Origin of the sequence: Cellulomonas carbonis, from assembly GCF_014636275.1 — a bacterium.
Lineage (GTDB): Bacteria > Actinomycetota > Actinomycetes > Actinomycetales > Cellulomonadaceae > Actinotalea > Actinotalea carbonis.
Genome location: NZ_BMEB01000002.1, coordinates 55,993 through 112,394, shown reverse-complemented (window position 1 = coordinate 112,394; position 56,402 = coordinate 55,993). Strand labels below are relative to the sequence as shown.

At 75.0% G+C, this 56,402-nt stretch carries 50 protein-coding genes, 1 tRNA gene and 1 riboswitch (2 of these 52 only partly in view); of the genes, 22 read left to right on the top strand and 29 right to left on the bottom strand.

The window, feature by feature from the left end; translation table 11 throughout:
- The 4 genes from IEV86_RS05860 to hemE all read right to left on the bottom strand — a co-directional run.
- Nucleotides 1-598, bottom strand: partial view of a ferrochelatase gene (locus tag IEV86_RS05860; protein ID WP_081978627.1) — the 5' portion only. 620 nt of this gene lie to the left of the window's left edge; 598 of the gene's 1,218 nt are visible here — the first part of the coding sequence; the start codon lies at nucleotides 596-598; the stop codon falls past the left edge of the window.
- Entirely contained in the window at nucleotides 595-1,314 is a 720-nt protein-coding gene (gene hemQ, locus IEV86_RS05855; RefSeq protein ID WP_043604881.1) for a hydrogen peroxide-dependent heme synthase, read from the bottom strand. Before hemQ ends, IEV86_RS05860 begins: the two co-directional genes overlap by 4 nt.
- A 203-nt stretch (nucleotides 1,315-1,517) precedes the next feature.
- Nucleotides 1,518-2,894, bottom strand: a complete 1,377-nt coding sequence (gene hemG, locus IEV86_RS05850) for a protoporphyrinogen oxidase (RefSeq protein ID WP_188484589.1) — start codon at nucleotides 2,892-2,894, stop codon at nucleotides 1,518-1,520.
- 49 nt (nucleotides 2,895-2,943) lie between these two features.
- The gene (gene hemE / locus IEV86_RS05845; RefSeq protein WP_043608122.1) at nucleotides 2,944-3,993 is read right to left on the bottom strand and encodes a uroporphyrinogen decarboxylase; all 1,050 of its coding nucleotides are present in this window, start codon (nucleotides 3,991-3,993) and stop codon (nucleotides 2,944-2,946) included.
- A gap of 72 nt (nucleotides 3,994-4,065) precedes the next feature.
- On the opposite strand from hemE, the gene IEV86_RS05840 reads away from it, so the two are divergent.
- On the top strand, nucleotides 4,066-5,367 hold the full coding sequence (locus IEV86_RS05840; RefSeq protein WP_043608124.1) for a glutamyl-tRNA reductase: 1,302 nt from the start codon (nucleotides 4,066-4,068) through the stop codon (nucleotides 5,365-5,367).
- 57 nt (nucleotides 5,368-5,424) lie between these two features.
- Here the strand turns inward: IEV86_RS05840 and IEV86_RS05835 are convergent, their stop codons facing one another.
- Complete coding sequence (locus tag IEV86_RS05835) at nucleotides 5,425-7,503, bottom strand: putative bifunctional diguanylate cyclase/phosphodiesterase (RefSeq protein ID WP_052426377.1); 2,079 nt, start codon at nucleotides 7,501-7,503, stop codon at nucleotides 5,425-5,427.
- 30 nt (nucleotides 7,504-7,533) lie between these two features.
- Nucleotides 7,534-8,244: an SRPBCC family protein gene (locus IEV86_RS05830; RefSeq protein WP_043608136.1), complete on the bottom strand. Its 711-nt coding sequence runs from the start codon at nucleotides 8,242-8,244 to the stop codon at nucleotides 7,534-7,536.
- A gap of 140 nt (nucleotides 8,245-8,384) precedes the next feature.
- Between IEV86_RS05830 and IEV86_RS05825 the strand changes: the two genes are divergently transcribed.
- The gene (locus tag IEV86_RS05825) at nucleotides 8,385-9,536 is read left to right on the top strand and encodes a GNAT family N-acetyltransferase (protein ID WP_052426379.1); all 1,152 of its coding nucleotides are present in this window, start codon (nucleotides 8,385-8,387) and stop codon (nucleotides 9,534-9,536) included.
- A gap of 21 nt (nucleotides 9,537-9,557) precedes the next feature.
- Here the strand turns inward: IEV86_RS05825 and IEV86_RS05820 are convergent, their stop codons facing one another.
- From IEV86_RS05820 to IEV86_RS05805, 4 genes are all read right to left on the bottom strand, one after another.
- Nucleotides 9,558-11,672, bottom strand: coding sequence for a SpoIIE family protein phosphatase (locus tag IEV86_RS05820; RefSeq protein WP_081978841.1), 2,115 nt, complete (start codon nucleotides 11,670-11,672; stop codon nucleotides 9,558-9,560).
- Between the two features lie 38 nt (nucleotides 11,673-11,710).
- Complete coding sequence (locus IEV86_RS05815; protein WP_043608127.1) at nucleotides 11,711-12,757, bottom strand: ABC transporter ATP-binding protein; 1,047 nt, start codon at nucleotides 12,755-12,757, stop codon at nucleotides 11,711-11,713.
- Nucleotides 12,754-14,475 (bottom strand): ABC transporter permease, encoded by a 1,722-nt coding sequence (locus IEV86_RS05810; RefSeq protein ID WP_052426381.1) that lies wholly within the window; start codon nucleotides 14,473-14,475, stop codon nucleotides 12,754-12,756. Before IEV86_RS05810 ends, IEV86_RS05815 begins: the two co-directional genes overlap by 4 nt.
- 70 nt (nucleotides 14,476-14,545) lie before the next feature.
- Nucleotides 14,546-15,658 (bottom strand): thiamine ABC transporter substrate-binding protein, encoded by a 1,113-nt coding sequence (locus tag IEV86_RS05805; RefSeq protein WP_043608129.1) that lies wholly within the window; start codon nucleotides 15,656-15,658, stop codon nucleotides 14,546-14,548.
- Nucleotides 15,659-15,725: 67 nt separating this feature from the next.
- Nucleotides 15,726-15,847, bottom strand: a riboswitch (TPP riboswitch).
- A 214-nt stretch (nucleotides 15,848-16,061) separates the two neighbouring features.
- Between IEV86_RS05805 and IEV86_RS05800 the strand changes: the two genes are divergently transcribed.
- On the top strand, nucleotides 16,062-16,844 hold the full coding sequence (locus IEV86_RS05800; protein WP_052426382.1) for a class I SAM-dependent methyltransferase: 783 nt from the start codon (nucleotides 16,062-16,064) through the stop codon (nucleotides 16,842-16,844).
- An 86-nt stretch (nucleotides 16,845-16,930) separates the two neighbouring features.
- Here the strand turns inward: IEV86_RS05800 and IEV86_RS05795 are convergent, their stop codons facing one another.
- On the bottom strand, nucleotides 16,931-17,080 hold the full coding sequence (locus tag IEV86_RS05795) for a hypothetical protein (protein WP_161784065.1): 150 nt from the start codon (nucleotides 17,078-17,080) through the stop codon (nucleotides 16,931-16,933).
- Nucleotides 17,081-17,360: 280 nt separating this feature from the next.
- Here IEV86_RS05795 and IEV86_RS05790 point away from each other — a divergent pair, with 280 nt between their 5' ends.
- On the top strand, nucleotides 17,361-18,215 hold the full coding sequence (locus IEV86_RS05790; protein ID WP_043608131.1) for a phytanoyl-CoA dioxygenase family protein: 855 nt from the start codon (nucleotides 17,361-17,363) through the stop codon (nucleotides 18,213-18,215).
- 110 nt (nucleotides 18,216-18,325) lie between these two features.
- Here the strand turns inward: IEV86_RS05790 and IEV86_RS05785 are convergent, their stop codons facing one another.
- Nucleotides 18,326-20,422, bottom strand: coding sequence for a PhoX family protein (locus IEV86_RS05785; RefSeq protein ID WP_188484588.1), 2,097 nt, complete (start codon nucleotides 20,420-20,422; stop codon nucleotides 18,326-18,328).
- Nucleotides 20,423-20,684: 262 nt separating this feature from the next.
- Between IEV86_RS05785 and IEV86_RS05780 the strand changes: the two genes are divergently transcribed.
- The 6 genes from IEV86_RS05780 (at nucleotide 20,685) to IEV86_RS05755 (ending at nucleotide 25,618) form a co-directional block, all read left to right on the top strand.
- Entirely contained in the window at nucleotides 20,685-21,152 is a 468-nt protein-coding gene (locus IEV86_RS05780; protein WP_152605630.1) for a hypothetical protein, read from the top strand.
- Between the two features lie 54 nt (nucleotides 21,153-21,206).
- Nucleotides 21,207-22,805 carry a hypothetical protein gene (locus tag IEV86_RS05775; protein WP_152605631.1) on the top strand — a complete coding sequence of 533 codons (1,599 nt, stop codon included), beginning with the start codon at nucleotides 21,207-21,209 and terminating at the stop codon, nucleotides 22,803-22,805.
- Nucleotides 22,802-23,443 (top strand): ABC transporter ATP-binding protein, encoded by a 642-nt coding sequence (locus IEV86_RS05770; protein WP_043605871.1) that lies wholly within the window; start codon nucleotides 22,802-22,804, stop codon nucleotides 23,441-23,443. Before IEV86_RS05775 ends, IEV86_RS05770 begins: the two co-directional genes overlap by 4 nt.
- A complete protein-coding gene (locus tag IEV86_RS05765) occupies nucleotides 23,440-24,663 on the top strand; it encodes an FtsX-like permease family protein (protein ID WP_043605875.1) in 1,224 nt (407 codons plus the stop codon). Before IEV86_RS05770 ends, IEV86_RS05765 begins: the two co-directional genes overlap by 4 nt.
- 132 nt (nucleotides 24,664-24,795) lie before the next feature.
- Nucleotides 24,796-25,233, top strand: coding sequence for a hypothetical protein (locus IEV86_RS05760; protein ID WP_152605632.1), 438 nt, complete (start codon nucleotides 24,796-24,798; stop codon nucleotides 25,231-25,233).
- Nucleotides 25,234-25,369: 136 nt separating this feature from the next.
- The gene (locus tag IEV86_RS05755) at nucleotides 25,370-25,618 is read left to right on the top strand and encodes a DUF4235 domain-containing protein (protein WP_229734514.1); all 249 of its coding nucleotides are present in this window, start codon (nucleotides 25,370-25,372) and stop codon (nucleotides 25,616-25,618) included.
- Between the two features lie 12 nt (nucleotides 25,619-25,630).
- Here the strand turns inward: IEV86_RS05755 and mnhG are convergent, their stop codons facing one another.
- From mnhG to IEV86_RS05725, 6 genes are read right to left on the bottom strand one after another with little or no spacing between them, the layout of a single operon-like run.
- A complete protein-coding gene (mnhG, locus tag IEV86_RS05750) occupies nucleotides 25,631-26,041 on the bottom strand; it encodes a monovalent cation/H(+) antiporter subunit G (RefSeq protein ID WP_052426160.1) in 411 nt (136 codons plus the stop codon).
- A complete protein-coding gene (locus tag IEV86_RS05745) occupies nucleotides 26,038-26,499 on the bottom strand; it encodes an MrpF/PhaF family protein (RefSeq protein WP_081978692.1) in 462 nt (153 codons plus the stop codon). The genes mnhG and IEV86_RS05745 overlap by 4 nt, the downstream gene beginning before the upstream one ends.
- A complete protein-coding gene (locus IEV86_RS05740; protein WP_081978693.1) occupies nucleotides 26,496-27,176 on the bottom strand; it encodes a Na+/H+ antiporter subunit E in 681 nt (226 codons plus the stop codon). Before IEV86_RS05740 ends, IEV86_RS05745 begins: the two co-directional genes overlap by 4 nt.
- Nucleotides 27,173-28,789 (bottom strand): Na+/H+ antiporter subunit D, encoded by a 1,617-nt coding sequence (locus IEV86_RS05735; RefSeq protein ID WP_438501599.1) that lies wholly within the window; start codon nucleotides 28,787-28,789, stop codon nucleotides 27,173-27,175. The genes IEV86_RS05740 and IEV86_RS05735 overlap by 4 nt, the downstream gene beginning before the upstream one ends.
- Complete coding sequence (locus tag IEV86_RS05730) at nucleotides 28,786-29,319, bottom strand: Na(+)/H(+) antiporter subunit C (protein ID WP_081978694.1); 534 nt, start codon at nucleotides 29,317-29,319, stop codon at nucleotides 28,786-28,788. Before IEV86_RS05730 ends, IEV86_RS05735 begins: the two co-directional genes overlap by 4 nt.
- Nucleotides 29,316-32,333 (bottom strand): Na+/H+ antiporter subunit A, encoded by a 3,018-nt coding sequence (locus IEV86_RS05725; RefSeq protein WP_052426161.1) that lies wholly within the window; start codon nucleotides 32,331-32,333, stop codon nucleotides 29,316-29,318. The genes IEV86_RS05730 and IEV86_RS05725 overlap by 4 nt, the downstream gene beginning before the upstream one ends.
- 230 nt (nucleotides 32,334-32,563) lie before the next feature.
- Here IEV86_RS05725 and IEV86_RS05720 point away from each other — a divergent pair, with 230 nt between their 5' ends.
- Entirely contained in the window at nucleotides 32,564-33,463 is a 900-nt protein-coding gene (locus IEV86_RS05720; RefSeq protein WP_229734513.1) for a DUF4253 domain-containing protein, read from the top strand.
- A 54-nt stretch (nucleotides 33,464-33,517) separates the two neighbouring features.
- Here IEV86_RS05720 and IEV86_RS05715 read toward each other — a convergent pair whose 3' ends face one another.
- On the bottom strand, nucleotides 33,518-34,372 hold the full coding sequence (locus tag IEV86_RS05715) for a PhzF family phenazine biosynthesis protein (RefSeq protein WP_202595159.1): 855 nt from the start codon (nucleotides 34,370-34,372) through the stop codon (nucleotides 33,518-33,520).
- Between the two features lie 302 nt (nucleotides 34,373-34,674).
- Between IEV86_RS05715 and IEV86_RS05710 the strand changes: the two genes are divergently transcribed.
- The gene (locus tag IEV86_RS05710; RefSeq protein WP_161784043.1) at nucleotides 34,675-35,937 is read left to right on the top strand and encodes a sensor domain-containing phosphodiesterase; all 1,263 of its coding nucleotides are present in this window, start codon (nucleotides 34,675-34,677) and stop codon (nucleotides 35,935-35,937) included.
- Nucleotides 35,938-35,959: 22 nt separating this feature from the next.
- Entirely contained in the window at nucleotides 35,960-38,398 is a 2,439-nt protein-coding gene (locus IEV86_RS05705; RefSeq protein WP_043605884.1) for a (Fe-S)-binding protein, read from the top strand.
- A 103-nt stretch (nucleotides 38,399-38,501) separates the two neighbouring features.
- Here IEV86_RS05705 and IEV86_RS05700 read toward each other — a convergent pair whose 3' ends face one another.
- Nucleotides 38,502-39,431: a hypothetical protein gene (locus IEV86_RS05700; protein ID WP_052426163.1), complete on the bottom strand. Its 930-nt coding sequence runs from the start codon at nucleotides 39,429-39,431 to the stop codon at nucleotides 38,502-38,504.
- Nucleotides 39,432-39,596: 165 nt separating this feature from the next.
- Here IEV86_RS05700 and IEV86_RS05695 point away from each other — a divergent pair, with 165 nt between their 5' ends.
- The 4 genes from IEV86_RS05695 to IEV86_RS05680 all read left to right on the top strand — a co-directional run bounded on the left by IEV86_RS05695 (nucleotide 39,597) and on the right by IEV86_RS05680 (nucleotide 43,859).
- Nucleotides 39,597-40,913: a sensor histidine kinase gene (locus tag IEV86_RS05695; RefSeq protein WP_052426164.1), complete on the top strand. Its 1,317-nt coding sequence runs from the start codon at nucleotides 39,597-39,599 to the stop codon at nucleotides 40,911-40,913.
- Entirely contained in the window at nucleotides 40,906-41,583 is a 678-nt protein-coding gene (locus IEV86_RS05690; RefSeq protein ID WP_043605885.1) for a response regulator, read from the top strand. The genes IEV86_RS05695 and IEV86_RS05690 overlap by 8 nt, the downstream gene beginning before the upstream one ends.
- A 159-nt stretch (nucleotides 41,584-41,742) precedes the next feature.
- Nucleotides 41,743-42,654: an ABC transporter ATP-binding protein gene (locus IEV86_RS05685; RefSeq protein WP_043605887.1), complete on the top strand. Its 912-nt coding sequence runs from the start codon at nucleotides 41,743-41,745 to the stop codon at nucleotides 42,652-42,654.
- Nucleotides 42,651-43,859 (top strand): ABC transporter permease, encoded by a 1,209-nt coding sequence (locus IEV86_RS05680; RefSeq protein WP_081978695.1) that lies wholly within the window; start codon nucleotides 42,651-42,653, stop codon nucleotides 43,857-43,859. The genes IEV86_RS05685 and IEV86_RS05680 overlap by 4 nt, the downstream gene beginning before the upstream one ends.
- Nucleotides 43,860-43,913: 54 nt before the next feature.
- On the opposite strand, the gene IEV86_RS05675 is transcribed toward IEV86_RS05680, so the two are convergent.
- The gene (locus IEV86_RS05675; protein ID WP_043605889.1) at nucleotides 43,914-44,969 is read right to left on the bottom strand and encodes a hypothetical protein; all 1,056 of its coding nucleotides are present in this window, start codon (nucleotides 44,967-44,969) and stop codon (nucleotides 43,914-43,916) included.
- A gap of 100 nt (nucleotides 44,970-45,069) precedes the next feature.
- The gene (gene dcd, locus IEV86_RS05670; RefSeq protein ID WP_043605890.1) at nucleotides 45,070-45,645 is read right to left on the bottom strand and encodes a dCTP deaminase; all 576 of its coding nucleotides are present in this window, start codon (nucleotides 45,643-45,645) and stop codon (nucleotides 45,070-45,072) included.
- Nucleotides 45,646-45,941: 296 nt separating this feature from the next.
- Here dcd and IEV86_RS05665 point away from each other — a divergent pair.
- A tRNA-Gly gene (locus tag IEV86_RS05665) sits at nucleotides 45,942-46,015 on the top strand.
- A gap of 485 nt (nucleotides 46,016-46,500) precedes the next feature.
- Nucleotides 46,501-47,820, top strand: coding sequence for a vWA domain-containing protein (locus tag IEV86_RS05660; protein ID WP_188484587.1), 1,320 nt, complete (start codon nucleotides 46,501-46,503; stop codon nucleotides 47,818-47,820).
- Between the two features lie 2 nt (nucleotides 47,821-47,822).
- On the opposite strand, the gene IEV86_RS05655 is transcribed toward IEV86_RS05660, so the two are convergent.
- The 3 genes from IEV86_RS05655 to IEV86_RS05645 all read right to left on the bottom strand — a co-directional run bounded on the left by IEV86_RS05655 (nucleotide 47,823) and on the right by IEV86_RS05645 (nucleotide 49,676).
- Entirely contained in the window at nucleotides 47,823-48,806 is a 984-nt protein-coding gene (locus tag IEV86_RS05655; protein ID WP_188484586.1) for a hypothetical protein, read from the bottom strand.
- Nucleotides 48,807-48,809: 3 nt separating this feature from the next.
- Nucleotides 48,810-49,049 carry a hypothetical protein gene (locus IEV86_RS05650; RefSeq protein WP_043607271.1) on the bottom strand — a complete coding sequence of 80 codons (240 nt, stop codon included), beginning with the start codon at nucleotides 49,047-49,049 and terminating at the stop codon, nucleotides 48,810-48,812.
- A gap of 126 nt (nucleotides 49,050-49,175) precedes the next feature.
- Nucleotides 49,176-49,676, bottom strand: coding sequence for a MarR family winged helix-turn-helix transcriptional regulator (locus IEV86_RS05645; protein WP_043607274.1), 501 nt, complete (start codon nucleotides 49,674-49,676; stop codon nucleotides 49,176-49,178).
- Nucleotides 49,677-49,841: 165 nt separating this feature from the next.
- Between IEV86_RS05645 and IEV86_RS05640 the strand changes: the two genes are divergently transcribed.
- Nucleotides 49,842-50,699 carry a VOC family protein gene (locus IEV86_RS05640; RefSeq protein ID WP_043607279.1) on the top strand — a complete coding sequence of 286 codons (858 nt, stop codon included), beginning with the start codon at nucleotides 49,842-49,844 and terminating at the stop codon, nucleotides 50,697-50,699.
- A 3-nt stretch (nucleotides 50,700-50,702) separates the two neighbouring features.
- On the opposite strand, the gene IEV86_RS05635 is transcribed toward IEV86_RS05640, so the two are convergent.
- Entirely contained in the window at nucleotides 50,703-51,920 is a 1,218-nt protein-coding gene (locus IEV86_RS05635; protein ID WP_229734512.1) for a PP2C family protein-serine/threonine phosphatase, read from the bottom strand.
- 265 nt (nucleotides 51,921-52,185) lie between these two features.
- Here IEV86_RS05635 and IEV86_RS05630 point away from each other — a divergent pair, with 265 nt between their 5' ends.
- Entirely contained in the window at nucleotides 52,186-52,680 is a 495-nt protein-coding gene (locus tag IEV86_RS05630; protein WP_052426263.1) for a hypothetical protein, read from the top strand.
- Nucleotides 52,681-52,823: 143 nt separating this feature from the next.
- Here the strand turns inward: IEV86_RS05630 and IEV86_RS05625 are convergent, their stop codons facing one another.
- A complete protein-coding gene (locus IEV86_RS05625; RefSeq protein ID WP_043607283.1) occupies nucleotides 52,824-53,981 on the bottom strand; it encodes a pirin family protein in 1,158 nt (385 codons plus the stop codon).
- An 83-nt stretch (nucleotides 53,982-54,064) separates the two neighbouring features.
- On the opposite strand from IEV86_RS05625, the gene IEV86_RS05620 reads away from it, so the two are divergent.
- Nucleotides 54,065-54,376 carry a GNAT family N-acetyltransferase gene (locus IEV86_RS05620; protein ID WP_202595170.1) on the top strand — a complete coding sequence of 104 codons (312 nt, stop codon included), beginning with the start codon at nucleotides 54,065-54,067 and terminating at the stop codon, nucleotides 54,374-54,376.
- 828 nt (nucleotides 54,377-55,204) lie between these two features.
- Here IEV86_RS05620 and IEV86_RS05615 read toward each other — a convergent pair.
- Entirely contained in the window at nucleotides 55,205-55,405 is a 201-nt protein-coding gene (locus IEV86_RS05615) for a cupin domain-containing protein (RefSeq protein ID WP_268235195.1), read from the bottom strand.
- A gap of 36 nt (nucleotides 55,406-55,441) precedes the next feature.
- Nucleotides 55,442-56,402, bottom strand: partial view of a glycoside hydrolase family 88 protein gene (locus tag IEV86_RS05610; RefSeq protein WP_152605672.1) — the final stretch only. 1,121 nt of this gene lie beyond the right edge of the window; only the last 961 of its 2,082 coding nucleotides appear in the window; the start codon falls outside the window, past its right edge; it ends in the stop codon at nucleotides 55,442-55,444.

Genomic DNA, 56,402 nt, shown 5'->3' with positions numbered 1-56,402 from the left:
CGCGTGCGAGGTCCGCGTCGGCGCCGAGCCGCTCGCGCACGCGAACCAGGCCGTCGCGCACGGCGTCGACGAACGGCGTGACGAACCCGGGGTGGTCGAAGTACTGGCGGACCTTGTCGATCGTCATCTCGCCCGCGAGGCCGGTCTCCTCGAGCGCGCCAGCGAGGTCCTCGCGGTACTGGCGGCACGACGAGTACGACGAGTACGCGCTCGTCACGACCGCGAGCAGGCGCCGGTGGCCGGCCGCGTGCGCCTCGCGCAGCGCGTCGCGCAGGTAGGGGTCCCAGTTCCGGTTGCCCCAGTACACGGGCAGGTCGAGGCCGCGGGCCTCGAGCTCCGCCGTCATCGCCGCGCGCAGCGCGCGGTTCTGGTCGTTGATCGGGCTCACGCCGCCGAAGTGGCGGTAGTGGTGCGCGACCTCCTCGAGGCGCTCGTCGGGGATGCCGCGGCCCCGCGTGACGTTGCGCAGGTACGGGATGACGTCGTCCTGGCCCTCGGGCCCGCCGAACCCGACGAGCAGCACCGCGTCGTACGCGACGGGCGGCTGCGGGTCGCGCTCGGGCAGGGTCTCGGGACGGACCTCGGTCGTCTCGCTCACAGCAGCACCTCCGCGACCTCGTCGGGCTCGATCCGACGACCGGTGTAGAACGGGATCTCCTCGCGCACGTGACGGCGGGCGTCCGTGTCGCGCAGGTGACGCATGAGGTCGACGAGGTCGGTCAGCTCGTCGGCCTCGAGCCCGAGGATCCACTCGTAGTCGCCGAGCGAGAACGCGGCGACGGTGTTGGACAGCACCTGCGGGAACTCGCGCCCCATCCGGCCGTGCTGGCCGAGCATCGCACGGCGCTCGTCGGTCGGCAGCAGGTACCACTCGTAGGACCGGACGAAGGGGTAGACCGTGAGCCACGTGCGCGGCGGGAGGCCCGCCATGTACGCGGGGCCGTGGTTGGCGCTGAACTCGGCGGGCCGGTGGACGCCCATCGCGGCCCACGCGACCGTGAGCGGGCTGAGCTCGGCCGTGCGGCGCAGGCGGCGCTGCTCGGCCTGGAGGGCCTCGGCGCTGTCGCCGTGCAGCCACACGAGCAGGTCCGCGCCCGCGCGCATGCCCGACACGTCGTACAGGCCGCGGACGACGACGCCGTCGCTCGGGTCCTCGACGACGTCGGCCAGCGCGGGTGCGCTCGCGGGGGTCGACGCGGCACCGGCCGCGGCGTCCGCGGGTCGGGCGAGGACGGTCCAGAGGGTCCAGGGGCCCGCTGCGCCGGACGGCGCCTCGGGCGCGTCGGGGGCGGGACGAACGTCACCGGTGGTCATGGGCGCAAGTGTGCGTCGGGGCCGTCGCAATGGCGAAATCGGGAGGTCGCCACGCATTTCCTGACGGGCTGTCAGATCGTTCTGACGAGGTGTCAGAAATGCACGAGGGCCATGTTCGGCCACGCTCGCAGAAATGCGGCGGGACGTCCAGGGATCCGTTCACGCGCCGCACCGCTGCGGAATTCGTGACGCGCGTCACCCGGTCAGGCCGCGAGCCGCGCCGCGACCGCCCGTGCGTCCGCCACGACCGAGACGAGCCCGGTGCCCGCGAGCCACGCGCCCACGGCGTGCAGCCCGCGCTCGCGCTCGAGGGCGTCCCGCACGGCCGACACGCGCTCACGGTGGCCGGGCCGGACCTGCGGCAGGCCCGCGGGCCAGGGCGTGCGGACCCGGTCGAGCACCTGCCCGGGCCGCAGCGGCACGCCCAGCAGGTGCGCGGCGTCGGCGAGCGCGGCGTCGAACAGCTCGTCGTCGGCGGGCACGCGCGCGTGGCCCGGCCCGCCGTACGAGAGGCGCACGACGTGCCGGCCCGGACCGGCGGCCTCGGCGAGCCACGGCCACTTCGCGGTCGCGTGCGTGAGCGCCTTGGCCCGCACGCCCGGGGCGCCGGGCGCGACGAGCAGCCCCGTGCCGCGCGGCGCCGCGTCGAGCGCCGGCGCGTCGAGCGCCATCGTGACGAGGACGACGCCCGTGTCGGCGGGGCGGTCGAGCGTCGCGGCCGCGGGCACGACGTCGGCCAGCAGGCCCAGTGCGACCGGACCAGGGACGGCGACCACGACGTCGTCGGCCGCGAGCGGCGACCCGTCCGCCGTGACGAGCCGCCACGCCGCACCCGAGCGCTCGACGCGCGTGACCGCGGTGCCGCTGCGGACGTCGACGCCGCGCCGCGTCAGGTCCTCGACCAGCGCCGCGACGAGGCGGTGCATCCCGCCCCGCAGACCCGCGACCGCCGAGCCCGCGGGGGCCGCCGCGCGCATCGCCGCGACCGCCGCACCGAGCGACCCGTGGCGCGCGAGCCGGTCCCGCACGCCGGGCAGCACCGCGTCGAGGTCCGCCTCGTCCGGGTGCGCGGCGTGCACGCCCGCGACGACGGGGGTCACGAGACGGTCGAGCACGCGACGGCCCTGCCGGACGCGCACGAGGCGGCCGAGGCTCCCGGCGTCGTGCCCGACGCGCGCGGGCAGGAGCCGGTCGGCCGACGCGCGCAGCGCGCCCGCGACCCCGACGACGGCGCGCACGTCCGCCGCCCACGGCGAGCCGGGGATGCCGAGCATGCCCGCTCGCGGCAGCGGCACGGCTCCGCGGTGCGTCTGCAGCCACGCGCCCGAGGCGACCGGCAGCACGACGTCGTCGGCGAGGCCGAGCTCGGTCAGCAGGTCCGTCACCGCAGGTGAGCGCGTCGCGAAGGACTCGGCCCCCGCGTCGACGCGCAGACCGTCCACGGTCAGGGGCGCGACGCACCCGCCCGCGCCGGGCGACGCCTCGAGCACCGTCACGTCACGCCCCCCGGCGGCGAGGTCGCGCGCCGCGACGAGCCCGGCGACCCCCGCCCCGACGACGACGACGCGCCCCGCACTCACGCGCGCGGCCCGTCCGCCGCGTGGGCCGGCTCGCGCGCCCGGTCCCGCATCAGGCCGGCTCGTGCCCGTGGGCGAGCGCGACGACCCGCGTGAGCACGTCGGGGTCGGTGGTCGGCGGGACGCCGTGACCGAGGTTGAGCACGTGCGCGGGGGCGCTGCCGCCGCGCTCGACGACGTCGCGGACGTGGGCCGCGAGGACCTCCCACGGCGCGGCCAGGTACGCGGGGTCGACGTTGCCCTGGAGCACGGTGGTGCCGCCGAGGCGGCGGTTCGCCTCGTCGAGCGGCAGGCGGTGGTCGACGCCCACGACGTCGGCCCCGACCTCGCGCATCGCCCCGAGGAGCTCGCCCGTCCCCGTGCCGAAGTGCACGACCGGGACGCCGAGGTCCGCCACGTGCGACAGCGCACGGCGCGACGCGGGTGCGGCGTGCGCGGTGTAGTCGGCGAGCGACAGCGCGCCCGCCCACGAGTCGAAGAGCTGGACGGCGCTCGTGCCGGCCAGGACCTGCGCGCGGAGGAAGGCGCCCGTGACGTCGGCGCACCAGTCCATGAGCGCGCGCCACGTCGCGGGGTCGGCGTGCATGAGCGTCCGCGCCGCGAGCTGGTCCTTGGAAGGGCCGCCCTCGACGAGGTACGACGCGAGGGTGAACGGGGCGCCCGCGAAGCCGAGCAGCGGCGTGCTGCCGAGCTCGGCGACCGTGAGCCGCACGGCCTCCTCGACGGGGGCGAGCGCGCCCGGGTCGAGCGGCGGGAGCGCGGCGACGTCGGCCGCGGTGCGCACGGGGTGGTCGAAGACGGGCCCGCGGCCCGGCACGATCTCGACCGCGACGCCCGCGAGGCGCAGCGGCACGACGATGTCGCTGAAGAGGATCCCCGCGTCGACGCCGTGCCGGCGCACGGGCTGGAGCGTGATCTCGCTCGCGAGCTCGGGGGTCAGGCACGCGTCGAGCATCGCGACGCCCGCGCGGGTCGCGCGGTACTCGGGCAGGGACCGGCCGGCCTGGCGCATGAACCACACGGGCCGGGTCGACGGGTCCGCCGGACGATGCCCCGCAAATGCGCGGACGAGGGGGGATTGCGCCGTCCGGCCGTCGATCATGGGATGATTGCTGGGCAGATTCACGCTGCGATTGTGCCAATCATTCCGACGACTGGTTGAATCGAAGGCCTTGTGGTCCTCCTGAGCCTCTCGGCGAGTCATCGCGACCTCGACCTCGACGTCCTGGAGCAGCTGAGCTCCGGGTCGCGTTCCGTGGCGACGAGCGTCGTGGCCGACAGCCCCGACATCACCGGGTGCGTGGTCCTCGCGACCTGCAACCGGTTCGAGGTGTACCTCGACGCGGCCGTCCCCGCCGACGACGAGGCCGCGGTGCGGCGGGCCGTCGACGAGGTGTGCGCCGTCGTCGCGCGCAGCTCGGGGCTCGAGGCGCGGGCCGTGACGTCGTCGCTCCAGCCGGCCGTGGGCGCCGCCGTCGCGACGCACCTGTTCTCGGTCGCCGCGGGCCTGGACTCGATGGTCGTCGGCGAGCGCGAGGTGTCGGGTCAGGTCCGCAGGGCCCTGCAGACCGCACGCGCGGGCGGGACGACGTCGTCCGCGCTCGAGCGGCTCTTCCAGCACGCGTCGCGCGCATCCCGCGCCGTCGGCTCCCGCACCGCGCTCGGCGGCACCGGACGGTCCGTCGTCGGCGTCGCGCTCGACCTCGTCGCCGAGCAGCTCGACCTGGCGTCGTCGTCCGTCCTGCTCATCGGCACCGGCTCGTACGCGGGTGCGAGCCTCACCGCGCTGCGGGCCCGCGGCGTGACGGACGTCTCGGTGTACTCGCCGTCGGGGCGGGCCGCCGCGTTCGCCGCGGACCGCGGGCTCCAGGCCGTCCCCGCGGGAGGCCTCGAGCACGCCCTCGCGCACGCGGACCTCGTCGTCTCGTGCAGCGGCGCGCTCGGCCCGGTCGTCGACGCGCGCGTGGTCGCCGACGCGCGGCAGCGCTCCGCCGCGCACGACGGCGTCGCACGCCCGACCGTCCTCGTCGACCTCGCCCTCACGCACGACGTCGACCCGGCCGTCCGCTCGGTGCCCGGCGTCCGGCTCGTCGACCTCGTGACCGTGCAGCAGCACGCCCCGCACGCGCTCGCGGACGAGGTCATGGCGGGACGCAAGATCGTCGACGAGCACGCCGCCGCGTTCGAGGCCACGCTCGCCGAGCAGCAGCTCGTGCCCGCGGTCGTCGCGCTGCGCCGGCACGTCGGGCAGGCCCTCGAGGCGGAGGTCGGGCGCGCGCGTGCGGGACTCGAGCCCGACGTCGCCGACCGCGTCGAGCGGTCGCTGCGCCGCTTCGCCGCGTCCGTGCTCCACACGCCGGCCGTGCGTGCGCGCGAGCACGCACGCCTGGGCCGCCACGACGCGTACCGCGAGGGCCTCGAGGCGGTCTTCGGCCTGCACGTCGAGGCGCCGGACCCGGCCGACGACGACGCCTGACGGCCGGCCCGCCCCGGCAGCCGGGCGGTCACCCCGGCGCGGGGCGCCACCTGTCGCTCAGCGGTCGAACGGGCTCGCCGGCTGTGGCCGGCCGAAGAGGTAGCCCTGACCGAAGTCGCACCCGAGGGCGACGAGGTGGTCCCGCTGGGCCCGGGTCTCGACGCCCTCCGCGACGACCTGCTTGCCGAGGGCGTGCGCGAGGTCGGTGACGCTGCCGAGGATGTCGAGCGCGGGGCTGCGCCCGGGTGACAGCAGGTCGCCGACGAAGCTCCGGTCGAGCTTGACCGTGTCCACGGGCAGGCGCTGGAGCCACGTGAGCGACGAGTAGCCGGTCCCGAAGTCGTCGAGCGCGATCCGCACGCCGCGCTCGCGGACGTCGAGCAGGATCGCCCGCACGTCGTCGAGGTCGCGCAGCAGCACGGTCTCGGTGACCTCGAGCTCGACGCGCGCGGGGTCGATCCCGCTGACCTCGAGCGCCCGGTCGAGGTGGGCCAGCAGGTCCGGGTGGGTCAGGTGTCGCCCCGAGACGTTGACGTTGACGGCCGGCAGGCCGGACGCGGTCGGCCTCCCGTCGAGGCGCCACGCGGCCGCCGCGGTGAGGGCGGCCTCGAAGACCCAGGCGTCGAGCGCGACGACGAGCGCCGACTCCTCGGCGACGGGCAGGAACGCCGCGGGGGCGAGCAGGCCCTCCTGCGGGTGCTCCCACCGTACGAGCGCCTCCGCCGCGACCGCCAGGTCGCTGCCGAGGACGACCTTCGGCTGGAAGTGCACGCGCAGGCCGCCGTCGTGCAGCGCCGCGCGCAGGTCGCGCTCGAGCGTGACCCGGCGCGAGTGGCGAAGGTGCACGGCGGCGTCGAAGACCTGCCCGCGGTCGCGGCCCGCGCGCTTGGCGTCGTACAGAGCGGTGTCCGCCTCGCTCAGCAGCCGCGTGCCGGTGGCCGGGTGCCGCCCCGCGCTCGCGCCGATCGTGAACGTCATCTCGAGCTCGCGCCCCGCGACCTCGTACGTCCCCCGCAGGGCCGCGCGCATGCGGCTCGTGACGGTCTCGAGGCCCGCCGCGTCGGCCAGGTCCTCGCACACGACGACGAACTCGTCACCACCGAGTCGGCCGACCACGTCCGCGGGACGGACGCAGGCGCGCAGGCGCTCGGCGACCTGCGCGAGGAGCGCGTCGCCGGCGGGGTGGCCGAACGCGTCGTTGACGGTCTTGAACGCGTCGACGTCGCACAGCACGACTCCGACGAGGGCGTCCTCCCGCTCGGTCCGGGCCAGGGCCCGCGCGAGCTCGGCGTCGACGGAGCGGCGGTTCGGCAGCCCGGTGAGCGCGTCCTCGAGCGCCTGGGTGCGGAGCCGCTCGGTCGCCTCGTGCTCCGCGGTGACGTCGCGGAGGTTGATGACGATCCCGCGGACGAGGACGTCGTCGAGGTGGTTCGCGCCCGTCGCGCGCACCCACAGCCAGCGGCCGTCGGCGTGCCGGTAGCGGACCTCGACGGTCACGCGCTCGCCCAGGTCGTGGACGCGCTTCCACGCTGTGAGCAGCGGGCCAAGGTCGTCGGGGTGGACGTGGTGGGCGAGACGCGCCTGGATCGTCGGCGGGACGTCCGAGGGGCCGAGCACGCGGTCCCGCGACGCGCTTGCGTACATGAGGCCGCCCGCGGCGTCGAACACCGCGATGACCTCGTCGGAGTTCTCCAGGAGCGCCTCGAGCCGCGCCTCGCTCTGGGTCTCCGCCACGCCGTCGGGCAGCACGCGCCAGCCGATCACGAGGTGCTCGCCGGCCGGTCGCACCTGCACGGCGGTCCAGCCCGAGTTCATCGCGTACGCCTCGTCGATCTGCACGCGCGGCGTGACGACCTCGTAGCCGACCTGGTCCAGGACGGCCTGGCGGAACCCCGGGAAGGTCGTGTGGCGGATCTCGGGGACCACGTCGAGCATCCCGCGCCCCACGAGCCGCCCGCGGGAGACGGCGCGCTGCGCCGCCGCGTTGGCGTGCACGTACTCGAGGTCGACGACCTCGTCGCGGTCGTCCCGGACCGCGCGCAGGACGACCCAGGGCTCGGTGTCCGCGAGCACCGCGCGCCCCACGAGCTCGAGGACCTCGCGCGAGCCGGTCCCCGGCGCGTCGTCGTCGTCCACGTGGCCCCCCTGTACGTGCGTCGCGTCAGCTCACCGGGCGCCGGTGCCCCACCACGCCGTCCAGCGCTCCGCGGCCGCGGCCACCCGCGCGTCGTCGGCGCCGAACAGGCTGAGCACGAACATCGCGGTGCCGTGCGGCGGGGCGCTCGCCGGGGGCGTCCGGGCGACGACGAGCAGCGCGTCGCCCTCCTCCTCGACCGTGAGCCCCAGCTGGAGGTCCGTCTGGAAGAACACCTCGCCCGAGAACGACGTCCCGTCGGGGCGCTGCACCGAGTACCGGGTGCCGACCGCGTCGTCGCCGAGGTCGCGCAGACCGAGGCGCGTCAGCAGCGGGTCGCCGTCGTTGCCCAGGTCGACGCCGTGTACCGAGACCGTGCGGCGGTCCTCGTCCGCGTGCCGCTCGAGCAGGAAGCGCAGCTGCTGCGTGAAGGTGATCCAGCCCTCGTCGACGGGGTCGCTCGCACCGTCCCAGTCCGCGGGGTGCCCGGCGCGCAGCACGCGCAGGTGCGTCGGCTCGCCCGGGTGCACCTCGATGCGGTCGCCGTCGGCGAAGGTCAGCGTCCGCCGCTCGTCGTCCGCGGTCGCGTGCTCGTCGAAGATGAACCGGATCTCGTCCGCGAGACCCTCGGCGTCCCAGCCGAACCAGCGGTGGATCTGCTCGGGGCGCCGCAGGGCGTCCCAGACCGCGTCGGGGCCGGCGGCGACGGCCATGTCGACGAGGATGCGTTCCTGCTCGCTCATGCGGACCTCCCAGGACTCCCGCTCGATCATGGCACCCCGGCGGGTCCTGCGCACCGGCAGCCCCCTCGTACCGGCTGGGAGCGTACGGCACCGGGGAAAATGCGTCGCCCGGCGCCCGCGGGCGCGCGACAGTGGACGGCATGTCCGACTGGCGCATCTCCGAGGTCCCCGTCCCCGACTCGCTCGACGAGCCCGAGGCCTGGGCGCTGCACGGCTGCGAGCGCGTGAGCCGCGCGTCCGACCGCTTCGTGTACGGGCACGACGACACCGCGTTCTCGGCCCGCTACATGCTCGTCAAGCTCCGCGAGCAGGAGTACGCGCGCCGCGTCCGGCTCGTCGCGACGCCGGCCGACGTCGTCGAGCCGGGCGCCGACGACGTCGTCGGCATGGTCTCGGTGACCATGCCGCTCAAGGGCAACGAGCACTCGGCGTGGTTCGGCGTCGTCGTGCACCCCGACCACCGGGCCGGCGACGTGGGCGACGCGCTCCTCGAGGCGGCCGAGCGGGTCGCGCTCGCCGCCGGGCGCACGACGCTCGTCGTCGAGAGCGAGCACGGGGGCGAGCCCGCAGTCGGCGCCGACGGCGTCCTCGAGCCGCCGACCGGCAGCGGTCGCATCCTCGCCGCCGACCCGGCCGCGCACCTCGCGGCGAGCCACGGCTACGCGCTCGAGCAGGCCGCGCGCTACTCGGTGCTCGACCTCCCTGTCGACCCGGACCACCTCGCGCGGCTGCGCGCCGAGGCGGCCGAGCGCGCGGGGTCCGACTACCGGCTGGTGTCGTGGCAGAGCCGCACGCCCGACGAGTGGGTCGACGCGCTCGCGCTCCTCGAGACGCGGATGTCGACCGACGCCCCGTCGGGCGGGCTCGACATGACCGAGGACCCGTGGGACGCCGAGCGCGTGCGGACGTACGAGAGCGACATCGTGGCGGCCGGGCACGGGTACCTCCTCGTGGCCGCCGAGCACGTCCCGAGCGGCGAGCTCGCGGCGTTCACGATGGTCGAGTGGCCGCTCGACGAGCCCGAGGTCGTGTTCCAGGAGGACACCCTCGTGCTGAGCGAGCACCGCGGCCGACGTCTCGGCATGCTCGTCAAGGCGGACCTCCTGCACCGGTTGCGCGACGTCCGGCCCGAGGCGCGACGCGTCCACACGTGGAACGCCGAGGAGAACGCGTTCATGCTCGGCATCAACGTCGCGCTGGGGTTCCGTCCGCGTGGCGTCGCCGGCGAGTGGCAGCGGAAGGTCGCGGCCGCCACGGCGAGCCTCGTCGAGCCGGAGGCGGCGTCCGTCTGAGCCGTCGCCCGGCGGGGGCGCTCACGTCCCCGCCGGGTCCTCCGGCACGTCGGGCGGGACGTCGCTCGGCCCCGCCTCGGGCGGGCGCGGCACGTCCTGCGGGTGCAGGCGGATCGCGACGAGCGCGACGTCGTCGGGCGGGCTCTCGGGGACCATGCGCGCGAGCAGCTCGTCGCACAGCTCCTCGAGCGGGAGCGCGGCGAGCTCGGCGAGGGTCTCCCGCAGGCGGACCATGCCCTCGCGCAGCGGCTGGTCGCGGCGCTCCACGAGGCCGTCGGTGTAGAGCACGAGCGTCGCGCCCCGCTCGAGGGTCAGCTCGACGTCGGTGCGGGCGCTGTCGGGCAGGAGGCCGAGAAGGGGCTCGGGCTTCCGTGCGGACAGCGGCGTGACGGTGCCGTCCTCGGCGACGAGCATCGGGTCGGGGTGCCCCGCGTTGGACCAGCGGAGGCGCGTGACGCCGCGGTGCAGCTCGTCCTCCTCCTGCTCCAGGCGCGCGACGACGGCGGTCGCGATGGCCCCCGTGTCGAGGGTCCGCAGGGCCCGGTCGACGCGCTCGAGCAGCGCCGCGGGAGCGGCCTCGGTGGTCACGGCGATCCCCCGCAGCACCGAGCGGACCTGGCTCATGGTGGCGGCGGCGGCGATGTCGTGGCCGGCGACGTCGCCGATGACGAGGACGGTCGCGCCGTCGGGCTGCATGAAGGCGTCGTACCAGTCGCCGCCGACCTGAGCGGCCTCCGCGGCCGGGTGGTAGCGGACGGCGATCTCGAGGTGGTCCGGCTGCGGCGGGTCCGTGAGGAGCGAGCGCTGGAAGCCCTCGGCGATGGTGCGCTGCTGCCGGTAGAGGCGCGCGTTGTCGAGCGCGAGGGCCGCACGGCCCGCGACCTCCTCGGCCGTCGTCACCTCGTCGGGTGTCATCGGGGCGCGCTGCGACCCCGAGAAGAGGCTCAGCGCGCCGACCGTTCGCCCGCGCGCGCGCATGGGGAGCACGGCCGCGGAGCCGGGCCGCAGGACGTCGAGCAGGTCGCGCGCGCGTCCGGGCAGCAGCACCCGCTGCACGGCCGCCGTCGCGTCGGACGGGACGAGGATCAGCTCGCTGGAGGTGAGTGCCCGCGTGAGGAACGCGTCGTCGGCGAGGCTGCCGAGGCGGCGGCTCGCGTACTCGGCGACGTCGGCGCGGCGCTCCTCGTCCACGTGCCACGACGCGATGTCGCGCAGGTGCCCGTGGCCGCCGTTGGACGAGTCCTCGACCACGGTGACGACGCACCAGTCCGCGAGATCGGGCACGACCAGCTGGGCGAGGCGTGCGACGGCCTCCTCGGTCTCGAGCGACTCGGCGAGCTCGGCCGTGACGCGCGCGGTCAGCGCGGCGCGTCGGGCGGCCTGCGTGACGCGGTCCTGCGCGGCGCGCCGGTCGCTGATGTCCAGGAAGTACACCGAGAGCCCGTCGGGCGACGGCCACGCGCGCACCTCGTACCAGCGGTCGAGCGGTTCGGGGTAGTACTCCTCGAACGACGCGGCCAGGCCCGTCTCCATCGCGTGCCGGTAGTGCCGCTCGAACGCGGTCCCGACCGCGGCGGGGAACAGCTCCCACACGTCGCGGCCGATCAGCTGGTCACGCGGGCTCGCGAGGATCCGCTCGGCCTCCGCGTTGACGTACGTGAACCGCCAGCGCCGGTCGAGCGAGAAGAACGCCGTCGGGATCGACTCGAGCACGCGGGCCACGCGGGCCTCGGCCTCGTGCGTCGCGGTCGTGTCGTACGCCGCGCCGACGAGCTTCGCCGTGGCGCCGTCGTCGCCCGGGAGCGCGCGGCCCCGGGCCGCGACCCAGCGCGTCTCGCCCGTCGGCAGCAGCACCCGGTACTCGAGCGCGTACTCGCCGCACGAGTCGATCGCGCGCTGGATGGCCGCCATGGTCGGGCCGACGTCGTCGGGGTGCAGGCGCTCGGTGAAGCCGTCGATCGAGCGCGTCCACGTCTCGGGCGTGTAGCCGAACAGCTCGATCGTGCGGGCGTCCCAGCGGAGGTCGCCCGTGGCCAGGTCCCACTCGTATGCGCCGATGCCCGCGGCGTCGACCGCGAGGGCCGTGACGACCCCCACCGCATCCGCCGGGAGCCCCACCGGCGTGTGTGCGGACATCGTTCTCCTTGCGTTTCAGGGAAGCACAGCGTAAGGGGTCAGCCGTACCCCCCGACGACCGCCACCCGGTGCGGGTCCGCGCGGACCGTGACCTGCGTGCCGACGGCCGGGAGCGCCGCGGCCGGGTCGCCGCTCGGCTCGACCACGGTGACGCGCCCGACCCCCTCGACGTCGACGACGAGCTCGACGACGCCGCGCCGGAACCCCGCACCCCGGACGGTGGCGGCCACGCCGTCGGGCACACGGTGCAGCGACCCCGGACCCACCGCCAGCAGCGCGTCCGGAGCCGGGGCCCCGGCCTCGCCGGTGAGCGCGCGACCGACGGGCGACCCGGCGGCGACGAACGCCTCGTAGCCCAGGAACTCCGCGACGCGGCGCGACGACGGCCGGTGCCACAGCACCGCGGGCGGGTCGACCTGGAGCAGGTGGCCGGCGTCCATGACGGCGATCCGGTCCGCGACCGCGAAGGCCTCGTCATGGTCGTGCGTGACGAACAGCGCCGTGGTGCCGGTCGCCGTGAGCGCCGCACGCACGTCGTCGGCGAGGCGCTCGCGCAGCGCGCGGTCGAGCGCCGACAGCGGCTCGTCGAGCAGGAGCAGGCGCGGCCGCGGCGCGAGCGACCGCGCGAGCGCGACGCGCTGCCGCTCGCCCCCGGACAGGCTCGCGACGTCGCGGTCGCCGAACCCGGCGAGGCCCACGAGGTCGAGCAGCTCGGCGACGCGGCGGGCGCGCTCGGCACGCGGGACGCGCTGCATCTGCAGCCCGAAGGCGACGTTGCGCGCGACGTCGCGGTGCGGGAACAGCTGGCCGTCCTGGAACATCAGGCCCATGCCGCGGCGGTGCACGGGGACGCCCGCGAGGTCGGTGCCGTCCCACGTCACGCGGCCTCGTGCGACCGGTTCGAGCCCCGCGACGGCGCGCAGCAGGCTCGACTTCCCGCTGCCCGACGGGCCGAGCAGCGCGACGACCTCGCCCGGCGCGACCGCGAGGGTCAGGCCGTCGACGGCGGCCTTGGTCGTGCCGTCGTCGTCGCGGTAGAGGACGACGACGTCCTCGACGCGCAGCCCGGCACCCGGGGCGGTCACGCGAGGTCCCCGGCGGAGCCGGCGCGCAGGCGCTCGGCGACGAGCATGACGGCGGCCGTGAGCGCCGCGAGCAGGACGGACGCGGCGAGCGCCATGCCGAGGTTCTCCGCTCCCGGGCGCCCGATGAGGCGGAAGATCACGACGGGCAGCGTGGGGCGGTCGGGCCGCGCGAGGAACGACGTCGCGCCGAACTCGCCGAGGCTCACCGCGAACGCGAGCCCGACCGCGAGGCCGAGTGAGCGCGCCGCGACCGGCCAGTCGACGAGGCGCAGCACCGCACCGGGCGACGCGCCGAGCACCGCGGCGGCCTCGTGCAGCCGGGTGTCGATCGCGCGCAGCACGGGCAGCACGGTACGCACCACGAGCGGCACCGCGACGACCGCCTGGGCGATCGGCACGAGGACGAGCGACCCCCGCAGGTCGAGGTCGATCCCGAACGGCCGGTCGAGCGCGACGAGGAAGCCAAAACCCACCGTCACGGCCGAGACGCCGAGCGGCAGCATGAAGACGCCGTCGAGCAGCCGGACGGCGCGGCGCGCCGGACGCGATCGGGGCCGGCGCGACACGACGAGCGCGACGAGCCCGCCGACGACGACCGCGAGCACCGTGGCGTCGAGCGCGACCCGCAGCGACGTGGCCGCGGCCTCCCACACCGTCACGCTGAGCGCGTTCGGGCCGCCCGTGGTCCCGAGGGCCGCGTAGTTGCCGAGCCCCCAGCCCGACGGCGTCCGGAACGACCGGACGAGCACCGTGAGGAGCGGGAGCGCGAGGAGCCCGACGACGACGAGCCCTGTGACGGCGACCGCGGCGACGTCGCCGGCCCGCCGCTCGGGGCCGCGCAGCGCGAGCCGCATCTGCGTGACGCGCAGCTCGAGCGCGCGCTCGCGTGACGTCCGCGCCCGCCCCGCGACCGCGAGCGCCGCGCCCACGACGAGCAGCTGCAGCACCGAGAGCACCGCGGCGGCCCGCAGGTCCAGGAACTGCGTCGTCTGGACCCAGATTTCGGTCTCGACCGTGCCGTAGCCGGTGCCGCCGAGCACGAGGACGACGCCGAACGCCGTCGAGCAGAACAGGAACACGATCGCCGCGGCGGACGCGATCGCGGGCGTCAGCGCGGGCAGGGTCACCGAGACGAACGCGCGCCACGGAGGTGCGCCGAGCGTCCGGGCGGCCTGCTCGGCCCGTGGGTCGAGGGTCGCCCAGAAGGCCCCCACGGTGCGGACGACGACGGCGTAGTTGAAGAAGACGAGCGCCGCGACGACGCCCGCGAACGTGCCGTCCCAGTCGAGGAACCCGAGCGGTCCGTGCGGTGCGAGGACGGAGCGGAACGCCACGCCGACGACGACGGTCGGCAGCACGAACGGCACGACGACGAACGCCCGCACCGCGGTGCGACCGGGGAACGTGCAGCGGTGCAGGACGTACGCGCCCGGGACGCCGAGGACGACCGCGAGGACCGTGCCGACGGTCGCCTGCGCGAGCGTCGTCCCGACGATGCGCCAGGTGCGGGGACGCGACAGCACGTCGGCGAACCCGCTGAGGTCGAGGGCACCGTCGGCCACGAGGCCCCTGCCCACGATCGCCGCGACGGGGTAGGCGAAGAAGACCGTGAGGAACGCGAGCGGCACCGCGGCGGCGAGCGCCCACAGCACCCCCCTGCGGACCGCCGAGCGGCGGTACGCGAGGGGGGCGCTCGCGGGGGCGGTGAGCGTCGTCACGGGTTCCCGTGTCCTCGATGTGCTCGGGGGGACGCCGGCCCGGGGCCGGCGAGGGGGTGTCGTCGGCCGGTCAGCCGACGACGGTGTCGGTCCACGTGCGGATCCACGCGTCCCGGTTCTCGGTGATCACCTCGGGGTCGAGCGTGAAGGGCTCCTCGGGCTGCGGTGCGAACGTCGCCCAGCTCTCGGGGAGCTCGACCGAGGAGTCGACGGGGTAGACGTACATCTGCTCGGGGATGTCGGCCTGGACCTCGGGGCTGAGCAGCCAGTCGACGACCTGCCGCGCGCCCTCGGGGTTCTCGGCGCCCGCGAGCACCCCCGCGTACTCGACCTGCCGGAAGCACGTGTCGAGCAGCGCGCGCGTCGGCGCCTCGGCCGGGTCGGTCACGCCCTCGGGCACCTCGTACGGCGGAGACGACGCGTAGGACAGCACGAGTGGGCGGTCGCCCCCCTCGCTCGACGGGCCGGTGAAGTCGACGTAGTACGCGTCCGACCAGCCCGACGCGACCTTGACGCCGTTGTCCCGCAGCGCGGTCCAGTAGTCGACCCATCCGTCCTCGCCGAACGCCGCGACGGTCGCCATGAGGAACGCGAGACCGGGCGACGACGTCGCGGGGTTGGTCACGACGAGCAGGTCCTCGTACTCCGGCTTCGTGAGGTCCTCGAGCGTCTCGGGCTCGGCGATCCCGGCCTCCGCGAACCACGTCCGGTCGACGTTGACGCACACGTCGCCGACGTCGACCGCGGTGAGGTGGCCCTCGTCGTCGACCGCGTAGCGCTGCGCGTCCTCGCCCGCGGCGGGCGACTCGTACGGCTCGAGGACGCCCTCGGCGATCGCGCGCGACGCGAACGCGTTGTCGATCCCGTAGACGACGTCGCCCAGCGGGGCGTCCTTGGTGAGGACGAGCTGGTTGACGAGCGCTCCGCCGTCGCCGGGTGCGCGCTGCTCGAGCGTGAGGCCCGTGTCCTCCTCGAACGCGGCGACCAGCTCCTCGCTGAGCGCGAACGAGTCGTGCGTGACGAGCACGACCGTCCCGGACGAGGTCGCGCCCTCGGCGGCGGGGGGCTCGGAGTCGCCGACGGCCGAGCACGCGGTGAGCGCGAGGGCCGCGACGGTGGTGGTGAGGGCGGTCGCCGTCGTCGGCCGACGGCGACGCGTCCCGGGGGCGAGGGGGCTCGCCATGGTGTCTCCTCCTCTGGATCAGGAGGGGTGGCCCGGCGTCGCGCGCGGTGACCCGAGCACGACGACGGGCCCGAGAATCCCGACTCCCTACGCCGGTGTGAACCGGATCAGGTTCGAGGGTCTGCGGAGGTCCGCACTCTCAGCGTCCTGGTGCCCGGCGTGCCGGACGACGCTCCCCTGTCGTTCACCAGCGACCCTACCGCCGCGCGCGGGTGCGCTGACGCGGCCCCTCTCGCCCTCCACCCACCCACCCCTCGCCCTCGCGCCCCCTCGCCCTCCCTCCCTCCCGTCGAGATCAGACTTCGCGTCGGCGTGTCGCGGGAAACGCCGACGCGAAGTCTGATCTCGACGGAGGGCGCGGGGCTCTGTGGCGAGCCGGGGGAGCGCGGAGGACGATCAGCGGGTGGCTGAGGACGGCGGGCGCGGGTCGGGCGCGGTACCGCACCCCGGGCACTTCGACGCGATCGCGGACGTCTACGAGCGCTCGCGGCCGCCGTACCCGGACGCGCTGTGGGCGCGGCTCCGGGGGCTCGGGATCCTGGGGCCCGGTGTCCGCGTGGTCGACCTCGGTGCGGGGACCGGGCAGGCCACCGGCCCGATGCTCGCCGCAGGAGCGCAGGTCACGGCCGTCGAGCCGGGTCGGGCGCTCGCGGAGCGGCTGCGTCGTCGGTGGCCCGGAGCGACCGTCCGCGTCGACACGGCGGAGCACGTGGCGCTCGCGCCCGGCGGGTTCGACCTGGCCGTCGCGGCGACCGCGGTGCACTGGTTCGACCTCGGCGTGGTGCTGCCGAGGGTGCACCGGGCGCTCGTCGTCGGCGGGCACCTCGCGGTGTGGCGGAACGCCTACGGCGACCCGTCCGTGCCCACGCCGTTCCGTGAGCGGGTCGCGGCGGTCGTCGCCCGGCGCGGTGCGGGTGCCGCGCGACCCGGGCCGGGCGAGCTCGACACCGAGGAGTGGGTCGAGCGCCTGACGAGCGGCGGGTGGTTCGCCGCCCGTCACGTCGAGCACTTCCGCTGGCAGGTCGAGCTGACGTCCGACGACGTCCGCGGCCTGTTCACGACCTTCAGCGACTGGACCCCGGACGAGGCCGCCCAGGCCGCCCGCGCCGTCGACGACCTCGGCGGACGCGTCACGGAGCACTACGTGACCCCGCTCGTCGTCCTCCGCCGCGCCGACACGACCTGAGCCTGGTCGTCCCGCCGCGGCGTGACCGCGGTCGGGGACGGATCATCGCGTGATGGACGAGATCCGGGCCGCTGCGTGGCGTGGGTTCAGGCGTGACGGACCACTCGCAGGCGCCAGCCGATGACGGCCGCGACCGCCGCGACCGAGAGCTCGACCAGCCCGTCCACGAGCGCTGAGTGCGCCGACGACAGGATCTCGAGCGCGTGCCCCTGCGTCTCGGGGTCCCCCGCGAACACGGAGGAGACGTACCAGCGGTTCCCCCAGCGGAAGCCGTCCGCGACAGCGAGGCACGCCGCGACGACGGCGACGAGCCGGGCGGTAGCGACTGCTCCGAGGTCGCCAAGACGGGTTGAGATACGAGTTCGTGTCGGCGAGTCGCGCGCCACGCCGACACGAACTCGTATCTCGGCACTGTGTGTGAATGGGACGGGGGAATCCCAGATGGGTAAACGTTGAACTGATCTAGATCTCCGGGTCACACTGGCCGGACCGACGACGACGACGGCTGGAGCCCCCGTGACCCAGGACGACACCCTCCCCACGACTGCAGGCGCCGCCGCGCCGGTCGACACCTCCGGGGTCGTCGACGCCCTCTACACCGACGGGATCACCGCGCTGAAGGGCGCGTTCCCGGTCGAGTGGGTCGACCGCCTGCGGGAGGACGTCGACGCCGCCTTCGACGACGCGATCAACCGGCCCGGCGGCGCCGTCGGACGCGGACCCAAGCGCTGGTACGTCGAGATCCACCCCGAGCAGATCCGCGGGTTCGTCGACCTCGTCACGCACCCCTGGGTGACGGCGACGTGCGAGGCCGTGCTCGGCCCGCGGTACGAGATCGTCGAGGTGGGCTTCGACACCCCGTTCCCCGGAGCGATGAACCAGCCGTGGCACCGCGACTTCCCCATGCCGGAGGAGACGCGTCGCGAGCGGCGCCTCACGTCGCTCGCGTTCAACATGACGCTCGTCGACACGACCGAGGACATGGGTCCGTTCGAGATCGCGCCCGGCACGCAGTGGGACGACAGCCCCGAGTTCGAGCACGGCATGTTCCCGCCGAAGGCGCACTACCCGCGGTACGAGGAGCTCGCCGTCCGCAAGATGCCGCAGCGGGGCGACATCTCGGCCCGGTCGGCGCTCACGATCCACCGGGGCACGCAGAACTTCTCCGACCGCTACCGCCCGGTGCTCGTGCTGGGCGTCGACGCGCCCGGCGCCGGCAACGCCGAGCACCACGACCTGGCCGTGACGCGCGGGTACTGGGAGCGGCTGCCGCAGCAGGTCCGCGACCACCTGCACTGCCCCGTCGTGGACGAGCTCGAGCCGATCGTCCAGAAGCACACGATCGAGGGCCTGGTGATGGGCGAGGCCTGACCGCAGCCCGCTTGCGTCGAGATCAGGGTTCGTGTCGGCGAGTCGCGCGACTCGCCGACACGAACCCTCACCTCGACTGGTGGGGTCGGGGTGAGGCCGGGGCGGGGCCGTCAGTCGCGCCAGACCTGGACGACGCTCGGGCGCGGGCCGCCCCAGCGGCCGCGCGACACCGTCCCGGGGGCGACGTAGTCCGGGAAGAGCGACTGCTGCGCGCCCCACGACCCGTCCTCACCGGGGTGCTGGACGGCGACGTAGACCATCTCGTCCTCGTCGCGGATCACCGGCCCGCACGTCTCGGCCCCGACGGGCACCGAGAGGAACTGCTGCACGTGCCCGCGCTCGGCGCCGGACAGCGGCACCTTGAACAGGCCGTCGCAGTAGCCGATCGTCCCCGGGGCGCCGTCGGTCGACACCCACAGGTCGCCCGCGGAGTCGAACGCGAGGTTGTCCGGGCACGAGATCGGCGAGACCTTGTCCGCCGGGAAGCCCGCGAAGTACGTCGAGCCGTTGGTCGCGGGGTCGCCGCACACGAGCAGGAGCTGCCAGCCGAACGTCGTCGCCGTGACGTCGCCGCCCGCCTCGGTGATCTCGATGACGTGCCCGTCCCGGTTCGCGTTGCGGGGGTTGACCTCGGTCGCGCCCTCCTTGCCGACCTTGCCGCGGTCCGTGTTGTTGGTGCACGCGACGTACACGCGCCCCGACGTCGGGTGCGGCTCGACGTCCTCGGGCCGGTCGAGCTTGGTCGCGCCGACGGCGTCCGCCGCGAGACGCGTCCGGACCAGCACCTCGTCCGTGGTGAACCCCGGGACCTGGCTCACGCCGTCGACGACGAGCGGGATCCACTCGCCGGTGCCGTCGAACGCGCCGTCGGACGGCAGGGTGCCCGTCCCGGTGATCTCCTCCGACGGCGAGTCGCCCGAGAACCGCGCGACGTAGAGGCTGCCCGCCGTCAGCAGCTGCTTGTTGTGCCCGCGCCAGCGGTGGCCGCGGCGGAACCGGTCACGCGAGACGAACTTGTAGAGGTAGTCGAAGCGCTCGTCGTCGCCCATGTACGCCGCGACGTGCCCCGAGCGGCCGACGACGACGTTCGCGCCCTCGTGCTTGAACCGGCCGAGCGCGGTGTGCTTCACGGGCGGCTCGTGCGGTGCGTACGGGTCGATCTCGACGATCCAGCCGAAGCGGTTCGGCTCGTTCTCGTAGCCGGGGTTGCGTGCGTCGAACCGCGGGTCGACCTCCTCCCAGCCGCGCGCCGTCGGCCGGTCGGCGAAGCCGTAGCGGCGGTCCGCCTCGCTGGTCCCGGAGGTCCGGAAGTACCCGTGGACGTTCTCCTCGCCCGACAGGACGGTGCCCCACGGCGTCGTGCCGCCCGCGCAGTTGTTGAGCGTGCCGAGGACGGTCGTCCCGGTCGGGTCGTCGGCCGTGCGCAGCAGCTCCGAGCCCGCCGCGGGCCCGGTGAAGGTGAGCGGCGTCGTCGCGGTCACGCGGCGGTTGAAGCTGCCGCCGACGACGGTGCGCCACGGCCGCCCGGCGCGGCGCCGCTCGAGCTCGACGACGCTCATGCCGTGCGCGGCCATCCCGATGCGGCGCTGCTCGGCGAGCTGCTCGGGCGGCAGCATGAGGCCCTCGTTGGTGTACTCGTGGTTCGCGACGAGCAGGCCCCAGCGCCCGTCCGACGACTCGAGGACGTCGACGTAGTCGTTGTTGTAGCCGAACAGCCGCTCCTGGAGCTCGGCGGTGAGCGTCGCGGGGTCGAACCGGTCGGCCGCGTCGAAGAGCGGGTCGCCCCAGCGGATGATCGGCGACCAGCGGTAGCCGTCGGGGACGACCAGCGCGTCCGTCGAGGCGGGTACGGGCGCGATGGGTGCGAACGGGAGCCGCGTCCGCCCGCGCCCGTGGGCGGCGGCCGGCGCCGCGTCGCCGACGACGGACGTGATGACGACCGCGCCGCCGGCCGCCGCGGCCCCGAGGAGCAGCGCGCGTCGCGACAGCGCGGCGCCCGCGACGTCGCGGAACGTCTCGTTCGCGCTCGTGTTCGGCACGTCGTGGAAGCACGCGTCGGCGCACTTGAGCCGGCACGTGACGGGAGAGCGCTTGCCGTGCGTGCGGCCCGCCATGAGCAGCGGGAGCACCGTGCGTCCCGCGGGAGCCGCGGCCAGCTCGGCCTCCGGGGCCGGCACGGTCCCCGGGCGCTCGTCCGTCGTCGTCATCTCGTCCCCCGCTCGTCACTGCCGCCGACCGCTGTGTCGCAGACACCGTGACAGCGCCGACTTGCGGCATGACCAACGGCGGGTGACGCGCAGTCGAACGTCCCCCGACGTGCACCGACGCACGCAGGTGGGCCGTTCGGCGCCGCTGCGCCGAACGGGTGCACGCGCTGATCCGATCTTGCGGAGCGCACCGTGTCAACCACTAGCGTGACCAAGGTCACAAAGGCTGTGACGGCTTCACCGGCGAAAGCAGGGGCAGGCAATGGGTCTGGTCAGCACAGGGAGACGCGTCCTCGGCGTCGCGGCAGCGATGGCGCTCGCCGTCGGCGTCGCGGCGGCACCCGCGAGCGCGAACTCGGACAGCGACAGCCGCTCGTACGGGGGTGTCACCCTCTCGACGTACGTGTACATCGACGACTGGTCCGGGTGGGACAACTGCGGGTACTTCCGCACGTACGCCAAGACCTCGAAGCAGGTCGCGGCGCTCACCCACTCGGTCGAGTGGGACCCGATCGGCATCGGCGCGAGCGCCACCATCAAGGGTGTCGGCGTCTCGATCTCCGGCAACAGCGGGGGATCGCCGACGGCGACGTTCACCAACCGGTACACCACGTACGCGGGGATGTCCGGGACGGCCTGCGCGTCCTGGAGCACCGTCTACCTCGGCGTGTTCTCGTCCGGCAGCACCAAGGTGGGTGGGCACTACCTGACGTCCACCTCGCACGTCTAGATGACGCATCACGGCACGCGGGTCGCCTGGGGTCGCTCCCGGGCGGCCCGCTCCATGACAGGTCTCGCCGCCGTCGCGCTGCTCGTGACGGGCTGCAGCGGCGAGCGCGACCTCACCGTCACCGAGAAGCAGGACGTCGTCCTCGACGCCCTCGCGCAGGAGCTCTCGCAGCTCGTCGACGAGCGCGGCCTCGTCATCAACCCACCGTCGGAGCGCCCGCGGCCCGTCGACCCCTACGCGACCGCGTGGCTCGTGACCATGGCGGACGAGGCGGGCGTCGAGCTGCCCGGAGCGCCGAGCGTCGCGGCCGTCGTCGACGACCCGGACGTCGCGGCCTCCCTCCGCGACGCCGTCCCCGCCGAGTGGTGGGCCTGGTCGCTCGAGACGATCGCCGCGGCCGGCGGCGAGACCCTCGCTGACGACGACGTCGTGGTCCCGGCGAGCACGTACGCGGACGCCCAGGACGACGACGACCGCGCCGCCCGGACGTGGATCGCGTCGGTGCTCGAGGACGCGGGCCGGCCCTCGGGCTACCCGGGTGCGCTCGCGGACGACCTCGTCGCCGCGACGGCCGACGGACGGGTGTCCGCCATCCGTGCGTGGTTCCTCGTCGACGCGTGCGCGCGCCTCGACGCCGACTGCCGGACGCCGCGCGTCGAGCCCGTGACGACGACGATCCGCGAGCCGCTCGACGTGCTGACGCTCGCAGCGGCGGCCTCGCTCGCACGGGCCGGCGTCGACGTCGACGGCTACGACGGCGAGGCGGCGCGTGAGCTCGCGGAGGAGGCGCTCACCGGGCTCGAACCCGGCAACGACGTCCTCGCGGCGAAGCTCGCGGGGATCGTCGCGGCCGAGGGGGGCGACCGCGCCCCGGCCGCGGCGTACCTCGACGAGGCCGCGGAGCGGTGGGACGCCGACGCCGGCATGTACCGCCAGCACGTCGTCCTCATGGGCAGCGTCGAGGCCACGTACGCGGCGCGCCGCATCCTCGGCGAGCGGTTCGTCGCGCTCGCGGAGGAGCACGGGACCTACGGGACGGTCGAGGGTCTGCTCGGCCGTCCGGGCACCCTGGGCGTCGTGCCCGAGCTCATGGCCCTGGCGATCCTCCAGGACCGCGACGGCGGCGTGCCCGACGCCTTCGCGGGCCGAGCCGCCGAGGTGAGCGCCGACTACTCCGGGCGGACCGTCCCCGCGACCGACGCCGGGCTCGCGCTCCAGGTCGCCGCCCTGCTGCTCGACCTCGGCGAGCCCGTCACGGACCTCGAGGTCGAGCCCGTCCCGGTGACCGAGGAGGACGAGCGCCTCGTCAACCACCTCGTCGCCGCGGCGCTCGACGGGACGCTGGCCAACGGCGAAGAGCTCCTCGCCGCCTACGCCGACCACGTCGACGCCCTCCCGCGCGTCGTCGTCGCCGACGGACCCGGACACCCGAACTTCCACACCCGGCTCGGTGTGCTGGACTACCTCGACCCGGGGTGGACCGAGGAGAGCCGTCAGGCGCTCGTCGACCAGACCCGGACGCGTGTGGGCTGTGCGGCGACCCCGCACCTGGTCACGCGCACCACCGACCCGCTCGACGGGTGCGACGTCCTCCTCACCGCCGACGTCGTCCACTCGTCCGTCGGCATCGACGCACTCGCGGAGGCCTCATGATCCACGTCGAGCACGTGACCAAGCGGTACCCGGGCGCCCGCGGCGCCGTCGTCGCGCTGCCGCCCACGAGCCTCGACGTGCGCCGCGGTGAGCTGCTGTGCGTCGCGGGGGAGTCGGGCGCCGGGAAGAGCACGCTGCTCGGCGTCATCGGGCTGCTCACGACGCCCGACGCGGGGACCGTCGTCCTCGACGGCCGCGACTGCACGGCGATGTCGAACCGCCAGCGGGACGAGCTGCGCTCGGAGCTCGTCGGGATCGTGCCACAGCTCCCGCGGCTGTTCCCCGAGCTGTCGGCCCTGCGCAACGTCGAGCTCGCACGTCGCACGCCCGACCGCGTCGCGACCGAGCGCCTGCTCGCGCACGTCGGTCTCGCGGACCGGGTGGACCACGCGGCGCGGACCCTGTCGGGTGGCGAGCAGCAACGGCTCTCGCTCGCCCGGGCGATCGTCAACGGCCCCCCGGTCGTGCTCGCGGACGAGCCGACCTCCGGCCTCGACGACCGCAACGCCGAGGTGGTCGGGACGCTGCTCGCGCGTCTCGCCGCCGACGGCGCCGCGGTCGTCGTCGCGTCGCACGACGCGCGCATGCGGGCCCACGCGACGCGGACGCTCGAGCTCACCGTGCGGAGCGCGGCATGAGGGCCGCGCGGCTCGCGGGGTGGCTCGTGCCGACGACGGCGGCGCGCTACCGGACCGCGCTCGTCGTCGGCGCGGTGAGCGTCGGCCTGTTCGGCTACCTCGCGCAGGTGGTCGGCAACGCGGCGACGAGCGCCGCGACGAGCGACGCCGGGCTCGGCTCGGCCGCGCTGCGCACCATCGAGATCGGCAGCTACGGGCTCGACCAGGACCCCCGCCCGCTCACCGCGGACGCGGCGGACGTCATCGGCGCCCTCCCGCACGTGACCGACGTCGGGCTGTGGGCGAGCGCGCAGGTCGCACCCGAGCCCGACGGCGGCGTGCTCGACGCCGTGGTGCTGTCGGTGAGCACGCGGTACGCGCCCATCCAGCGCCCGCTGGTCGAGGGCGTCGAGCCCGTCGGCCGGTTCGACGTCCTGCTCCCGGCGGGACTCGCGGAGGAGGCCGGGCTCACCGTCGGTGACGAGCTGCCCGTCATGTACAACGAGCGCGCGGCCGACGGCACGGGCGAGGGGCGGCGGTCGAGCCTGCACGTCGTGGGCCTCTACGACGACGAGGTGCTGGGGATCGACGACCCGCGGTCGGCCTACGCGTCGTCCGAGACGGTCGACCACTTCGTCGCCGCGGAGCGCGGCTCGACCCCCGAGTGGATCGCCGAGAACTACGTGCACCCGCGCGGGTACGTGACCGTCGACGAGCTCGACTCCGTCGCGCCGACCGTCCAGGCGCTGCGGGACGAGGGGTTCGGCGCGACGAGCCTCACGACGCTCCTGACGTCGGCGTCGTCGACGCAGCAGTTCCTCGCCGCGCTGCGGCCGCTGCTCGGCCTCACCGTCGCCGCGCTGCTCGCGGCCCTCGCGTGGTCGACGGCGAGCTCCGTCCTCGCCGCGCGGCGGGCGGAGATCGGGGTGTTGCGGGCCACCGGCTGGCGCCTGTCCGAGGTGCGCACGACGTTCACGCTCCAGCTCGCGGCGCTCGGCGCCGTCGTCGGCGTGGGCGGAGCGCTGCTCAGCCTCGCGCTGCTCGCGGTCACGTCGGTCGTCGCGCGGGACGCCGCGGTCCTCGGCGTCCCCGTCGCCGTGCCGTGGACGGCCACGTCGGCCGTGTGGCTGGTGGGACCTCTCGTCGTCGCCGTCGCGGTGTTCGTGCTCGCGGGCCTCCCGGCCGTGCACCGGCTGTCCCGCGTCTCCCCGGACGAGGTGCTGCGCGACCTCGTGCGCTGAGGTCCGGGTCCGGCGTCGCGCGTCCGGCGGTGCGTCGTGCACACCGTGACCGGCCTCGACACACTGGTCCGGACACACCGGCCGGGACCGCACCGCGGCGCCGCGCCGTCGCCCGCGACGCAGGAGGAACGCATGGGAGTCCTTGCCGAGCTGTTCGCCGGAACCCACGCCGAGGCGCTCGCGCGCGCCGACGTCCTCGAGTCGGGCGCCGTCCCGCCGCCCGCACCGCACCTCGAGCTGACGACGGTCACGCCCGTGGACCTCGAGGTGCTCGGCGAGATCGCCGCGCGCGCCGTCCAGTTCGGCGTGGGCGACCTCGAGATCGCGGAGATCGACCTCGAGCACGAGTCGCTCTTCCGGCTCCCGCCGTTCCTGTGCGAGGTCCTCACCGAGCTGGGCCGCAGCGAGGACCCCGAGACGCTCGGCGAGGTCGCCGAGCAGTGGGCCGCGTCGGAGGAGATGGGCGTCCCGGGCGAGGACCTCACGCACGTCGTGCAGGGCGTCGTCGACCTCGTGACCGAGGCGGGCGAGGCCGGCCAGGACGTCTACCTGTGGGTCGAGGCGGTCTGACGGGCACGCGCGGCGGGGCACGTCCTGCGGGCACGTCCCGGGTACGTCAGGCGGGGCCCCGGACGCGGTGCGGCTGCGCAGCGGCGGCACCGGGTCTACCGTGAGCGAGGAAGATCACCGAGGAGGGGGTTCGCCCGTGGGTGAGCAGAAGCAGGACATGGTGGCGAAGGCCCTCGGCCTCGCTGTGGCGCTCGGCGCGGCGTGGGTCGCGCAGCAGCTCATCAACCAGGTGTGGACCCGCACCTTCGGTCACAAGCCGCCGAAGCCCGAGGACGAGGGCGACTCGCGGTTCGGCGAGGTCGCCGCCGCCGCGACGGTGACGGGCGCCGTCGTCGCGCTCGCGCGCGTGCTCGCGACCCGCGGGGCCGCACGCTTCATCAAGTAGTCGCGCGCGCCGTCACGTCGTCGCGTCGCCCGGCCGTCCGCGGTCGACGCGGGGACCCTCCACGTCTCCGTCCGCGCGCTCCATGTCCCGGGTGAGCTCGTCGACGACGAGCCGGTCGTGGTCGACCTTGCCCGTCCGGAACCCGGCGCGGGACACCATGTGCGCCGTCACGGGTGAGGTCAGCAGCTGGAACAGCACGACGAGCACCATGACCCACAGCGCGGACAGCGTCCGCAGCCGCAGCTCGAGCCCCAGCAGCACGAGCATGAGGCCGAGGACCTGGGGCTTGGCACCCACGTGGGTCCGTGCGAGGAGGTCCGGGAAGCGCACGACGCCGACGCCCGCCGCGAACGTCAGCAGCGCACCCGCGAGCAGCACCACCGACGACGCGGCGTCGAGCACGCCGGCCAGCGTGTCGTTCATCGGGTCGCCTCCCCGTCGTCGTGCCGGCCGGCCTCGCGCTCGCCCCGTCGGCCGGTCCCGTCGTCACCCGTGACCTCACCCGTCGCGGTGCCGCCGTGGTGCTCGTCGTCGTGGCGGTGCAGGTCGTCGTCGGCCTCCTGGGCGCGCGCCGCCTCGAGCGCGGCGAGCTCCTCGCGGGTCAGGAGCCGGCCCTCGCCCTCGGGCTCGACCGACGCGAAGCGCGCGATCGTCACCGAGCCGACGAACCCGACGAGCGCGAGCGCGAGGATCATCGGCAGGGTGTCGATGCGCCGCGACCACGCGGCCTCGAGCGCGACGGCACCGACCAGCGCGCTCGTGAGGATGTCGAGCGCGACCGTCCGGTCGAGCATGCTCGGGCCCTTCTCGACCCGCACGAGCGCGAGGACGGCCGTCGCGGCCAGCAGCGTCGCGGCGGCGACGACGACGGGCAGGATCATCGGCCGGCCTCCGTTCCCGTGGTCCCTCGATGGCCCGTCCCGTGCCCGTGCCCGTGCGCGTGCCCGTGCGCGTGCCCCGTCCCGGCGCGCTCGGCGTCGGCGGGCGGCTCGTGGAGCGGGTCGCCGGGCCGCCAGGTCGAGAGCCCGGCCGCGGCGAGCTCGTCGTCGGACGCGAGCGCGCGCAGGATGCGGGCCTCGGTGTCGAGGGCGTGGTGGCGGGCGCCCTCGACACCGCCCGAGAGGCCCACGTCGAGCACGTGCACGTACAGCGTGCCCGTGACGCGGTGCGCCTCGACGATCACCGACCCGGGGATCAGGGACGTGACGGCCGCGGTGAGCGTGAGGTACAGGTCGGACTCGGCGCGCAGCCGCACCGCGACGACCGCGCTGCGCGGGGTGCGGCGCGGGTGCAGCGCGAGGAACGCGACCTGCCAGCTCGCGCGCACGACCTCGGCGAGGAACCACCCGGCCAGGCCGAGCAGCCGCAGAGGCCGCGCGCGGACGTGCGAGTCGATCTGCGGCATCGGCAGCGCCGCGACCACGACGACCCCGAGCACGAGCCCGACGAGGAGCGTCCCGACGGCGAAGTTCCCCCAGAGCATCGCCCAGACGACGGCGAGCCAGAGGGCGGTCGCGACGCGCACGCGCAGCGCGCGGCGGCGGGGGTGCAGGCTCACGGCTCACCACCGTCCTCGAGGTCGGCGCCCTCCTCGACGACGCCCGTCTCACCCGACCGTCGCGCGTCCTCCGTGACGTCGGCCGAGCGACCCTCGCCGCGTCCGCCCGGCAGCACCGCGGTGACGTACTGCTGCGGGTCCCGCAGGGTCTCGGCCGCGCGCGTCGTGTAGTCGTACAGCGGTCCGGCGACGAGTGTCAGGCTCGCCCCGGCGACGACGAGCGCGGCCGCCGACCCGACCATCCCGCGCGGCAGGCGCACGTCGGGCGCCTCCTCGGGTGCGGGCTGCCAGAACGCCTTGTTCCACGCCTTGACGATCGCGTAGAGCGTCAGCAGCGACGTGACGACGCCGCCGGCGACGAGCGTGTACGCGAGCGGCGAGCCGTCCGCGACGCCCGCCTGGACGAGGCCGGCCTTGCCGAGGAAGCCCGACAGCGGCGGGATGCCCGCGAGGTTCATCGCCGGGAGGAAGAACATGACGGCCAGGAGCGGCGCGAGCCTCGCGAGCCCCCCGAGCGCGTCGAGCGACGTCGAGCCGCCGCGGCGCTCCATGAGCCCGACGACGAGGAACAGCGTCGTCTGCACCGTGATGTGGTGCGCGACGTAGAACACCGACGCCGCGAGCCCCGCGTCAGAGCTCAGCGCGATGCCGAACACCATGTAGCCGATGTGGCTGACGAGCGTGAACGAGATCATGCGCTTGACGTCGTTCTGCGCGACCGCACCGAGGATGCCCACGAGCATCGTCACGAGCGCGACCCACATCAGCAGCGTGTCGGCCCGCCCGTCGGGGAACAGCAGCGTCTGGGTCCTGATCATCGCGTAGACGCCGACCTTGGTGAGCAGGCCCGCGAAGACGGCGGTGACCGGCGCGGGGGCCGTCGGGTAGGAGTCCGGGAGCCACGCGAAGAGCGGGAACACCGCGGCCTTGATCCCGAAGGCCAGCAGCAGCATGAGCTGCAGCACGAGGCTCACGCCGGGGTCGATCTCGGCGAGCCGGTAGGACAGCTGCGCCATGTTCACGGTGCCCGTGGCGGCGTAGACGAGCGCGATGGCGAGCAGGAAGAGCACGGAGGACAGCAGCGACACGACGACGTAGATGGTCCCCGCGCGCACGCGTTCACCTGTCCCGCCGAGCGTGATGAGCACGTACGACGCGGCGAGCAGCATCTCGAAGCCGACGAAGAGGTTGAACAGGTCGCCGGTCAGGAACGCGTTGGCGACCCCCGCGGACAGCACGAGGTACGTGGGGTGGAAGATCGCGACCGGGGTCTCGGCGTTCTTGTCCGCGATGCCCTGCGCGAGCGAGTACACGAGGACGCACAGCGTCACCGCGGACGACACCGTGAGCATGAGGGTCGACAGTCGGTCGGCGACGAGGTTGATCCCGACGGGCGCCGCCCAGCTCCCGACGTCGAGCACGAGCGGGCCGTCGTCGGCCGCCGCGAGCAGCAGCACCGAGGTGACGAGCGACAGGGTGAGCGCGACGACGCTGATGAGGCCCTGGGCCCGCGCGTTGCGCCACAGCGCCAGCGCGAGCCCGGCCGCGGCGAGCGGCAGGACGACGGGCAGCGGGACCGCCCACGTGAGGTCGGTCAGGCTCAGGCCGTTCACCGCACGTCACCGCCCTCGGCCGACTCGACGCGCCGCGACCCGGGGGCCGCGTCGGGCTCCGGGGGTGCGCCCACGGGCGCGCCCGTCTCGTCGTGCACGTCGGCCGCCTCCTGCTCGAGCGTGCGCGTCTCGTCGTCGTCGCTCTCGTACGCGGCGAGGTCGGCGGCCGCTCGTGCCGCGACGCGACGGTCCTCGAGGTCGTCCTGCACCTCGTCGTGGTGGTTGAGCTGCCACGAGCGGTAGGCGAGCGCGAGCAGGAAGGCCGTCATGCCCAGCGTGATGACGATCGCGGTCAGGACCATGGCCTGAGGGAGCGGGTCGCTCATCGCGTCCTCGTCCGTGCTGCCGATGATCGGCGCCCCGCCCGCACGGCCGCCCGCGACCAGGAACACGACGTTGACGGCGTTGCTGAGGAAGATCACGCCGAGCAGGACGCGCGTGAGCGAGCGCTCGAGCAGGAGGTAGACCCCGACGGCGGCGAGGGCCCCGGCGACGACGACGAGCGTGAGGTTCGGTGCGGTGTCGATCATCGACCTCCCTCCCTGGTCCCCGTGCCGGTGGCGACGGCGCCCGCCGCCTCGGTCGTGGTGCGGTGCATGGGCGTGCCGGCCCCGCCGGGGTCGCCGTCGTCGTCGCGGTCCACCGCGTCGGGGTCGGACGCGTCGGGGGCGGCGTCCTCGGTGTGCCGGTCGATCTCGGCCCCCAGGCTGCGCAGCACGTCGAGCACGAGGCCGATGACGAGGAGGAAGACCCCGATGTCGAAGAAGACGCTGGTCACGAGCTTGACCGGCCCGAGCACGGGCACCGCGAACTCGACGATCACGCTCTCGAGCAGCGAGCCGCCCGCGAGGATCGCGAGCAGGCCGACGCCCGCCGAGAGGAAGAGCCCGAGCCCGAGCAGCAGGCCGGGGTGGACCGGGGCGGCCTCGCCGAGCTCGTACCGGCCCCCCGCGAGGTAGCGCACGATGAGCGCGACGCCGACGACGAGCCCGCCCGCGAACCCGCCGCCCGGCGAGTTGTGGCCCGCGAACAGCAGGTACAGGCCCGCGAGCACCATCGAGTGGAAGAGCATGCGCGTCGCGATCTCGAAGATCACGGATCGGCGCTGCGGCGCGAGGGTGCTGCCGGCCCGCAGCCACTCGCGGTCGCGTCCGCCGACCGCGGGGCGCCCGCCCAGCCGGCGCAGCGCCGCGGTGCGGTCGGGGACGCCCGCCCACACGTAGCCCGTGCCGCGCGCGTCGGCCGAGCGGAACCGGCTGCCGCTGCGCGTGAGCAGGAAGATCAGCGAGGCGACGCCCGTCGCGGCGACGAGCAGCACCGCGATCTCGCCCATCGTGTCCCACGCGCGGATGTCGACGAGCGTCACGTTGACGATGTTGCGGCCGCCGCCGAAGACGTACGCCTCCTCGGCGAAGTCGGCGGACACGGGGGTGTGCACCCGCGCGGTCGGTGCGACGAGCGCCATCCCGGCGACGACGACCCCCGCCGCCGCGCCGATGACCAGGCGCACCCACCGGCTCGCGGCGAGTGGCCGGACCGAGAAGTACGCGGGCAGCCGCCGCAGCACGAGCACGAAGACGACGAGCGTGATGGTCTCGACCAGGACCTGCGTGAGTGCGAGGTCGGGTGCGCCGTGGAGCATGAACAGCGCGGCGATCGCGTACCCGCTCACGCCCGCGAGGACGACGGCCTTGAGGCGTCGGCGCGAGTTGGCGGCGAGCACCGCACCCGCGACGGCCAGCGCGCCCACGACGACCTGCGCCGGGCGGTCCCACAGGCGCACGTCGGCCCACGACGGCGCAGGTGCGCCGACCAGCGCGACGGACTGGAGCACGACGAGCGTCACGAGGATGACGCCCAGGTAGAACGGCAGGGAGCCGCGCTGCGTGAGCGCCGTGAGGTCGGCGGCGGCGTCGTCGAGCCGGCGCATCGCGCGGCGGTACACGAGGTCGGCCTCGAGCGGGACGGCGACGCGGGCCTGCAGCCGCTCGACGCGGGCGCGCGCCACGAACAGCGCCGCACCCGCCGTCAGGACGAGCGCGCTCAGCCCGAGCGCGGGCGTGAACCCTGCCCAGAGCACGAGGTGACCGGCCTCGCCGGGGTAGGTCGCCGCGTGCGGCGTGAGCAGCTCCTCACCGGTCCCGGGCACGAGCGCGAGCACGAGGCCCAGGAGCGCGAGCACCGCGGCGGGTGCGACCAGCACGAGCGACGGGCGCGTGACGGTGACCGGCTCGTCGTCGTCGGCGGTGGGCTTGGACGCGAACGCGCCCCACCAGAAGCGCAGGCCGTACGCGACGGTGAGCATCGAGCCGACGACGACGCCCGCGAGGACGAGCGCGCCGCCGAGTGTGCCCGCCTCGTGCAGGAGCGCCTCGAGCGCGGCCTCCTTGGCGACGAACCCGGCGAACGGCCACATCCCCACCATCGAGAGCGTCGCGAGGGCGCCCGCCGCGGCCGTGACGGGCAGTGCGCGTCCCACGCCGCTCAGGCGCCGCAGATCGCGTGTGCCGGTGGCCGCGTCGACGACGCCGACGACGAGGAACAGCGCGGCCTTGAACATCGCGTGCGCGCCGAGCATCGCCAGACCCGCGAGCGCCGTGGCCTGCGAGCCGAGCCCGACGAGCAGCACGAGCAGCCCGAGCTGGCTCACGGTGCCGAAGGCGAGGACGAGCTTGAGGTCGTACTGCCGCAGCGCGCGGTAGCCGCCGTGGACGAGCGTCCACGTGCCGAGGACCGACACGATCGCCGTCCACACCCCGAGGTCGGAGAACCCGGGCGCGAAGCGTGCGACGAGGTAGATGCCGGCCTTGACCATCGCGGCGGCGTGCAGGTACGCGCTCACCGGGGTCGGCGCGGCCATCGCGGCCGGGAGCCAGAAGTGCAGCGGCACGAGCGCCGACTTGCTCACCGCACCCACGAGGACGAGCACGACGGCGGCGGTCACGGCCGAGCCGGTCGGCGGGTCCGCGAGCAGCTCGGACAGCCGGTAGCTCCCCGTCTCGCCCAGGACGACGAGCCCGACGAACATCGCGAGGCCGCCCGCGGTCGTCAGGACGATCGCCTGCATCGCGGCGCGGCGCGACGCCTTCCGGTCCGAGTAGTGCCCGATCAGCAGGTAGGAGAAGACCGTGGTCAGCTCCCAGAAGACGTAGAGCATGAGCAGGTCGTCGGTCGTGACCAGGCCGAGCATCGCGCCCGCGAACGCGACCAGGACCCCGCCGAACCGGCCGAGCCCGCTCGCCGTCGCCGAGAAGTACGCGGCGCAGTACACGAGCACGAGCGCCCCGACGCCCCCCACGACGACGACCATGAGCCAGGAGAGCGTGTCGAGCCGGAAGGCCAGCTCGATGTCGAGCGCGGGGACCCACGCGACGGTCTCGACGGGTCCGTCGCCGGCGAGCACCGCGCGCGTCCGGGTCAGCGCCCAGACGGCGGCCGCGGCCGGTGCGAGCGCGAGGCCGAAGAACCCCTTCCTGCCGAGCCGGCGCACGACGACGGGCGCGAGCAGCGCGAGAGCCGCGTGGACGACGAGCAGCAGGAGCACGTGGCCTCCGTCCGTTCGAGGGCGGTGGTCGAGGGTGCCGGTGCCGACGGTGCGAGGGAGGGACAGCGGTCCGGGGACCGGTGTGCAGGGGCCGTCACGGGCCGTTTGATCGTACCTTGCCGATCCGTTGGGAACCCGGTGAGGGACGGTCCGGTGACCGGCCTCACGCGGGCCCTCGACTGCCCGATCGGCCCACGCGCCGGGCACGCCGCAGGTGGTGGGGTGGTCCCATGACGTGGTGGCGGCGCCTCCTGGGCGCGGGCGGGGGCAGCGGCGCGGACGCAGGCGACGGCGTGCGGGAGGGTGGCCGGGGCGGCGTCCCGGCCGAGGTCCCGGACCGCCTGGTCGAGGCGGCCCCGCCCGCCGCTCCGTCCGTGGGCGAGGTGTACCCGCTCACGCCCGCGGCCGCCGACGACGTGGCCGCGCTGCTCACGGTCGCCCCCGGCCTGGGGCCCGTGGGCGAGCTCGTCACGACCGGCTCCGGCCGCCGCGTGCTCGCGGTCGAGGCCGACGCGGCGGACCTGCTGCCGCTGTGGCACCGCATGCGCGACCTGCACCCGACGACCGGTCTGTGGCCCGTGCTCATCGGGCCGGACCCCGGGGACATGTTCTCCGCGCTGCCCGGCTCGGGCGACGACCACGACGACGCCGCCGAGCTCGAGCGCGCCGCCGGGCTCACGGTCGACGACGTGTGGGCCGAGCACGGCCCCGACGACGACGACGCGTACGCCGTCGACGCCCGCCCGCCGTCGGCGCTCGAGCCCGAGGACGAGCCGTTCGGCGTCGCGCGGACGCGCGGGATCCTCGCTCTGGTCCCGGGCGCACCCTGGGACGCGCCCGCCGTCCTCGGCTGGAACGGCGGCTGCAACGTCGACGTGACCCCCGCCGAGCACGCCGTCGTCCTGCGCCACTGGCACGAGCGCCACGGCGCCGAGCTCGTGGGCATGGACGCCGACCAGGTCATGGAGCTCCTCGTCGCGCGACCGCCCTCGACGCCGGACGAGGCGCTCGCGGTCGCGCTCGAGCAGTACGCGTACTGCCCGGACTCCGTCGCGCAGGGGACGGGCTCGGTCACCGACCTGGCCCGCACGCACGCGCCCGCGGGGTCGTGGCACCTCTGGTGGGACTGACGCGTCGGGCCTCGGCCCCGGACTGACGCACCGGCGGGCCACGCGGCCACGCGGTCAGCCGATCGGGACCGCCGAGCCGGTCACGCGGACGCGACGGTCGTCCGCGAGGACGTCGACGACGAGGCGGCTCGGTGCACCCATGTCGTGTCCCTGGAGGACGACGACCCGCGACGGCGCGGGCACGAGGCCGAGGTCCCGCAGGTAGCCGCCGAACGCGGCCGCGGCCGAGCCGGTCGCGGGGTCCTCGCTGATCCCCGCCGCGGGCGCGGGGTCACGCGCGTCGAACGTCGTGGCGTCGCGTGCGTGGACGAGGTGCACGGTCGTCCAGCCGCCCGCGCGCATGACCGCCGCGAGCGCGGCCTCGTCCTGGTCGAGGCGGGCGAGACGCTCGCGTGTCGCGGCCGCGAGGACGAGGTGGTCGTTCCCCGCGAACGCCACGTGCGGCGGGAAGCGCGGGTCCAGGTCCGCGGCCGACCACCCGATCGCCGCGAGCGTCGCGGCGACCTGGGCGGGTTCGGCCGGGCGCGTCCGGGTCGGGACGCTCGTGAGGGTCGCGGTCGGCCCGGGGTCGTCCGGACCGGCGGGGGCCGTGGTGACGGGCACCTCGCCCGCGAGCGTCTCGAGCAGGAGGTCGGGGCCGTGCCCGCGCTCGGCGAGCGCGACGCCCGCCGCGACCGTCGCGTGGCCGCAGAACGCGACCTCGGTCGTGGGTGTGAAGTACCGGACGCGGTAGCGCGCGGGACCGATCCGCTCCAGGAACGCCGTCTCCGAGTAGCCGACCTCGGCCGCGACCCGCTGGCGCTCCGCGTCGTCGAGACCGGTCGCGTCGAGGACGACGCCGGCGGGGTTGCCACCTCCCGGTGCGGATCCGTCGGGGAAGGCGGCGAGGCGCAGGACGTCGGTGCTCACCCCGGCATCGTCGCACCGCGGGTGAGGTCGGGATCCGCCGTGGGTCTCGATGGGGCGGGAGGGCGGCGGGCCTGCTCGCGTGCCGACATCCCGTTCTTCGGCGCGGGCCGCGCCCGACTTGAGGGAGTTCGTCCGCTATTCACCCGTTCGGCCGATCGGGCCCGCGACAGGGAGCCGCTGGACGGGCGGAACGGCGCCGCACGTCGTCGTCGCTCCCTGCCCTTGCGCGGGCCGCGGAGCGGGACGAGGGTCGAGGGGTCGAGGGACCCGCCGACGGGTCCCGTCGCCGGGGGGTGACGACGATGCCGGGTGAGGCGTTCGCGGGTGTGCCGGCCGCCGCGGGTCCGCGGCGCTCGCAGGCGCGCGCGGCGACCGAACCGCCCGAGCCGCCCGAGGACGGCTTCGGCCCCTCGGTGCAGCGCCTGCTGCGCCTGCTCCGGACGACCGTCGGCATGAAGATCGCGTGGACGAGCGAGTTCCTCGGCTCGGAGCAGGTGTTCCGGTTCGTCGACGCCGCCCCCGACGCGGGCGCGGGGGTGCCGAGGCCCGGGACGGCGCTGCCGCTGTCCGGCGCGTACTGCTCGCGTGTCATCGACGGGACGATGCCGGCGGCGATCACCGACACCTCGACCGACCCGAGCGCGGTCCTGCTGCCCGTCACGTTCGACATGCACATCGGGTCCTACCTGGGCGTCCCGCTGCGCTCGGCCGACGGCGCCGTCGAGGGGATGCTCTGCGCGGTCTCGCCCTCCAGCTCGCCGTCGCTCAGCGACGCGGACGTGACGTCGGCCCGGCTCATCGCGGACGTGATCGACGACATCCACCGCCGCGAGCTCGCCGCGGTCGCGGCGCGACGACGGCGCGACGCGCTGCGGCGGCTCGTGCGCCGCCTGTGCCGCGGGACGGGCCGTCAGCTCGTCGTCCAGGCGATCGTCGACCTGATGTCCGGCGAGGAGGTCGGCGTCGAGGCGCTGACCCGCTTCGACGACGTCGAGCGGTCGCCGGCGGAGTGGTTCGCGACCGCGCAGAGCCTCGGGCTGGGGACCGCGCTCGAGGTCGCGGCGGCCGCGTCGGCCCTGCGGTCCGTTCCCGCCGACGCGACGCACGCCCTGTCGATCAACCTCTCGCCCGAGGCGATCCTCGACGGCGCGCTCGACGAGCTGCTCGGCGGCCGCGACCACCGCGGCGTGATCGTCGAGGTGACCGAGCACGCGCCGATCGCGTCCTACGAGGCGCTCGAGGACGCGCTGCGGCCGCACCGTGAGCGCGGGGTGCGGATCGCGGTCGACGACGTCGGCGCGGGCTACGCGAGCATGACGCACGTGCTCCGGCTGCGACCGGATCTCGTCAAGATCGACATGTCGCTCGTCCACGGCCTCGACGGGGACCCCGTGCGGCGTGCGCTCGTGTCGGCGATCACCGGGCTCGCCGAGCAGATCGGCGCCGACGTCGTCGCGGAGGGCGTCGAGACGACGGGCGAGCGGGAGGCGCTCGTGGGGCTGGGGGTGCGGCTCGGTCAGGGCTACCTGTTCCAGCGACCCACGCCGGTCCCGACGGCCGCGTGAGGCGCCGGGCTACGGTTGCGCGGTGGACGGCCTGCGCATCATCGCCCTCGTGCTCGCTCTCGCCGCGACGGTCGTCGGCGTCACGACCTTCACGAGCGGGCTCGTGGCGATCGTGCGGACCGTGCGCCGCGGCGGCCCCGCCCCCGGGCGCAGCGACCACCCCGGGCGCCGCACGTGGCTCGTGGTGCGTGAGGTCCTCGGCCACGGCAGGTTCCAGCACCGGCCACTCGTCAAGGTCGCGCACTGGGCGGTGATGGTCAGCTTCCCGGTGCTCTTCCTGACCCTCGTCACCGGGTACGGCCAGCTCGTCGACCCCACGTTCGCCCTGCCGCTCATCGGGACCTTCCCGCCGTTCGAGTGGCTCGTCGAGGTGTTCGCGTGGCTCGGGCTGCTCGGCATCGTCGCGCTCGCCGTCGTGCGGCAGCGCGAGCACCCGCGCCGCGGGAGGCGCGCGGACACCGGGGCGTCGGGACGGCGCGACACGAGCACCGCGGCGTCGGGACGGCGCGACACGAGCACCGCGGCGTCGGGACGGCGCGACTCGGACACCGCGGCGTCGGGTGCCCGGGACGACGGCGCCGCCGCGCCCGGCCCGCGGGCCTCGCGGTTCTTCGGGTCGAACTGGGCGCAGGCGTACTTCGTCGAGGCGATCATCGGCGCGGTCGTCGTCTGCGTGCTCGTCCTGCGCGGGCTCGAGTACGCGCTCGCGGCCCGGCCGCCGGCCGCCGAGGGGTCCGCACCGCTCGTCGTCGTCGACACCGCGGCCCTGTGGTGGCACTTCCCGCTGACGGCGTGGTTCGGGCAGTGGTTCACGGGGCTGCCGACGCCGACGCTCGAGACCGCCGTCGTCGTCGTCGCGCTGCTGAAGATCCTCACGTCGATGCTGTGGATGGTCGTCGTCGGCACGCGGCCCGCGATGGGTGTCTCGTGGCACCGGTTCCTCGCCGTGGTGAACGTGTGGGCGCGGCGTGAGGTCGACGGGTCGCCCGCTCTCGGGCCCGTGCCGCCGGTGCGCGCGGGCGGGAAGGTCGTCGACTTCGCGGACCTCGAGGACCTGCCCGAGGACGCTGTGCTCGGCGTCGGCCGCATCGAGGACTTCACGTGGAAGGGCCTGCTCGACTTCTCGACGTGCACCGAGTGCGGCCGCTGCCAGGACCAGTGCCCCGCGTGGAACACCGGCAAGCCGCTCTCGCCCAAGCTCGTCGTCCTCGCGCTGCGCGACCACGCGTACGCGACGGCGCCGTACCTGCGGGTCGCCGCCAACGCGTCGACCGAGCCCGGCGGGCACACCGCGCAGACCGGCCATGCACCCGTGCCGCTGCTCCAGCGCCCGGCGCCGGCCGACGCGCACGCGGACCTCGACGTGCTGTCCCTGGTCGGCGACGTCGTCGACCCCCAGGCGCTGTGGGACTGCACGACGTGCGGGGCGTGCGTCCAGCAGTGCCCGGTCGACATCGAGCACGTCGACCACATCGTCGACATGCGCCGCAACCAGGTGCTCATGGAGTCGGCGTTCCCCGACGAGCTCGGCCCGATGTTCACCAAGCTCGAGAAGCAGGCCAACCCGTGGGGGCTGCCCGCACGCCAGCGGCTCGCGTGGGCGAAGGACCTCGCGTTCCCCGTGCCCGTGGTGGGGGTCGACGTCGAGGACGCGTCGGAGGTCGAGTACCTGTTCTGGGTCGGCTGCGCGGGCGCCTACGAGGACCGCGCCAAGCGGACCACCCGGGCGGTCGCGGAGCTGCTCCACACCGCCGGCGTCTCCTTCGCGGTGCTCGGCGACGGCGAGCAGTGCACGGGCGACCCGGCGCGCCGCGCGGGCAACGAGATGCTCTTCCAGATGCTCGCGCAGGCCAACGTCGAGGTGCTCACCGAGGTCGGCGCGCAGCGCATCGTCGTGACGTGCGCGCACTGCTTCAACACGATCGCCCGCGAGTACCCGCAGCTCGGCGGCCGGTTCGACGTGGTGCACCACACCGAGCTGCTCGAGCGCCTGGTCGCGGACGGTCGGCTCGTCCCCGTCGAGCGCGACGGTGCCGGGCAGGGTGATGGTGGCGGGGGTGGTGGGAGCGGCGAGGGCACCGTCACGTACCACGACCCCTGCTACCTGGGTCGGCACAACCAGGTCTACGAGCCGCCGCGCGAGCTGCTCGGTGCGCTCCCCGGCGTGCGGCTCGCCGAGATGCCGCGGTCGCGCGAGCGCTCGTTCTGCTGCGGCGGCGGCGGTGCGCGCGTCTGGATGGAGGAGACGACGGGCACCCGGATCGGCACGGACCGCGCCGCCGAGGCGGTCGCGACGGGCGCCCGCACGATCGCGACGGCCTGCCCCTTCTGCACGATCATGCTGAGCGACGGCGTCGCCGCCACGGGCCACGGCCCGGCCGACGGCGACGCCCAGGTCCAGGTGGTCGACGTCGCCCAGCTCCTCCTCGACCGCGTTCGGGGCGACGCCGCCGGCACCTGAGGCGCGCCGCCCGCGCCGCGCTGCACCACCGCGACTGCGGGGAAAGTGCGTGCCGCTCCGCGGCACCGACCTTCCCCACAGCGGACCAGCGGCCGGACCGCGGTCAGTGCGCGGCGAGGCCCGCGACGCCCGAGCGCACCGCCTCGCCGGTCTCCGCGCCCGTCGGGAACGGGACGTCGACGTGCGAGCGCCCGCTGCTGACGCGTGCGACCTCGACGCCCTCGTACCTCTCGGACGGGGCGACGGACACGGCGTCGACGCGCGGCGTCAGGACGACGGTGTGCGAGATCGACCGCACGGGCTTGCGCCCCGTCGTGAACCAGCGACGGCGGTGCAGGAGATGCAGCTCGCCGGGTCCGCCGCCGACGACGCACGCGTGCAGCGTCACCGGACGCATCCAGTCGGCCGCGCCGGCGAGGGTCCCGCCGCGACGCGTGACCGCGGTCCGGCGGTGCATGCCGAGCGGGGCGACGTCCCAGTAGGCCGCGGCGAGGTCGCGCTGCTCGGTGACGAGGTCGACGTCCTGGGGGCCGAGGTCGTCGCGGCCGAGCAGGCGCGCCGACGTGTGGTGCTCGCGGGTGGGGGAGGGCAGCCCGGCGGCGTGGCGGACCTGCTCGCGGAGGACCTGGACGAGTCGCTCGACGACCTCGCGCGAGACCCCGCTGAACCCGAACGCCAGGCCCGCGCCCGTGGCCGGCGTGCCGCGGACCTCGTGCAGCTCGAAGCGCCCGTCGAGCAGGTCGACGCTGCTGCGCACGGCCGTCACGCGGTCGTAGGGGACCGTCGACGTGCGGAAGCCGTCGGACGTGCGGGTCAGGACCGTCAGGTCCACGGCACCCGCGATGACGAGGTGGTCGTACAGGTCCATGTCCGGCGTCGCGTCGCGCCGGTCGATCCTGCGCGGGACCTTGAGGACGAGGTGCTCGGCGCGCGGGTCCGGCAGGTGACGGCGGAACAGGCGCGGGACGTCCTCGGGCTCCTGGACCTCGTCGACCCAGGGTCCGAACGCGTCGAACTCGCGCGAGCGGGCCATACCCCATTGTGCTCCCGCTTCCCGGGGCGCGCAGCCGCTGGGCGCACGTCCGGCGCCGGGATCGGCGTCGTCCTCGGCGAGTCGCGCGACACGCCGAGCGGAACGCCGACCCGGGCGAGCACGGGCACGCCCCGTCGCCGGTCGGTGCGCGGCTAGCGTGGGGGCGTGGCCCATCTCGACCCGGACGCCCCCACGTGGCGCCGCGCCCCCGTCGACCGTGACGGCGTCCGCAACGACGCGCTGCTCGCGGCCGCGCTGTTCGTCGGCGCGCTCCTGAGCTACGCGCTGTGGGACGTCGCGGGGATGTACGACGAGCCCGCGCCGGCGTGGCTCTCGGTGCTCTGCCTCATGGGCGTCACGCTCCCGCTCGCGCTGCGGCGCCGGTACCCGTGCGCCGTCCTGCTGGTGGTCGCCGCGGTGTTCGTCGTCCTCGGCGAGTCCCAGGTCCCCGAGACCCTCGTCGCGAACATCGCGCTGTTCATCGCGCTGTACACCGTCGGGGCGTGGGAGCCGCAGCGGCGCCGCGCGACGGCGGTCCGCGTCGTCGTCGTCGTCGGGATGTTCGTGTGGCTGGTGGTCGCGCTGTTCTCGGCGACGACGGACCCCGACGCGTTCGAGGGGCTGTCGCGCGTCGGGACGTTCTCGCCGCTGGTCGCGTTCCTGCTCATCCAGCTCCTGACGAACGTCGTGTACTTCGCGGCCGCGTACTGGTTCGGCGACCACGCGTGGGCCGCCGCGCGGCAGCGGGCGCGCGTCGAGCTCCGCACGCGCGAGCTCGAGGCCGAGCGCCGTCGCGTCGCCGAGCAGGCCGTGTCCCTCGAGCGGCTGCGCCTCGCGCGCGAGCTGCACGACGCCGTCGCGCACCACGTGTCGCTCATGGGCGTCCAGGCGTCCGCGGCCCGCACGCTGCTCGGCGTCGACCCGGCGCTCGCCGGTGACGCGCTCGAGGTGGTCGAGAGCTCGGCGCGCGAGGCGATCCGCGAGCTCCAGGGCATCCTCGGGACGCTGCGCGAGCACGAGGGCGACGGCGGCGAGGCGCTCGGGTCGCTCGACGTGAGCCGCCTCCCCGCGCTCGTCGCCGAGGCCGAGTCCAACGGCCTGCCGACGACGTTCCAGGTGGTGGGGGAGCCGAGGCCGCTGCCGCCGCTCGTGTCGCTCAACCTGTACCGCATCGTGCAGGAGGCCCTGACGAACACCCGCAAGCACGCAGGCCGCGGCGCGCGCGCCGACGTGCGGCTGCGCTACCTCGACGGCGCGGTCGAGGTCGAGGTCGCCGACGACGGCGTGGGGCCGCGGCGCGGCGTGGTCCCCGAGGGCGGCTTCGGGCTGGTGGGGATGCGTGAGCGCGTGAGCGCCGACGGCGGCACGCTGCACGCCGGCCCGCGCAGCCGCGGCGGGTTCCTCGTGCGCGCGACCGTGCCCCTCCACCTCGAGGCGGAGCCACCGACGACGACCCGGAGCCAGGAGCACGCCGATGCCTGAACCCGTCCGCGTCCTGCTCGTGGACGACCAGGCGCTCCTGCGCGCCGGGATCCGCACGATCCTCGACGCCCAGCCCGGGGTGAGCGTGGTCGGTGAGGCGTCCGACGGTCGCCAGGCCGTCGCCGAGGCCGCACGGCTCCACCCGGACGTCGTCTGCATGGACGTGCAGATGCCTGACATGGACGGCCTCGAGGCCACGCGGCGCATCGTCGCGGACCCGTCCATCCGGGCGGCCGTGCTCATGCTGACCACGTTCAACCGGGACGACTACCTGCTCGAGGCGCTGCGGGCCGGGGCGAGCGGGTTCCTGCTCAAGAACTCGCGCCCCGAGCAGCTCGTCGACGCCGTGCGGTCGGTCGCGGCGGGCGACGGGCTCCTCGCGCCCGAGGTCACGCGCGCGGTGATCGAGCGTGCGCTCGGCGCCCGCGCCGAGGCCGTGGCCACCGACGGCGGGCGCCCAGCCGCCGTCGCGATGCTCACCGACCGCGAGGTCGAGGTGCTCGGGCTCGTCGCCCGGGGTCTCACGAACGACGAGATCGCCGCCGAGCTGGTCCTCGGCCGAGCGACGGTCAAGACCCACGTCTCGAACGTCCTGATGAAGCTCGGCCTGCGCGACCGCGTCCAGGCCGTCGTCTTCGCGTACGAGCACGGCGTCGTCCACGCGGGCTGACCGTCCACGCGGGCCGTCCACGCGGTCCGGCCGGCCGCCCTCCGCCCGCGGGTGGACCGCGAGGTTCCGCCCCCGGCCTGAGGTCCGCGCGCCGCGCGCTGCCTAGCGTGGAGGCGAGCCGGACCGTTCGGTCCTCGGCGTGCGGGACAGGAGGCGGACATGCTCGTGGTGGACGGGATCAGGCGGTCGTTCGGCGACCGGCTCGTGCTGGACGACGTCGGGTTCACCGTGGAGCGGGGGCGGCTCACGGGCTTCGTCGGCGGCAACGGAGCGGGCAAGACGACGACGATGCGCATCATCCTCGGCGTCCTCTCGGCCGACGCGGGGACCGTGACGCTCGACGGCACTCGGCTCGGTCCCGACCAGCGGCGCCTCTTCGGCTACATGCCCGAGGAGCGCGGCCTCTACCCGAAGATGAAGGTCGCCGAGCAGATCGCGTACCTCGCACGCCTGCACGGCGTGGACCGCACGACGGCGACCGAGCGGGCCCACGCGCTGCTCGAGCGCCTCGGCCTGGGTGCGCGTGCCGACGAGCCGCTCGAGAACCTCTCGCTCGGCAACCAGCAGCGCGCGCAGATCGCGGCCGCGCTCGTGCACGAGCCCGAGGTGCTCGTGCTCGACGAGCCGTTCTCGGGCCTCGACCCGCTCGCGGTCGACGTCGTCGTCGGCGTGCTCGCGGAGTACGCGGCGGGCGGCGCGCCGGTGCTCTTCTCGTCGCACCAGCTCGACGTGGTCGAGCGGCTGTGCGACGACCTCGTCATCATCGCCGACGGGCGCATCCGCGCGGCCGGCCCGCGCGAGCAGCTCCGCGCCGCGCACAGCGAGCCCCGCTGGGAGATCGACTCCGCGGGCGACGTCGGGTGGCTGCGTGGGGTCCCGGGCGTCGAGGTCCTCGACTTCGACGGCGGCTGGGCGGTCTTCACCACGGCCGACGACGCCGTCGCGCAGGGCGTCCTGCGGCGCGCGCTCGACAGCGCGCCCGTCGCGTCGTTCGCCCCGGTGCGGTCGACGCTCGCCGAGATCTTCCGTGAGGTCGTGGCCGACCGCACCCCCGAGGAGGCAGTCCGATGAGCACCACGCACGACGTCGACGCCCGCACCGGCGGCGCCCCGACCGGTACGACGGCTCCGGCCCGAGGTCCGGCCGAGCCGGGTGGGCGCGTGCCGCGGCCCGGGCACGGCGAGCGGCCGCCCGCCCCAGGGACGGTCCGGGCGGCGCTGCTCGTCGCCGAGCGCGAGGTCATGGCGCAGGTCCGGTCGAAGTCCTTCCTCATCTCGACCGCGGTGCTGCTGGGCGCGGTGCTCGTCTCGATCGTCCTCGGCAGCGTGCTGGGCGGCCGCGTCGACGCCGAGCGCGTCGCCGTCGTCGGCTCGGCCGCGTCGGTCGTCGAGGACCAGGAGGGCCTGGAGCCGGTCGAGGTCGCGGACGAGGCCGCCGCGATCGCCCTCGTCGAGTCCGGCGAGGTGAGCGCCGCGGTGCTGCCCGCCGACGACGACGACGCGGGCGCCGCGGTGCGGATCGTCGCCCTGAGCGAGAACCCCAGCGGCCTGGTCATGGCCCTCGCGGAGCAGCCCGAGGTCGAGCTGCTCGAGCCGCCGAGGGCAGACGAGGCCGTCCGGTACCTCGTCTCGTTCGGGTTCGGGCTCGTGTTCCTCATCTCGGCGACCGGCTTCGGCTCGACGATCGCGCAGAACACCGTGCAGGAGAAGCAGAGCCGCGTCGTCGAGCTGCTGCTCGCGACGGTGTCCGCGCGCGCGCTGCTCGCGGGGAAGATCCTCGGCAACAGCGTCCTCGCGTTCACGCAGACGGCGGCGATCGCGGCGGTCGCGGTCGCGGCGCTCGCGGTGACCGGTCAGGACGAGGTGCTCGGCATGGTCGGCGCGCCGCTCGTGTGGTTCGTGCTGTTCTTCCTCGTCGGGTTCGTGCTGCTCGCGTCGATCTACGCGGCGAGCGCGTCGCTCGTGTCCCGCATGGAGGACGTCGGCACGGTCCTGAGCCCCGTGATGATGCTGACGATGGCGCCGTACTTCCTCGTCGTCTTCTTCAACGACAACCCGACCGTGCTGACGATCATGTCCTACGTCCCGTTCAGCGCACCGGTCGGGATGCCCGTGCGGCTGTTCCTGGGCGAGGCGGCGTGGTGGGAGCCGCTCGTGTCGCTCGTCGTGCTCGGCGTGACCACGGTCGGCGTCATCCTGCTCGGCGCGACGATCTACGACCGGTCGCTCCTGCGCACGGGTCCGCGCGTCCGCCTGCGGGAGGCGCTCGGCCGCTGACCGGGTGGGTCGTGGGCGGCGTGGTCGTCGGTGGGGTCGTCGTCGGCTCCGGGGTCAGAGGTCCTCGGGGTCGACGACGAAGCCCATCTCGTCGGTGATCTCGCCGCCCACGGCTACGTGGACGAGGCGCGCGACGGCGACGACGAGCTCGCCGGCGCGCGCCCTCGCGACCCGGTGCTCGGGGCCGGGTCGCTCGGCGTTGTGCTCCTCGAGGTCGGCGGGCTCCCACCGCACGCGGTAGGCGACGGCGCCCTGGCTCGCCCACGGCACCGCGGCGATGACGGGCGGCAGCGTCGTCTCGCCGCCGACCTCGACCGCGAGCATCCCGTCCACACCGAGGTCGGCGAGGCACCCGTAGGCGTTCATCGGCGGCGGCGCCGTGAGGGTCGCGATGTCGTGGTCGTCGGCCGCGGCGTGCAGGCGGCGACGCAGCTCGTCGTCGAGGTCCTCGGCGCCGCGGGCCGGGCGCTCGCCGATCCCGGCCGGTGGCCCGGCCCACGCGGTACCGGGCAGGTTGAGCTCGGCGCGGGGGACGGCACGCCGCACCACCGACAGCGCCGCGTCCGGCTCGAGCCAGATGTCCGTCCAGACCGTGAGGTCGACGGCCGCGGCGGGGTCGGGGACCAGCAGCGCGCCCGGGCTGCCGCCTGTCGCGGCGACCCGCACGGCGCCGCCGAGGCGACGCGCGGCCGCGACGAGCCACCCGACGCTGCGCTCCTCGTCGCGCACAGGCAGCCCGTTGGCGAACGCGCGCGCGAGGCCGTCGCGGTCGCCGGTGCCGGGCCACGGCGCGTCGCCGCGCTCGACGGGCGCGTGCAGCACGTACGCGAGCGCGGCCGACGTCGGGATGCCCAGCGCCGACGCCGTCCCGGGGTCGATCGTGAAGGGACCGACGAGCGTGCTGTGGCGCGAGAGGCGCAGCACCCCCGGGTCCGGGTGCTGCCCCCGACCGCGGGGCCGCGCCGTCGTCGGCGGGGTCTCCCACGTGGCGCGCGGGAAGCGGCTCGTCGCGAGGACCTCGACCTCGTCGTGCCCCACGTCCGCGGGCAGCAGGAGCAGGTGGTGCTGGAGCGCGGCGTCGTCGTCGGCCGCGAGCGCGGGCAGGGCCATGGGAAGAGGCTAGGCCCGCGTCCCCAGCCGCCCGCGCACAGCCCGCGCACCCCCAAGCCCGCGCACCCACCCAGCCCCTCCACGGGGTGTGCGCGGTGGGTCAGACGCGTGAGCGGTGGAAGTTCTGGAACGAGCGTGAGGCGGTCGGGCCGCGCTGGCCCTGGTAGCGCGAGCCGTAGACCGAGGCGCCGTACGGGTGCTCCGACGGCGACGACAGGCGGAAGAAGCACATCTGGCCGATCTTCATCCCGGGCCAGAGCTTGATCGGCAGCGTCGCGACGTTGGACAGCTCGAGCGTCACGTGACCGGTGAACCCCGGGTCGATGAAGCCGGCCGTCGAGTGCGTGAGGAGGCCGAGGCGGCCCAGCGACGACTTGCCCTCGAGGCGGGCCGCGACGTCGTCGGGCAGGGCGACCGACTCGTACGTCGAGCCGAGCACGAACTCGCCCGGGTGGAGGATGAACGGCTCGTCCGGCGCCGTCTCGACGAGGCGCGTGAGCTCGGGCTGGTCCTCGGCGGGGTCGATGACCGGGTACTTGTGGTTGTCGAACAGCCGGAAGAACCGGTCGAGCCGCACGTCGATGCTCGACGGCTGGATCATGGCCGGCTCGTACGGGTCGAGGCTGATGCGACCGGCGTCGAGCTCGGCGCGGATGTCGCGGTCGGAGAGCAGCACGGGGTCACGGTAGCGAAGTGCTGTGCGACACGGGCGGCATGGCCGGGCGGGGAACGTCCGGTGAACGATCCACGGGTCCGTCCACATCCTTCGTGCGGGAACGGTCCTGGCTGTCCACAGAAGAGGGCGTGCTACCGGGTCGGTGTGCACACAGGTGTGGACACTTCCTGTGGATAACTTCCGGGACCCTGCGCGGACCGGGCCGACCGAGGTGGCACGCGGACGGTCGTAGGGCAGTGCCGGAGGGGTGCCGCGGGCCGGTATAGTCGGGGGTCGTGTCCCCTCGGGGGCGCAACGCGGGTGTAGTTCAATGGTAGAACTCCAGCTTCCCAAGCTGGTAGCGCGGGTTCGATTCCCGTCACCCGCTCCATCCACTCAGAACCATCGACAGGGCCAGCCCGGATCACTCCGGTCTGGCCCTTCGTCGTCGGGCGGACGGGTGAGCGCGACTCGCCGGGTGGCTCGGGCGTCAGGGCCCGGACGGCGTAGCCCCAGGTCACGGTCCGGACACGCGGACGTCGGCGGGGACACGGAATCCCATCGATCCGGTCACGACCGGGCAACTCCGACGTCGCGCTACCTCGCCCGCCCCTAGCGTTCGGGCCACCAGGCCACGACGACGGAGATGGGGCGACCATGAGGACCGACCGGCGCACTGCTCGGACCGCGGACCGGCGGAGGGCGACACTCACCGGGGCGGCGCTCGTGGCCGTGGTCGCCCTCGCCGGGTGCACCGCTGGGGACGGATCGACGGCGGACGGGGTCTCCGGCGAGGCGGGGTACGTCCAGCCCGGGCCCGACGAGTCCTGGGTGGTCCCCGGTCCGGACGCCTCGGAGCCTCCGGCCGGTCAGGTCATGACCGACCCGGAGCGGGACGCGCTGTCGACCTTCGCGCTCGACATCGACACCGGCTCCTACACCCGGTTCCGCGACGCCGCCCTCAACGGGATGTCGATCGACCCCAGCGAGGTGCGCACCGAGGAGTTCGTCAACTACTTCGCGCAGGACTACGCGACTCCCCAGACCGGGCTCGACGTCAGCATCGACGCCGCGGTGCTGCCGTTCCGCCCCGAGCACCGGCTCGTCCGGGTGGGCATCAGCAGCGCGGCGGTCACCGACGAGGCCCGTGCCGACACCGACCTCGTGCTCGTCGTCGACTGCTCGGGGTCGATGAGCGAGGCCGGGAAGATGGAGACCACGAAGGCGGCCCTGCGGACCCTCGTCTCCTCGCTGCGGGCCACCGGCCGCGTGGCCATGGTCTGCTACTCGACCGAGGCCCGCGTGGTCCTCGAGCCGACGCCGGTATCGGAGCGCGACGGTGTGCTCGCGGCCGTCGAGGAGCTCTCGCCGCAGGAGTCGACCAACGCCGCGGCCGGGCTCGCCCTCGGCTACGACCTCGCCATGTCGATGCGGACCGAGGGCCGGATGACCCGCGTCGTCCTCATCAGCGACGGGGTCGCCAACGTCGGCGAGACCGACCCCGACGGGATCCTGTCGCGGATCAGCACCCAGGCGAAGACCGGCATCAACCTCGTGTCCGTGGGCGTCGGCATCACCACCTACGACGACCACCTGCTCGAGCAGCTGGCCGACCAGGGCGACGGGTGGCACGTCTACATCGACTCCGACGCCGAGGCCGAGCGGGTCTTCGGCACGGGGCTGACCGGGTCCCTCGTGGTGGCCGCGACCGACGCGCGGGCCCAGGTCGAGTTCGACCCCGCGCAGGTCTCGGGCTACCGGCTCCTGGGCTACGAGAACCGCGCCGTCGCCGACGAGGACTTCCGCAACGACGCGATCGACGGCGGCGAGGTGTTCGCGGGGCACGCGACGACGGCGCTCTACGAGGTCGCGCTGCGCGAGGGGAGCTCCGCCGAGCCGTCCGACCTGCCGTTCGTCCGGGCGACCGTGCGCTACCTCGACGACGCCGGTCGGGCCGTCGAGCGCACCGGGACCCTGTCGGGTGCCGACGTCGCGACGTCGCTCGGCGAGGCCTCACCGCGGCTTCGTCAGGACCTCGTCGTCGCGGTCCTGACCGACCGCCTGGTCGGCGGGCCGTGGTCGTCGCTGGTCAGCGACTCGGACCTGCGTCGCGAGGCCAAGGCCCTGACGGGGGTCCTCGACGGCGACCCCGACGTGACGCAGCTCGTCCAGCTCGTCGACCGGGTCGCGACCTGACGTCAGCGTCCGTCGGGCTCGGACGCGAGCACGAGGACCGCGGCGACCGGCCGGGGCGGGACGGCCCCCTCGGCGGCGTCCGGGTCCGCGGGCGGGTTCGCGGCCCAGGCGAACAGCACGAGGCACGCGGCGACCACCACGGCGACGACGAGCACCGCCCAGCTGACGCCGACGACGCGCCGCCGCGTCCGCAGGTGGCTGTCGAGCTGGACGGCGGCGCGGGCGCCGAGCCGGAGGTCGTCGTTGCGGGCGGTGAGCACCGCGACCTCGGCCCGGACACGGTCCGCGTGCGCGGTGCGTGCCGCGCGGGCGTCGTCGTCGGCCTCGCGGGCCGCGGCGAGCTCCGCGTCGTGCAGGCGGGACTTGGCCTCGTAGAGCGCGGCCCGCGCGTTCGTCAGCGCGGTCAGCAGGTCGGGGAGCGAGCCGGTCCCGCGGTGGTAGCTCGAGTCGCGGGCGACCGACGACGCGACCGCGCCGCGCGGCGAGCCGGCCGCGAGCTCGTCGAGGCGTTCGAGGTCGCTGAGCCGCCCGGGCATCGTCGCCCAGGTGAGCAGCCCGACGGCCGCGACGACGAGGACGACGGCGAGCGTGACCGACCCACCGGCGGCGAGCAGGCGGGGCCGGTCGTCGTCCCAGCTCAGGCCGCCGATGCTGGTCAGCTGTGTGCCCGCGACCATGAGCGACGCGACGGCGCCGAGCGCCCCGACGAGCCACGTGAGCGTCGCGAGCGCCTGGGCCGTGCGGGGTGCGAAGGGGTTGGCCGACGGGTCCGCGGGCGCGGCCTTCGGGGTCGTGCCGCCGTCCTTCGCCGCACCCGAGCCGCCACCCCCGCCGCCTGCACCCGGGCCGCCGTCGGTCCCCGACGCGTCGTCGTCCGGGGCCTTCGCGCCGGGGCCGCCGACGGCGTCCGCGACGGCGCGCAGCGTGCCCGCGAGCCCGCGCGCGACCGACCGGGCCGCCGACCCGGCGAGCGCGCGCAGCGGCACGGCTCAGGCCGTCGCGGTCGGCGGGACCTCCACCGCCACGGACGAGACGTGCGGCCTGACCGCTCGCCGGACGTCGTCGGCGCTGAGGTCGTGCTCGGAGTCGAGGTGCACCTCGAGGAAGCTGCCCTGGGCGTTCTCGGACACCCAGTCGGAGAGCTCTGAGCTCGTCGTCCCGTGCTCCACGCGGACCGAGAAGATCGGCGGGTAGTCGTCGGACGAGGTGCGGATGACCTGGATCGGCATGGCGGGCCCCCGGGGTGCGTCGTGTCCTGCCAACGTCCTCCCGCGCCCGCCGGGTGTCAAGGGCGGGCGGGGTCGCACCGCAGGTCAGCGGCGGGCGGTCGTCCGGGCGGTGCCTCGCCCGGAGGCTCACGGCGCGGCGGGAGCCGGTCGCTCGTAGGGCGCCGTCATCGCGCCGTCGGGGTCGAGGCGCTCGAGCAGCGCGGTCGACGCGTCGCGCAGCGAGCGCAGCTGGGCCGGGCTCAGGGCGTCGACGACGAGCTCGCGGACCGTCGCGACGTGCCCCGGTGCGGCGTCGACGAGGACCGCCCAGCCGTCGTCGGTGAGGCGCACGTTGGTCGCGCGCCGGTCCTCGGGGCACGCGGTGCGCTCGACGAGGCCGCGCTTCTCGAGGCGGCTGACGACGTGGGACAGGCGCGGGAGCGTGGCGTTGGTGCGCGCGGCGAGCCCGGTCATGCGCAGCGTGCGCCCGGGTGCCTCGGACAGCATCGCGAGCGCGAGGTACTCGAAGTGCGTGAGCCCCGAGTCGCGACGCAGCTGCGCGTCGAGCGCGCCGGGCAGCAGCTCGACGACGGCGATGAAGGGCAGCCAGGCGGCGAGCTCGTCGTCGTCGAGCCATCGGGTCGTCATGTCGTCAGCGTAGCGCAATGGTTGACAGGACAACTAACGGCGCGTACGGTCAAGGTTGTCGGATCAACCAAATCGCCCAGTCGGAGGAGCCACCGTGACCGTCACCGGGACCACGCCCGTCGCCGCCGAGCGCCTCGGCCTGCCCGGGGGCTCCGGGGTGGCCGCGTGAGCGACCTCCTCCCCGCGGGCACCGACGTCGACGCGGTCACGCTGCACGTCGGCGACCTCGCCGCCCAGACCGCGTACTACCAGCGCGCGCTCGGGCTGACGACGGTCGCCGAGCGGGCCGCCGGCGTCGTCCTCGGGCGTCGCGGCGTCCCGGTCGTCGAGCTCGTGCACACGCCCGGGCTCCCGCAGCCGTCGCGCCGGCAGGCCGGCCTGTTCCACACGGCCGTCCTGTTCGACACCGAGACCGACCTCGCCGCCGCCGTGCTCACCGCCTCGCGTGACCCGCGGTCGCGGTTCGTCGGCAGCGCCGACCACCTCGTCAGCCAGGCGTTCTACTTCACCGACCCCGAGGGCAACGGCATCGAGCTCTACCACGACCGGGACCGGTCGCGATGGGAGTGGGACGGCGGCATGGTCCGCATGGCCACCGAGTACCTCGACCCGCAGCAGTTCCTCGAGCAGCACCTGAGCGAGTCAGCGGTCGACGGGATCACGGACGCCGCGGCGCAGGTGGGCCACGTCCACCTGCAGGTCGGGGACATCGCGAGCGCGCGGCGGTTCTACGTCGACGCCCTCGGCTTCGAGGTCACGTGCGAGTACCCGGGCGCGCTCTTCGTCGCCGCGGGCGGGTACCACCACCACCTGGCGGTCAACGTCTGGAACAGCCAGGGCGCCGGCCCGCGCGCCTCGACGCTCGGTCTCGGCGCGGTGCGCATCACGGTCCCGACGCGCGACGAGCTCGACGCGGCGGCCGACCGCCTGCGCCACCGAGGCCTCGCGGTCGCCGACGACGGTGCGGAGCTGCGCACCGAGGACCCGTGGCGCAACGCGGTGACGCTCGCGGTGGCTGCCTGACGCTCACCCCTCGGTGGGGTGGGGCCAGAACTGACGTTCCCGACCGCTCGCCCACTGCGCGACCAGCACCGTCGCGTCGTCCTGCAGCACGCCGCGCTGGTGGTCGAGCACCTCGTGCATCAGGCGGCGGAGCGTCTCGGGCGCGGGGCGGGCGTCGTCGGCCGAGCGCTCGAGCTGGTCCGCGAGGCGTTCCAGGCCGTAGAAGCGGCCGGCCGGGTCGCGGGCCTCGGTCACGCCGTCGGTGTAGAGCACGGCCCAGTCGTCGGGCTCGAGCCACTCCTCGGCGACCTCGCCCGACCCGTCGCCCAGCCCGAGCAGGATGCGGCGACCGCCGCCGAGCTGCTTGACCACCTTGCCGCGCCGCACGAGCAGCGGCGCGGGGTGGCCGGCGTTGACGTAGCGCAGACGGCCGGTCGCGAGCTCGAGCTGCGCGAGCACGCCGCTCACGTACATCTGCCGGTCCCAATGCTCACCGACGGCCTCGTCGATCGCCGCGCACGTCTCGAACAGCCCGAGACCCTCGCGCCGGCTGTTCCGGTACGCCGCGAGCGTCACCGCGGCCACGAGCGTGCCGTTGAGGTCGTGACCCGTGGCGTCGAACACGGCGAGGTGCGCGACGCCGTCGACGACGTTGTAGTCGAACGCGTCGGCCGCGACGCCGTAGCAGGGCTCGAGGATCCCCGAGACGACGAGTCCCGGGCAGCCGAACGTCAGCGGGGGCAGGAGGCTCCAGAGGAGCTCCGAGGCGACCGTCCGGCGCTGCCGCCGCGACAGCATCGTCAGCGCGTCCCCGTAGGGCGTCTTCGCGGCGATCATGTGCCCGGCCACGTGGGCGAGCAGGCGGTACCGGTCGACGACGGCGGGGTCCGTCGGGTCCGTGCCCTCGGGCAGCAGGAGCTCGATCACGCCGAAGCGGTGCACGCCGTCCAGGAGCGGGACCCAGAGCGTGTCGCCCTGCGACAGCGGCTCGAGGCGCTGGAAGACCCGTCCGGCGACGGTGCCCTCGATCGGCAGGACGTCCGGCGGCTCGGGCGGGGTCCCGCCGGGTGCGCACACCAGCACGCGCTGCTCGTAGTCGACCAGGTACATGCGTGCACCCCAGCCTGTGAGCCCGGCGGCGCGTGCGACGACGGCCGGCAGCTCCCCGGGCGGCGCCTCGTGGACGTCGTCGAGGAACGACCGGAGCACGGACAGCGTGCGTGCACCTCCGGAGTCGTCCATCACGTCAACGTACGGGCGCCCGTGCGGGACGGCGCGTCCGGGGCGTCGCAGCGGGTGTTCACGAGCCCGTTCCCGCGCACTTACCCGGTGACCCCCGAGGCGTTATCGTTCGACGCGGAAGGCCCGCTGCACGCCCCCCCTGAGCAGCGGGCCTTCCACACGCCCGGACCGGCGACCCGGGGCCGGGCCGCCGGACAGGACCCCAGGGCGGGGACCCAGGACAGGCAGACCCGCGACCCGGCCGACCGGCCGACGAGGAGGCACCGTGCAGCTCACCGTGACCGTCGCCGAGGCGCTCTCGCTCGCCGCCGCGAAGCAGCCGCTGCCGCCGTTCGTGCGGTCGGTGGACGCCGAGGGCTCGACGCTGCGGCTCCGCGTCGACATCTCGCGGCTGCCCGACGCGCCGTCCGCGCTGCGCTTCGTCGCCGCCGCGGTGGGCACGGTCGACGTCGTCGTCCGCTTCACGGGCTACGCCGACGGCGTCGCGACGCTCGCCGTGACGTCGCAGGCGCGCGGCCTCCCGGTCCACACGCTGCTCAACGCGCTCACCGACACCGCGACCGCACAGCTGCGCCGCCGCGGGCTCGGCGACGTGGTCGAGATCCGCCGCGGCGCGAGCGAGCCGACGGTCGCCGTCCACGTGCAGCGCGCCGTGGAGGCGCGCACGGCCGGGCTCGTCGTCACCGCCGTCGACCTGCGTGACGCGACCGTGCACGCGACGGTCGCCGTCGGCCCTCCGGGGACGGTCCGCCTGCCCTGATCCGGGTCCGCCCGCGCGCCCCGGGGATCACCCGTCCGGCGGCTCTCTGGCGCGAACCGGGCGGTGTTACCGTTCACACGGACCCGCTGCTCCCCCCCTGCGCAGCGGGTCCACTTCTTTGCCCGCCCGTGGCGGGAGTGCGCTCAGCCCCGGGGCTTCAGGCGGTGGTTGGGCATGGGCGGGGCGGGCAGCGGCGCGTGCGGGTGCCCGACGACGACGCCGAAGCGCGACCCGCTCCCCGGTGCGTGCGTGCCGACGTCCGGAGCGTCGTCCGCGGCGAGGTCCGCGGTGCGCGGGTCCCCGTCCGCGGGGTCGCCCGTCGCGTCGACCCGGGCGTCGTCGGCGCCGATCTCCGCCTGCCAGCGGCGCCGTGCCGCCTCGACCTCGGCGTGGTCGCGCCCGATGAAGTTCCACCACATGACGATCTGCTCGCCGAGCGGCTCGCCGCCGATCAGCAGCACGCGCAGGTCCTCGCCGTCGTCGGCGTGCAGCGTCAGCGCGTGCGCGCCGGGAGCGACGTGCAGCAGCTCGGCGCGGTCGGCGCGGGCCGCCGACGACGGCGGGACCGCCGCCGGCTCGAGCCCCGGCGCCGCGCCGTCGCGTGCCTCGTCCGGGCGTGCGACGTGCGGCTCGACCGTCACGCCCCCGCGGTCGACGAGCACGCCGTGCTCGAAGGTGGGGTCGACGTCGACGGTCCACGCGGTCCCCGCACGCAGGACCACCTCGGCGCCGACGAGCGGCGAGAAGGTCGGCACGGGCGACGTCGTCCCGGCGAGCGAGCCGAGGAACACGCGCGCCTCGCCCGACGGGAGCGCGGTCACGGGCGGGACGTGGTGGTCGAACCGCGGGGCCGCGTCGCGGTCGCGCTCAGGCAGCACCGTCCACAGCTGGACGCCGTGCAGGACGGTCGTCGCGTCGGTCGAGTCCTCGGAGTGGCTGATCCCGTGCCCGGCGGTCATGAGGTTGAGCTGGCCCGGCCGCACGACGACGTGCGTGCCGAGGCTGTCACGGTGCTCGACCTCGCCCGAGAACAGCCAGCTCACGGTCTGCAGGCCCGTGTGCGGGTGGGGCGGGACGCGCATGCCGCCCGTCGCGGCGACGTCGTCGGGGCCGTAGTGGTCCGCGAAGCACCACGCGCCGATGAAGGACCGCGCGCGCTGGGGGAGCGTGCGGCGCACCGTCATCGCGCGCGGCCCGCCGAGTGGCACGTCACGCGGCGTGAGCAGCTGCGTGGTGCCGGCCGTCGTGCCGTCCGCGCCCGTGCAGAGCACCTCGGTCGGTGCCGTGTCGAGGTTGGTCATCGCCCTCCGTCCAGGGGTCCCACAGGAGGCAACACCGCGGTGACCGTGCCTATTCTCGGCGGACCCGAGCCGAGGAGGCACCCGTGAGCGACACCGTGAGCGACCTGCAGGTCAGGGACGACACGACCGCGCTGCGCTACGAGCTGGTCTCCGGCGACGACGTCATCGGCCACGCGACGTACCGGTGGCAGAGCGGTCGTGTCGTCGTCGAGCACACCGTCGTGGACCGCGAGCGACGCGAGCAGGGCAAGGGGTCCACGCTCGCGCGCGGGGTGCTCGACGACCTGCGCTCGCGAGGGCTCAAGGTGGTCCCGCAGTGCCCGTTCATCGCGTCGTTCATCGAGGAGAACCCCGAGTACCGCGACCTGGTCGACGAGACGCCCGACGACGTCTGATCCGGCCCCGCGCCCGACGGCGCCTCGCCGGCCCGGACGCCGGACGGCGTGTCGCCCGGCCTCGCCTGGCGCGGCGTTCCTACCCTGGGTACAGCGAAGGCCCCTCGGAATAGGCGTCCGAGGGGCCTTGCTGCGGTCGTCCCCTGTGCCACCGCGAGGTGGCGGGTGACCCGGGTCGGTGTCCCGTGTCGGCCGGTCCTGCGGTCTCCCGCGGTCCCGGTCGGGGCCGTCCTCCGGCCGGTCCGTCGGACCGTCGCGTCACCGTACGCGCCCGGGCGGGTCACCCCACCCGGCCCCACGCAGGTCGCCCTGCGCGAGGGGTCCGGCCGTTCTCCGGTCGGTACCGGCCCGAGGTGCGGACCGGGTCGCCCCGGTGCCGCTACGGCTCGCGTCCCTCCCGGTCTCCCGGTCGGTCCGGCGTCGCCCTCGTGCCGATGAGGAAGTTCTAGACCTCCCGGAGAACGCCCCGCAAGCACTTGGTGAACCCGGTTTTCGTCCACCGTCCACACACAGGTTTGTCCACAGCTGTGGGTGGTGCTGGTGTGCTCTCCGCACAGCCCTGTGGACGAAATCTGTGCACGACAGCGGACGTGCCGAGGGTCACGCGCGGCTGCGCACGATCCTCTGCGTCAAGGGCCGACGACGCTGCTCGGGCCGCCGGGTCGTTCCCTCCCGCCCCGCGACGGCCCATGAGGGCTGGTTCCCGATCGGGGAAGGTCCGTGCCGGTATCCGGAACGGACCTTCCCCAGCCGCGCACGCCGGGTGCCTCCCGCGACGGCCCTGATCTGCCAGGACGGCAGGACTGAGCGCCCGTGTCCGACGTGTGCTCAGGCGTCGGCGCGGTTCTCCTGGACCATGACGTCGGACGCGTGGATGCAGACCATGCGCAGGCGTCCGGTGCCCGCGGCGACGAACCGGTGCCAGGTGTTCGCCTGCACGACCGCGACCTCGTCGGCCCGGACGCGCACGACGTCGTCGCCGAGGGTCACCTCCGCCTCGCCCCCGGCGCCTGCCCCGCACGCTTCCACGGGGACGCGACGCTGCACAGCCCCCAGCCGCAGGCGTCAGCGTCCGTACACCTCGAGCTCCTCGACGCGCACGCCACCCGTCCCGTAGGCCGACGTGACGCGCAGCCGGACCCACCGTGCGGCGACGTCGGGCAGCACCCACGTGTGCGGTCCCTCGGTCGCGGCGAGCGTCGCGGTCGCCGTCGTCGTCCAGGTCGTGCCGTTCGTCGAGGTGAGGACGACGACGTCGCGCGGACCGGAGCCGACGCGGGAGAACACGCGCACCGAGTCGACCGTCGCGGACCGGCCGAGGTCCACCGTGAGGTCCTGGGGCGCCGTCGTGGTCGGCCGGCGCAGCGAGCCCCACGACGTCGCAGACGAGTTGTCCACGGCCCGTGCGGGCTTGGACCCCGAGGAGACGGTGGACGTCGCCGTCGCGGGACGCAGGTAGGCGAGGTTCGGTCGCGGGTCGAACCGGTCGTGCACCGACAGCTCGCGGATGGACACCCACGACGTCGTCGTCCCGACCACGCCCGTCACGGTGAGCCGGACGTACCGGGCGTCGACCGTGGCGGCGAGGGTGTCGAGCGTCGTCCCCGCGACCGGCGTTGCCGTCCGGTCCACGACCGTCGCCCACGTCGCGCCGTCGACGGACGTCTCGACCCGGTACCGGTACGCGCGGTCGGCGTACGGCACGAGCTGGACGTTGCTCACGCGCTGCGCCGCGCCGAGGTCGACCGTGAGCGACTTCGGGAACCCCGACGCCGACCACCGCGTCGTCATGTCGCCGTCGACCGCGCGCGGCGCCTCGTTCCCGGTCTGCTGCGCGGTCGCGGTGACGGGTCGGCCCGTCGACGCGGCACCCGTGAGCCGCGCCATCTCGCTGCCCGCGAGCAGGAACGCACCGACGCAGAACGGCGGCGAGTCGACGTGCAGCGTGCCCGCGGACGTCGCGGTGGGAGCGGTCCGGGGCGCCGCGGCGGTGTACGGCGTCGCAGGCGCGAACCCGACGTACTGG

Excerpts from the sequence above, each read along its gene's own strand:
- hemQ (WP_043604881.1), bottom strand. The coding sequence starts at position 1,314 with ATGACCACCGGTGACGTTCGTCCCGCCCCCGACGCGCCCGAGGCGCCG.
- hemE (WP_043608122.1), bottom strand. The coding sequence starts at position 3,993 with ATGATCGACGGCCGGACGGCGCAATCCCCCCTCGTCCGCGCATTTGCG.
- IEV86_RS05830 (WP_043608136.1), bottom strand. The coding sequence starts at position 8,244 with ATGAGCGAGCAGGAACGCATCCTCGTCGACATGGCCGTCGCCGCCGGC.
- IEV86_RS05825 (WP_052426379.1), top strand. The coding sequence starts at position 8,385 with ATGTCCGACTGGCGCATCTCCGAGGTCCCCGTCCCCGACTCGCTCGAC.
- IEV86_RS05820 (WP_081978841.1), bottom strand. The coding sequence starts at position 11,672 with ATGTCCGCACACACGCCGGTGGGGCTCCCGGCGGATGCGGTGGGGGTC.
- IEV86_RS05805 (WP_043608129.1), bottom strand. The coding sequence starts at position 15,658 with ATGGCGAGCCCCCTCGCCCCCGGGACGCGTCGCCGTCGGCCGACGACG.
- IEV86_RS05785 (WP_188484588.1), bottom strand. The coding sequence starts at position 20,422 with ATGACGACGACGGACGAGCGCCCGGGGACCGTGCCGGCCCCGGAGGCC.
- IEV86_RS05780 (WP_152605630.1), top strand. The coding sequence starts at position 20,685 with ATGGGTCTGGTCAGCACAGGGAGACGCGTCCTCGGCGTCGCGGCAGCG.
- IEV86_RS05775 (WP_152605631.1), top strand. The coding sequence starts at position 21,207 with ATGACAGGTCTCGCCGCCGTCGCGCTGCTCGTGACGGGCTGCAGCGGC.
- IEV86_RS05770 (WP_043605871.1), top strand. The coding sequence starts at position 22,802 with ATGATCCACGTCGAGCACGTGACCAAGCGGTACCCGGGCGCCCGCGGC.
- IEV86_RS05765 (WP_043605875.1), top strand. The coding sequence starts at position 23,440 with ATGAGGGCCGCGCGGCTCGCGGGGTGGCTCGTGCCGACGACGGCGGCG.
- IEV86_RS05760 (WP_152605632.1), top strand. The coding sequence starts at position 24,796 with ATGGGAGTCCTTGCCGAGCTGTTCGCCGGAACCCACGCCGAGGCGCTC.
- mnhG (WP_052426160.1), bottom strand. The coding sequence starts at position 26,041 with ATGAACGACACGCTGGCCGGCGTGCTCGACGCCGCGTCGTCGGTGGTG.
- IEV86_RS05745 (WP_081978692.1), bottom strand. The coding sequence starts at position 26,499 with ATGATCCTGCCCGTCGTCGTCGCCGCCGCGACGCTGCTGGCCGCGACG.
- IEV86_RS05730 (WP_081978694.1), bottom strand. The coding sequence starts at position 29,319 with ATGATCGACACCGCACCGAACCTCACGCTCGTCGTCGTCGCCGGGGCC.
- IEV86_RS05720 (WP_229734513.1), top strand. The coding sequence starts at position 32,564 with ATGACGTGGTGGCGGCGCCTCCTGGGCGCGGGCGGGGGCAGCGGCGCG.
- IEV86_RS05710 (WP_161784043.1), top strand. The coding sequence starts at position 34,675 with ATGCCGGGTGAGGCGTTCGCGGGTGTGCCGGCCGCCGCGGGTCCGCGG.
- IEV86_RS05700 (WP_052426163.1), bottom strand. The coding sequence starts at position 39,431 with ATGGCCCGCTCGCGCGAGTTCGACGCGTTCGGACCCTGGGTCGACGAG.
- IEV86_RS05690 (WP_043605885.1), top strand. The coding sequence starts at position 40,906 with ATGCCTGAACCCGTCCGCGTCCTGCTCGTGGACGACCAGGCGCTCCTG.
- IEV86_RS05685 (WP_043605887.1), top strand. The coding sequence starts at position 41,743 with ATGCTCGTGGTGGACGGGATCAGGCGGTCGTTCGGCGACCGGCTCGTG.
- IEV86_RS05680 (WP_081978695.1), top strand. The coding sequence starts at position 42,651 with ATGAGCACCACGCACGACGTCGACGCCCGCACCGGCGGCGCCCCGACC.
- IEV86_RS05675 (WP_043605889.1), bottom strand. The coding sequence starts at position 44,969 with ATGGCCCTGCCCGCGCTCGCGGCCGACGACGACGCCGCGCTCCAGCAC.
- IEV86_RS05660 (WP_188484587.1), top strand. The coding sequence starts at position 46,501 with ATGACCGACCCGGAGCGGGACGCGCTGTCGACCTTCGCGCTCGACATC.
- IEV86_RS05650 (WP_043607271.1), bottom strand. The coding sequence starts at position 49,049 with ATGCCGATCCAGGTCATCCGCACCTCGTCCGACGACTACCCGCCGATC.
- IEV86_RS05645 (WP_043607274.1), bottom strand. The coding sequence starts at position 49,676 with ATGACGACCCGATGGCTCGACGACGACGAGCTCGCCGCCTGGCTGCCC.
- IEV86_RS05635 (WP_229734512.1), bottom strand. The coding sequence starts at position 51,920 with ATGGACGACTCCGGAGGTGCACGCACGCTGTCCGTGCTCCGGTCGTTC.
- IEV86_RS05625 (WP_043607283.1), bottom strand. The coding sequence starts at position 53,981 with ATGACCAACCTCGACACGGCACCGACCGAGGTGCTCTGCACGGGCGCG.